Annotated in this window: 49 protein-coding genes and 1 tRNA gene; 21 read left to right on the forward strand and 29 right to left on the reverse strand. The window is 42.3% G+C overall.

The genetic code is table 11. The features are described 5' to 3' along the window. Nucleotides 1–104: 104 nt before the first annotated feature. The 5 genes from CQA49_RS06380 to CQA49_RS06400 form a co-directional block, all read right to left on the reverse strand. Nucleotides 105–899 carry a TerB family tellurite resistance protein gene (locus CQA49_RS06380; protein WP_115575136.1) on the reverse strand — a complete coding sequence of 265 codons (795 nt, stop codon included), beginning with the start codon at nt 897–899 and terminating at the stop codon, nt 105–107. Nucleotides 900–968: 69 nt separating this feature from the next. After that, a complete protein-coding gene (locus CQA49_RS06385; protein WP_115575137.1) occupies nt 969–2,099 on the reverse strand; it encodes a hypothetical protein in 1,131 nt (376 codons plus the stop codon). Between the two features lie 2 nt (nt 2,100–2,101). Beyond that, nucleotides 2,102–2,629 (reverse strand): hypothetical protein, encoded by a 528-nt coding sequence (locus CQA49_RS06390; RefSeq protein WP_220271728.1) that lies wholly within the window; start codon nt 2,627–2,629, stop codon nt 2,102–2,104. Next, complete coding sequence (locus CQA49_RS06395; RefSeq protein ID WP_115575138.1) at nt 2,626–4,200, reverse strand: phosphotransferase; 1,575 nt, start codon at nt 4,198–4,200, stop codon at nt 2,626–2,628. Before CQA49_RS06395 ends, CQA49_RS06390 begins: the two co-directional genes overlap by 4 nt. A 185-nt stretch (nt 4,201–4,385) precedes the next feature. Next, a tRNA-Asn gene (locus CQA49_RS06400) sits at nt 4,386–4,460 on the reverse strand. Between the two features lie 191 nt (nt 4,461–4,651). On the opposite strand from CQA49_RS06400, the gene coaBC reads away from it, so the two are divergent. Beyond that, a complete protein-coding gene (coaBC, locus tag CQA49_RS06405; RefSeq protein ID WP_115575139.1) occupies nt 4,652–5,914 on the forward strand; it encodes a bifunctional phosphopantothenoylcysteine decarboxylase/phosphopantothenate--cysteine ligase CoaBC in 1,263 nt (420 codons plus the stop codon). Nucleotides 5,915–5,936: 22 nt separating this feature from the next. Further along, nucleotides 5,937–6,692: a hypothetical protein gene (locus CQA49_RS06410; RefSeq protein WP_147288664.1), complete on the forward strand. Its 756-nt coding sequence runs from the start codon at nt 5,937–5,939 to the stop codon at nt 6,690–6,692. 24 nt (nt 6,693–6,716) lie between these two features. On the opposite strand, the gene mqo is transcribed toward CQA49_RS06410, so the two are convergent. The 3 genes from mqo to CQA49_RS06425 all read right to left on the reverse strand — a co-directional run bounded on the left by mqo (nt 6,717) and on the right by CQA49_RS06425 (nt 10,045). Next, the gene (mqo, locus tag CQA49_RS06415) at nt 6,717–8,204 is read right to left on the reverse strand and encodes a malate dehydrogenase (quinone) (protein WP_115575141.1); all 1,488 of its coding nucleotides are present in this window, start codon (nt 8,202–8,204) and stop codon (nt 6,717–6,719) included. Nucleotides 8,205–8,293: 89 nt separating this feature from the next. Next, complete coding sequence (locus tag CQA49_RS06420; RefSeq protein WP_115575142.1) at nt 8,294–9,154, reverse strand: DMT family transporter; 861 nt, start codon at nt 9,152–9,154, stop codon at nt 8,294–8,296. A gap of 9 nt (nt 9,155–9,163) precedes the next feature. Beyond that, on the reverse strand, nt 9,164–10,045 hold the full coding sequence (locus CQA49_RS06425) for a sulfite exporter TauE/SafE family protein (RefSeq protein WP_258864247.1): 882 nt from the start codon (nt 10,043–10,045) through the stop codon (nt 9,164–9,166). A gap of 155 nt (nt 10,046–10,200) precedes the next feature. Between CQA49_RS06425 and CQA49_RS06430 the strand changes: the two genes are divergently transcribed. The 13 genes from CQA49_RS06430 (at nt 10,201) to ftsZ (ending at nt 21,107) form a co-directional block, all read left to right on the forward strand. Then, entirely contained in the window at nt 10,201–11,043 is an 843-nt protein-coding gene (locus CQA49_RS06430) for a J domain-containing protein (RefSeq protein WP_115575144.1), read from the forward strand. Between the two features lie 35 nt (nt 11,044–11,078). Then, entirely contained in the window at nt 11,079–11,714 is a 636-nt protein-coding gene (locus tag CQA49_RS06435) for a GyrI-like domain-containing protein (RefSeq protein WP_115575145.1), read from the forward strand. A gap of 149 nt (nt 11,715–11,863) precedes the next feature. Continuing rightward, nucleotides 11,864–12,313, forward strand: coding sequence for a TonB-system energizer ExbB (exbB, locus tag CQA49_RS06440; protein ID WP_115575146.1), 450 nt, complete (start codon nt 11,864–11,866; stop codon nt 12,311–12,313). Nucleotides 12,314–12,316: 3 nt separating this feature from the next. Further along, on the forward strand, nt 12,317–12,700 hold the full coding sequence (exbD, locus tag CQA49_RS06445; RefSeq protein ID WP_115575147.1) for a TonB system transport protein ExbD: 384 nt from the start codon (nt 12,317–12,319) through the stop codon (nt 12,698–12,700). Next, nucleotides 12,663–13,346 carry an energy transducer TonB gene (locus tag CQA49_RS06450; protein ID WP_115575148.1) on the forward strand — a complete coding sequence of 228 codons (684 nt, stop codon included), beginning with the start codon at nt 12,663–12,665 and terminating at the stop codon, nt 13,344–13,346. The genes exbD and CQA49_RS06450 overlap by 38 nt, the downstream gene beginning before the upstream one ends. A 43-nt stretch (nt 13,347–13,389) precedes the next feature. Next, on the forward strand, nt 13,390–13,932 hold the full coding sequence (locus tag CQA49_RS06455) for a hypothetical protein (RefSeq protein WP_115575149.1): 543 nt from the start codon (nt 13,390–13,392) through the stop codon (nt 13,930–13,932). Then, a complete protein-coding gene (locus CQA49_RS06460; RefSeq protein ID WP_115575150.1) occupies nt 13,841–14,191 on the forward strand; it encodes a hypothetical protein in 351 nt (116 codons plus the stop codon). The genes CQA49_RS06455 and CQA49_RS06460 overlap by 92 nt, the downstream gene beginning before the upstream one ends. A gap of 18 nt (nt 14,192–14,209) precedes the next feature. Next, nucleotides 14,210–15,088, forward strand: a complete 879-nt coding sequence (gene lgt / locus CQA49_RS06465) for a prolipoprotein diacylglyceryl transferase (protein ID WP_115575151.1) — start codon at nt 14,210–14,212, stop codon at nt 15,086–15,088. A 19-nt stretch (nt 15,089–15,107) separates the two neighbouring features. Then, nucleotides 15,108–15,896, forward strand: coding sequence for a 3-methyl-2-oxobutanoate hydroxymethyltransferase (gene panB / locus CQA49_RS06470; RefSeq protein WP_115575179.1), 789 nt, complete (start codon nt 15,108–15,110; stop codon nt 15,894–15,896). After that, entirely contained in the window at nt 15,897–16,907 is a 1,011-nt protein-coding gene (ruvB, locus tag CQA49_RS06475) for a Holliday junction branch migration DNA helicase RuvB (RefSeq protein WP_181882623.1), read from the forward strand. A 114-nt stretch (nt 16,908–17,021) separates the two neighbouring features. Continuing rightward, nucleotides 17,022–18,515, forward strand: coding sequence for a peptidylprolyl isomerase (locus CQA49_RS06480; RefSeq protein ID WP_115575152.1), 1,494 nt, complete (start codon nt 17,022–17,024; stop codon nt 18,513–18,515). A gap of 12 nt (nt 18,516–18,527) precedes the next feature. After that, nucleotides 18,528–19,928, forward strand: a complete 1,401-nt coding sequence (gene ftsA / locus CQA49_RS06485) for a cell division protein FtsA (RefSeq protein ID WP_115575153.1) — start codon at nt 18,528–18,530, stop codon at nt 19,926–19,928. A 15-nt stretch (nt 19,929–19,943) separates the two neighbouring features. Continuing rightward, the gene (gene ftsZ, locus CQA49_RS06490) at nt 19,944–21,107 is read left to right on the forward strand and encodes a cell division protein FtsZ (RefSeq protein WP_115575154.1); all 1,164 of its coding nucleotides are present in this window, start codon (nt 19,944–19,946) and stop codon (nt 21,105–21,107) included. Between the two features lie 173 nt (nt 21,108–21,280). Here the strand turns inward: ftsZ and cmoA are convergent, their stop codons facing one another. The 16 genes from cmoA to dnaJ form a co-directional block, all read right to left on the reverse strand. Further along, entirely contained in the window at nt 21,281–22,030 is a 750-nt protein-coding gene (cmoA, locus tag CQA49_RS06495; protein WP_115575155.1) for a carboxy-S-adenosyl-L-methionine synthase CmoA, read from the reverse strand. A 13-nt stretch (nt 22,031–22,043) separates the two neighbouring features. Continuing rightward, nucleotides 22,044–22,835 carry a histidinol-phosphatase HisJ gene (locus CQA49_RS06500; RefSeq protein WP_115575156.1) on the reverse strand — a complete coding sequence of 264 codons (792 nt, stop codon included), beginning with the start codon at nt 22,833–22,835 and terminating at the stop codon, nt 22,044–22,046. 2 nt (nt 22,836–22,837) lie between these two features. Beyond that, nucleotides 22,838–23,566, reverse strand: coding sequence for a bifunctional demethylmenaquinone methyltransferase/2-methoxy-6-polyprenyl-1,4-benzoquinol methylase UbiE (gene ubiE, locus CQA49_RS06505; protein ID WP_115575157.1), 729 nt, complete (start codon nt 23,564–23,566; stop codon nt 22,838–22,840). Nucleotides 23,567–23,568: 2 nt separating this feature from the next. Next, nucleotides 23,569–24,999 (reverse strand): argininosuccinate lyase, encoded by a 1,431-nt coding sequence (gene argH / locus CQA49_RS06510; protein ID WP_115575158.1) that lies wholly within the window; start codon nt 24,997–24,999, stop codon nt 23,569–23,571. A 27-nt stretch (nt 25,000–25,026) separates the two neighbouring features. After that, nucleotides 25,027–25,476 carry a protoporphyrinogen oxidase HemJ gene (hemJ, locus tag CQA49_RS06515; RefSeq protein ID WP_115575159.1) on the reverse strand — a complete coding sequence of 150 codons (450 nt, stop codon included), beginning with the start codon at nt 25,474–25,476 and terminating at the stop codon, nt 25,027–25,029. 45 nt (nt 25,477–25,521) lie between these two features. After that, nucleotides 25,522–26,133 carry a YigZ family protein gene (locus CQA49_RS06520; RefSeq protein WP_115575160.1) on the reverse strand — a complete coding sequence of 204 codons (612 nt, stop codon included), beginning with the start codon at nt 26,131–26,133 and terminating at the stop codon, nt 25,522–25,524. Between the two features lie 8 nt (nt 26,134–26,141). Next, entirely contained in the window at nt 26,142–27,173 is a 1,032-nt protein-coding gene (locus tag CQA49_RS06525) for a beta-ketoacyl-ACP synthase III (RefSeq protein ID WP_115575161.1), read from the reverse strand. Between the two features lie 26 nt (nt 27,174–27,199). After that, the gene (plsX, locus tag CQA49_RS06530; protein ID WP_115575162.1) at nt 27,200–28,207 is read right to left on the reverse strand and encodes a phosphate acyltransferase PlsX; all 1,008 of its coding nucleotides are present in this window, start codon (nt 28,205–28,207) and stop codon (nt 27,200–27,202) included. Nucleotides 28,208–28,302: 95 nt separating this feature from the next. Further along, nucleotides 28,303–28,455 carry a 50S ribosomal protein L32 gene (gene rpmF / locus CQA49_RS06535; protein ID WP_066388716.1) on the reverse strand — a complete coding sequence of 51 codons (153 nt, stop codon included), beginning with the start codon at nt 28,453–28,455 and terminating at the stop codon, nt 28,303–28,305. A gap of 1 nt (nt 28,456) precedes the next feature. Further along, a complete protein-coding gene (locus CQA49_RS06540) occupies nt 28,457–28,837 on the reverse strand; it encodes a hypothetical protein (RefSeq protein WP_115575163.1) in 381 nt (126 codons plus the stop codon). A gap of 40 nt (nt 28,838–28,877) precedes the next feature. After that, nucleotides 28,878–29,291, reverse strand: coding sequence for a nucleoside-diphosphate kinase (gene ndk / locus CQA49_RS06545; RefSeq protein ID WP_115575164.1), 414 nt, complete (start codon nt 29,289–29,291; stop codon nt 28,878–28,880). Nucleotides 29,292–29,386: 95 nt separating this feature from the next. Then, nucleotides 29,387–30,034 (reverse strand): DJ-1 family glyoxalase III, encoded by a 648-nt coding sequence (locus CQA49_RS06550; protein WP_115575165.1) that lies wholly within the window; start codon nt 30,032–30,034, stop codon nt 29,387–29,389. A gap of 47 nt (nt 30,035–30,081) precedes the next feature. Next, nucleotides 30,082–30,975, reverse strand: coding sequence for a riboflavin kinase (locus CQA49_RS06555; RefSeq protein WP_115575166.1), 894 nt, complete (start codon nt 30,973–30,975; stop codon nt 30,082–30,084). Next, entirely contained in the window at nt 30,944–31,726 is a 783-nt protein-coding gene (locus CQA49_RS06560) for a TlyA family RNA methyltransferase (protein ID WP_115575167.1), read from the reverse strand. The genes CQA49_RS06555 and CQA49_RS06560 overlap by 32 nt, the downstream gene beginning before the upstream one ends. Then, on the reverse strand, nt 31,726–32,274 hold the full coding sequence (locus CQA49_RS06565) for a hypothetical protein (RefSeq protein ID WP_115575168.1): 549 nt from the start codon (nt 32,272–32,274) through the stop codon (nt 31,726–31,728). Before CQA49_RS06565 ends, CQA49_RS06560 begins: the two co-directional genes overlap by 1 nt. Continuing rightward, nucleotides 32,275–33,390: a molecular chaperone DnaJ gene (gene dnaJ / locus CQA49_RS06570; protein WP_115575169.1), complete on the reverse strand. Its 1,116-nt coding sequence runs from the start codon at nt 33,388–33,390 to the stop codon at nt 32,275–32,277. It lies immediately after the preceding gene. 314 nt (nt 33,391–33,704) lie between these two features. Between dnaJ and CQA49_RS06575 the strand changes: the two genes are divergently transcribed. Both CQA49_RS06575 and CQA49_RS06580 read left to right on the forward strand, forming a co-directional pair. Next, a complete protein-coding gene (locus tag CQA49_RS06575) occupies nt 33,705–34,226 on the forward strand; it encodes a hypothetical protein (protein ID WP_115575170.1) in 522 nt (173 codons plus the stop codon). A gap of 157 nt (nt 34,227–34,383) precedes the next feature. Then, on the forward strand, nt 34,384–35,415 hold the full coding sequence (locus CQA49_RS06580; protein WP_115575171.1) for an SGNH/GDSL hydrolase family protein: 1,032 nt from the start codon (nt 34,384–34,386) through the stop codon (nt 35,413–35,415). Between the two features lie 365 nt (nt 35,416–35,780). Here the strand turns inward: CQA49_RS06580 and kcuS are convergent, their stop codons facing one another. Together kcuS and CQA49_RS06595 are read right to left on the reverse strand one after the other, a co-directional pair. Continuing rightward, a complete protein-coding gene (kcuS, locus tag CQA49_RS06590; RefSeq protein ID WP_115575181.1) occupies nt 35,781–35,981 on the reverse strand; it encodes a KCU-star family selenoprotein in 201 nt (66 codons plus the stop codon). Between the two features lie 67 nt (nt 35,982–36,048). Then, on the reverse strand, nt 36,049–38,226 hold the full coding sequence (locus CQA49_RS06595; protein ID WP_115575173.1) for a carbon starvation CstA family protein: 2,178 nt from the start codon (nt 38,224–38,226) through the stop codon (nt 36,049–36,051). A 267-nt stretch (nt 38,227–38,493) separates the two neighbouring features. Between CQA49_RS06595 and coaD the strand changes: the two genes are divergently transcribed. From coaD to CQA49_RS06610, 3 genes are read left to right on the forward strand one after another with little or no spacing between them, the layout of a single operon-like run. After that, nucleotides 38,494–38,988 (forward strand): pantetheine-phosphate adenylyltransferase, encoded by a 495-nt coding sequence (gene coaD, locus CQA49_RS06600; RefSeq protein ID WP_115575174.1) that lies wholly within the window; start codon nt 38,494–38,496, stop codon nt 38,986–38,988. A gap of 2 nt (nt 38,989–38,990) precedes the next feature. Further along, the gene (gene tmk / locus CQA49_RS06605) at nt 38,991–39,596 is read left to right on the forward strand and encodes a dTMP kinase (protein ID WP_115575175.1); all 606 of its coding nucleotides are present in this window, start codon (nt 38,991–38,993) and stop codon (nt 39,594–39,596) included. Further along, the gene (locus tag CQA49_RS06610; RefSeq protein WP_115575176.1) at nt 39,597–40,250 is read left to right on the forward strand and encodes a ComF family protein; all 654 of its coding nucleotides are present in this window, start codon (nt 39,597–39,599) and stop codon (nt 40,248–40,250) included. It begins immediately after the preceding gene. Here the strand turns inward: CQA49_RS06610 and CQA49_RS10290 are convergent. The 3 genes from CQA49_RS10290 to CQA49_RS06620 all read right to left on the reverse strand — a co-directional run bounded on the left by CQA49_RS10290 (nt 40,247) and on the right by CQA49_RS06620 (nt 41,723). After that, nucleotides 40,247–40,648, reverse strand: coding sequence for a class I SAM-dependent methyltransferase (locus CQA49_RS10290; RefSeq protein WP_220271729.1), 402 nt, complete (start codon nt 40,646–40,648; stop codon nt 40,247–40,249). The two genes, CQA49_RS06610 and CQA49_RS10290, sit on opposite strands and share 4 nt — an antisense overlap. Beyond that, the gene (locus CQA49_RS10295; protein ID WP_220271730.1) at nt 40,629–40,925 is read right to left on the reverse strand and encodes a class I SAM-dependent methyltransferase; all 297 of its coding nucleotides are present in this window, start codon (nt 40,923–40,925) and stop codon (nt 40,629–40,631) included. The genes CQA49_RS10290 and CQA49_RS10295 overlap by 20 nt, the downstream gene beginning before the upstream one ends. 75 nt (nt 40,926–41,000) lie before the next feature. Next, entirely contained in the window at nt 41,001–41,723 is a 723-nt protein-coding gene (locus tag CQA49_RS06620; protein ID WP_115575177.1) for a hypothetical protein, read from the reverse strand. 207 nt (nt 41,724–41,930) lie between these two features. Here CQA49_RS06620 and CQA49_RS06625 point away from each other — a divergent pair, with 207 nt between their 5' ends. Next, nucleotides 41,931–43,088 carry an MFS transporter gene (locus CQA49_RS06625; protein WP_115575182.1) on the forward strand — a complete coding sequence of 386 codons (1,158 nt, stop codon included), beginning with the start codon at nt 41,931–41,933 and terminating at the stop codon, nt 43,086–43,088. Nucleotides 43,089–43,618: the final 530 nt, after the last annotated feature.

A 43,618-nucleotide genomic window follows, 5' to 3' on the forward strand; every position in this document is an offset into this window, starting at 1 on the left:
CTGCACCCCTAACCCCCAACGACGCTAGAAAGTGCGTGCCACACACTGCATTCCTTTAGATTCTCGTGTAGGGGGTAAATCTGCTCTAAACTTTTCATCTACGCTTACGCGGATTGTGTTTGCAGGATTTTGTAAGCCTCCTCAATCTCGCGTAAATCCTTTGCACCGCCATCTAGCAGGGATTTTCCGACATTTTTATTTCCCAAAATATTGCCCTTTTTTGCCTTTGTCAGCTCGACATAGCGCGCGTGCAACTCATCTTGCGTGTAGTCTTGCTTTAGGTTAAAAAGCTCTAGCGCCTTTTCCTTGCTTAGCGCCTCTTTTTGCTCGTGCAAGGTTTCAAACTCATCATAGAGCCTGTTAAAATCCTCATTGCTTAGCTCGAAAAATGCCGCGATATCAATGAGCATGTTTTTTTCCTCTTGCGCGAACTCACCATCTGCATATGCCAGCACGAAAAGGAATTCCACGACTTTCAAGCGCTTTTTATACTCGCCTTTTGTGGCGTTTGTAAAAGATTCACAAAGTATCTCAAGATCCTGAGCGCTGGCATTTTGGTAGATTTCTAGCAAAGATTCTTTTGTGAATTTCGTGCTTTTTGGATCTTTAAGCATTTCATCAATCATATCCTCAATAAGAATCTCCTCTTGCTCGCACACCTTCCCATCGCTTTTGGCAAACACGCCTAAAATCGCGCTAAGCAAGCCATATTCGCTTTCTTTGATTCTATTTTGCAGGCGATTTTGCTCGTCCTCGATAAAATTTACCTGTGGCACATTTTGACTTTTCACCGGCTGCACGAAGCTTTGTTGGTGAAGCGGATTTTTCAAATAATCTTGCAGCGTGATATACAAAAAATACGCCACACCCGCGCCAATAAGCAATAAAATAATTTCCATATCTTTCTCCGTTTTGCTAAGTATGCTTTTTGCTCGGCGCGTATTTTAGCAAAAAATTATATAGGGAAGTTAAATGTTAGAGGGTTTGTGAGATTCATTTTGGTATTTTCTAGTAAAAAATTTATGATTTTTTGTAGCGCAAAATCTTAATACAAAAGCTAAAATGCCAAAACGCGTAAGGTTGCCATTATTTTCTATAAAAGCCAAACCAAGTTTGTAGGGGGCAGATTCTACAAGATCTATAGGGTAGATTGCGTCAATATATTGTGTATTTAGCGGAGTGTGTTTATATGCTTGAAACATGCAAAATAAAAGCTTAAAAAATGAAATATCCTTCCTTTGATAGGCAAGTAAAAGAGAGCCTATGCGGTATGCCAAATGAATTGTACCTTCTTGTTGTAATGGAATTTCTGTAGCGTTTATTGAAAGCTTATTAATTTTCAAACTATAAAATCTTAAAGCTCCATGTGTTGGATAATACACACGCAATTTTTTTGCATATATTGCAATCACATCACTAAAGCCAGAGCGCGTGCAATAAACCATACCTACATTTGCTCCAAGTGCCAAAAGCTCTTTTAGATTTAAATTCAAAAAATGAGCATTATTAAGTATGTAGGTTTTTTTGAAAGTGTTTATGATAACTTCAAAACCATGAGCTCGCAAATCTTCAATATCAGATTGTATAAATGTTTGAGTAAGAGAATCTAGGGTCTGAGATTCTGGAACATAAAGACATAATTTATGTAATGGGGCAATTTTTTCAATCTGTGATTGAAGTTTGGAATCTAGCTTAGGAATATTATTCGGGGTAAGTATTTTGCAATGTGTTGGTAATCCAAAAAAAATTATGTAAGAATACAAAAAATTTTTCTTAAAAACTTCCTTTTGATTTACACACATTGGGTGAGCTGGATATACCTTGCCAAGTGTTGGGGTAATTTTGCAAAAAGAAAAAGTCTTAAGAATATCAGCATTACCTCTAAAGTTATCATTTTCAACCGCAATAAAATCAGTATCATCAAAAAGTTCAAGCACAGGAATATGGCTCTCTTGAATAATAAAAACAATCTTTCCATTAAGTTTATTTTCTAATGCATTTTTAAGAGCGCAAAGAAAATAGGTATCCCCCAAACCACAAGGACTAGCAAAATAGAATCTATCCTTTTGCAACAGCGGCTCTATATCCTCAAATTTCATTTTTAAATTCCTTTATCAATATCTAGCGTGAATCTTATCCCCTCATCACGTTTTGTGCTTATTGCGTATGCAGTTTTCAGCCCACTAGGTTTACAATCATTTATCAAAATCCGCTCGCCCACAGGTAAATTTGGTAAAATATGATTAAATCTAATATTATTTTCTTGCAAAAATTTTGCAAGTGCTGGAATCTGCGAATTTTTTCGTGCTGTGAGTAAAATTACAATATCCTCATTTGGCAGATTCTCAAAAAATTCTTTTACCCCGGGCAACAATTCTTCACCATTTTCCAAAAATCCATTATGTTTTACAAGCGTACCATCAATATCAAAAAGCCAAGTTTTAGGCAGGCTGGATAATCTAAGCACGCCAGAATCCAAAGATTCTATTCCATTGATTGTATCATCTCGCGGGAATAAATCCCGCTTCGCCTCCGCCTCGCTTTGCTCGCGTCCATACTCGGCGTTTTTTGTCTTGTGAGATTGTGAGATTCTTTTTTGTTGATTGGAATCCAAAGATTTCCCACTCATAAAATCCCCTTTAGCTTAATAATCCCATTATAAAACGCCCCGCAAATAGAATCATAATCTTCCCACGCATAAGTGCTAAGCCCAAGCCAAATAAGCGCGTGCAAAAGCGCAATTTTTTCCCTATTTACACGCTCGCCCCTTAAGTGCAGATACTCAAAAAACCACTCCTCGCAATCCTGCCACGCGCTTGATTTAATAGCAAAATCCACTTCATTTTCTTTAATCACAAGGGTAAATTTCTTGCGATTAAATTGGTCATAATCCCCACTTAGCGAGTAATATACCTTGCTATAATCATAATCTGCATCGCCAAAAATCTGACTTTCTCCAAAATAGCCTCTCGGGTCGATTAAAATCGCCCTCATATTAAAGGTATCAAAAAGAATATTTGAAAAAGTACAATCCCCATGTATCACGCAAAATTCACTTGGTGCCAAAGCTAGAATCTTATCAATAATTTTTTGCTTATCAAAAAGAATGTTTTTATAATACTGCCCATTAATTTTGATAAATTCATTTTCTGCAAATGGCACAAGGGAGCGCACTTTTTCTATTCTCTCAAAAGTTTTTGTGATATAGGTTTGCATTACATCTTGCATATTTGCTGGGATTTTTGGGGCGAGATTGTGAAGCTCTAAAAGAGAATCTAGGATTTCTTTTAGAACCTCTTTGCGTTGTGAAGGCAGTAAACAATCATACTCAAAAATATTTTTGCCCTGCACGCGCTTCATTGTAAGTGGCTCAAAACTTAGAATCTGCGGGATTTTCTCAAAACCTTTTGCTTGTGCGAATTTATACCATGCAATCTCTTTTTGCGCTATTTGCGCTCCTTGCGCGCTTAGAGGCGTTTTGATAACTTCATTACCTCTAAATTCTATGTGATTAAATGGGCGGCAAATTGGCGTTGGATTATTATCACTATAGCTAAGAAGTGTGCCAATTTCTTTGCAATTTATAAGTGGTAAGGGAGTAAAAGGGATTTTTTGAATCTGACACCAGCGCACAAATGCGCCAGATTCTGCAATATTTTCTAGCTCAATTTTATTTTTAAAGATAAAAAGCCCAGCTATGCCATTTTGCATGCTTGGCTCTTTTTTGCACTCACCATTTACATAGCTCCAGCGACACTCAAAGCTTTGGGAGATTCCAATATAATTTTGCGTTAATGGTGGAATCTCAAAATCACTTGCTAAAATCAAATCACACCAAATAATCATAAAAGGCTCATTATCGCCAAAAGGCGCAATTGCCTCTTTTATCCCAGAGATTGTCCCCTCATTTTGCGCGTGGATTATGGAGTAATTATATTGCACAGCAAAGATTGCAAGATATTTCGTAAGCACTTCTATTTTGTAATCAGCGATGATTGTAAAATGCGCGTGCGGGAAGCGCGCAAAAAGATGAAAAATAATTGGTAGATTTTCAAATGGCACAAGGCATTTTGGCTTATTTCTAGTAAGTCCCTCTAGCCTCGTGCCTTTGCCACCAGCTTGGATGATGATGTGTTGCAGGGCGTTTTGCTGTGGGGCGTTTTGTTGTGAAATATTTTGCTCTAAATTTTGTGGGTGCATTGAAAATCTCGCTTTATAAAATTAAAGGCTCAATTATAGCCCCCCCCCTTAAGGCAAAATTAAAAAATGGCGATGACGGGGTGGATTCTGAAATTTTGTATGAAAATTTGGGGAAGCGGGATTTCAATATGGGGTTTTAAACAGGGATTTTTGGATTTTGATTTTAAAATGAAGAAGTGTGAAAGTGGCTCCGGATGCAGGATTCGAACCTGCGACCAAGCGGTTAACAGCCGCCTACTCTACCGCTGAGCTAATCCGGAATCTAGCCCAAAAGGCTTTCATGGGTAGTGATAAAAAGCGCGCATTATAAGCTAAAATCTCTCAAAAGTCAAGATATTACAATCTATTAAGAAACTATTTTGTGCCCCAAAATTAGTGCTAGTCTTTGCTTGAAAAGTCCTAGCGTTTTTGATACAATCCAAAATTTCTCATAAATTTATAAAGGTTTTTTATGCAATCTTATTCTTTTTTGCAGCCTTTTTTTGCTAATAAGCGTATTTTAATCGTGGTGAGCGCATCTGTGGCGTTATATAAGATTCTAGAGCTTTTAAGCACGCTTAATAAGCTAGGCGCGCAAACGCGCGTGGTGATGAGTGAGAAAAGCGCTGAGCTAATAAATCCGCTTCTTTTTGAAGTGATGAGCAAAAATAGTGTGCTTAGTGAATCCTCGCAGAGCTGGCAAAGTGCGGATTCTCCAAATCACATAAGCTATGCTAAATGGGCGCAGGTGGTGCTTGTCGCGCCTGCGAGTGCAAATACCATCGCAAAGTTTGCCTGCGGGATTGCGGATAATATCGCGCTTTGCACGCTTTTGGCATCACCCGCGCCAAAGATTTTCGCGCCTGCGATGAATACGATTATGCTTTTAGCCCCCCAAACGCAGGCAAATCTTGCGACGCTTAAAACGCAAGGCGTGCGCGTGGTGGAATCTAAAGAGGGATTGCTTGCGTGCGGTGATAGAGGACAGGGCGCGCTGGCAGATTTGCAGGAGATTCTCTATGCGCTTTTAAGTGTATTTTTGCAAAGTGATTATAAGGAATTGGCGGAATTTTGGGGCGGAGAAGGTGAGAGAAAAGAGGTAATTATCACCAGTGGCGGGAGCAAAGAGCCACTTGATAGTGTGAGAATCTTAAGTAATCTTTCAAGCGGGAAACAGGCGCATTTTTTGGCACTTGCATTATTTGTGCTTGGGGCAAAAGTGCGCGTTGTGGGGTCAAATTTTTTGCCATTTTTGCCAAAGGGCGTGGAGCGCATAGAGGCGCAAACGACACAGGAATACAAAGAAGCGATACTACAGGCGCGCAAAATTTGCAAACAAAAGCCCTATTTGTTTATGGCGGCAGCATTAGCGGATTTTAAGCCAAAGCAAGTGAGCGCAAAAAAGCTCAAAAAAGACGCATTGCCTGAAGTTTTTAGCCTTGAGTTGGAAAAAAATATCGATGTTTTGCAATCTTTAAGCGCGCAGGATTTTATAAAAATTGGCTTTAAAGCAGAGAGCGAGGAGGTGAGCGCGCTTGAATGCGCGAAAAAAATGCTTGTGAAAAAATCCCTGCAAGCGGTGTGTTTGAATGTTTTGGATTCTCACAATGCCTTTGGAAGTGAAAATAATAAAATGACGCTTTTAAGCGCGCGCGATATGAAGCAAACGCCTTTGCTTAGCAAGTTTGCGCTAAGTTTTGAAATCGTGCAATTTGCAAAAAAGCTTGCTTTGTAAATCTCATTTTATAAATCATAACATGATTGAAAAAGTCTCTCAAATAAGCAAGGCTTTGAGCGCGCTATCAAAGGGCGATGTGAGCTTTAATGCGCGTTTGCCCATTATTTTAAAAGTGCTAGGGAAGCTTGAGGGTGCAAAATATCTCTTGCAAATTGGCACGAAAACGCTTCAAACAACCAGCCACAAGCCCCTAGAAATCGGGCAAAAATATTGGGGGCAAATGAGTAGCAACTCGCTTGGCGGGATAGTTTTAAGCAATCTCGCGCCATATCCAAAGATTTTAGATTTTGCGCAAAAAAGCCCGCTTAATTTAGAATCCGCGCAGTTGCAAGAGCTTTTAAGTCAGCATAGCGAGAATTTATTGGAGGATTTTAGCGCGCTTCTTTTGCAGAAAATGCCCCTCGCACAAAGCAAACAGGAGCTTGAATATTTAGGATTTTTGCTTTTAGGTTTGCGACAAAAAGTCATTAGCCTAAGTTTTGAGGATAAGGGCAAAAAGCAGTGTTTGTTGCAGTTAAAGTTGGAGCCAAAAAAGCTTTTATTTTCCGCGGTTATGCCTAGTCTCGGGCTGATTGAAGGCGCTGTGTGGGTGGTGGATTCCCAAAAATATTTAGAGATTAAGGCGAATTTTAAAAGCACGTTAGAGCTTTTGGAGCAAAACCTTAGCGCGCTCAATACTGAAGGTGCGTTTGAATCTGTGAGTTTCAAGCATGATTTAGCGCTTAAGCCATTTTTTGAAATGCCAGAAGAGCATATTTTGAATGTGAAAGGATAGGCGCAAAGTTTGAGCCAAAAGCCTTTAAATCCCTTCAAATGGAAGCTTGAGAATCTTAGCGGTTTTTGAGCGCAAGGAATTAAAGCTTGCGATATTTTCCTCCAGCGTGTGATGGTAGGAAGGCAGTATTTGCTGAATCTTCTCGCGCCATTTTGGCGAGCTCATTTCTTTTTTGAAGCAGCGCTCTAGCACTTCCAAAATAATATCTACCGAAGTTGAAGCCCCCGGCGATGCGCCAAGCATTGCCGCAAGCGAGCCATTTTGCGCCACGACTACTTCTGTGCCAAATTGCAAACTTCCGCGCCCTTGCGTGTTTTTCTTAATAATTTGCACGCGTTGCCCGGCGTTTTTAATCTCCCAATCTTTAGAATCCGCTGTTGGCATAAATGCGCGCAGTCGGCGCACACGCCCATTTTTATCTAAAAATACCTGTTTGATGAGATAAATTGTCAGCGGGATATTATCAATCCCAGCTTGAAGCATTGTCAAAAGATTGCTCGGACGCACGGAAAGCGGGAAATCAAGCAAACTTCCATATTTCAAAAAGCGCGTATTAAAGCTCGCAAATGGTCCAAACATAAGCTCGCGCTTCCCATCAATCACGCGCGTATCCAAATGTGGCACAGACATAGGTGGATCGCCCACAGATGCCTTGCCATAGACTTTTGCGCTATGTTTAGCGATAATCTCTTCATTTTTGCACGCCAGCCACAAGCCATTAATCGGGAATCCCGCATATCCGCGCGCCTCTCTTATCCCGCTTTTTTGCACGAGCTGAAATGCCCCGCCACCAGCGCCTAAAAATACAAAGCCAGCCTGAATTGTTTTTGTGATATTTTGGGTTTTGTCCTCGATTTTTAGCTCCCAGCCTTTGTCGTTTTGCTTTAGATCTGTTATTCTGTGTTTCAAATGTACGCTCACGCCGCGCGCTTTGAGATTTTCTGTCAATTGTCTTGTGATTGCGCCAAAATCCACATCGCTTCCACCATCAATAAAAGTCGCTGCAAGTTTTTCTTTCTTGCTACGCCCTTCTATAAGCAGTGGTGCAAATTCGGCGATTTTTTCCCTCTCTTGTGTGAAAATCATATTTTTAAAAAATGGCGAGGTTTTGAGCGCATCAAAACGCGCTTTGAGAAACTCGACATTTGCGCCTGTCACAAAGCTAATATGTGGCAGTGGATGGATAAAGCTTGAAGGCTCGCCCAAAATCCCTTGCTCCACGCAATACGCCCAAAACTCCTTGCTAAGCTCAAAGCGCTGATTTATCGTAAGTGCTTTTGAAATATCAATACTTCCATCTTTGCGGCGTGGTGTGTAGTTTAGCTCACAAAGTGCTTGATGCCCTGTGCCTGCGTTATTCCACGCCATCGAGCTTTCAAGCGCGACATCGCTAAGAGTCTCATAAATATGTATCTCAAATGTAGAATCCAGCTCTTTTAGCATTAAACCTAGCGTTAAGCTCATAATGCCCCCGCCGACAAGAACTATTTGGGCTTGATTGTGTGGATTCATCTTTGCGCCTTAAGTTTGAAGTTCAAAACAAATAGCTTATCTTTGCGCTATTGTGTTAATAAAGATTAAATTTCTTGCAAACTTCTGCATTATCTTTGCGCTAAAAATACGCCAAAAAGAATGATAAAAATCCCTAGAATCTCCATAGCGCTAATGTATTCGCCCAAAATCACATAGCCCATAAGTGCCGCAATCACGGGCGAAAAGAGCAGTAAAAGCGAAGAGAGTTGCGCAGAGATTTTCCCCATAATGTAGCCAAAAAAGCCCTGTCCCAAAACCTGCCCAAAAAGTGCAATGAGCGCAACTATAAGCCATTGCTTAGAATCACTAGGCAAAGAAAATCCCTCAATCACGCTTCCAGCAATAAGCAAAAATCCCCCAGCTCCAAGCCCTGAGAAAAACATAATCTGCAATGTTTCGTATTTGCGCCGAAGGTTATAAATAAGCGCTAAGAATCCGCTATAAGACACCATGCTTAAAAACGCGAGCATATCGCCAAAGGGATTTGCCACGCTAAGTGCGTTTTTGCCATTGATAAGCACAAAAACGCCAATTATAGCAATGAGCGCGCCTAGCACAAAAAAGAGGCGCAGTTTTTCACCAAAAAATATCAAACCTATGGGCACGAGTACAAAGCATGCAAGCGAGCTTATGAGATTGACATTTGCTACGCTTGTATTGCGCAAGGCGAGGTTAAAGAACAATAAATCCAAGCCAAAAAATACGCCGGAAAGGATCATAAAAAGCAAATCCCTTTTTTGCGGGAGGCAAAAGCCTTTTTTACTAATGCTAAAAAGCGCAAAAATCGGCAAGGCAAGGAAGATTCTATAAAATCCAAGCATGATGGGCGAGACTTCAGAGATTTTTACCAAAATGCTTGCATAGATGAGAAAAGATTCTGCAATTAAAGTCAGCGCGATAAAGCCAAAATGCGGTTTTTTGCTACTCATAAAAATGTCTTAGGCAAAAAATTTGTAAATGCTTGCCACAAGGCTAAAGGCATAAATCACAATAAGCGCGTAGCGGTGGTTTGCAAGGCTCACCATATCAATGATTTTGGTGCCAAGCGCCACGCCAACCATCGCGCTAAGCCCGACAATAAGCCCGCTATGCGTATCGATAAGATTATGCGAATAGAGCGAAATCGAGCCAGAAATCGAAGCAAAAATAATAAAAAACAGCGCAATCGGCACGACTTTTTTAGAATCTAGCCCCAAAAAATACGCCAAAAGCGGACCAATTAAAAGCCCCCCGCCAATGCCAAGACTAATGGCAAAAATCCCTGTCAATGCCCCAACGCCAATCATCACAAGCTTTTGCAAAGTAGGATCTGTGATGGGGGGATTTGGGTTTGCAAAGGTTTTGGTATTGAAAACATATTTTTTAAAACTAAAAAGCGTAAGGATAATAAACGCGCCAAGCAAGAGCTTTGAGGGCAAATTTGCAACGATAAATCCGCTAAAACTCGCCCCAATTAGCCCGCCAATGCCTACAAAAATGCCAACTTGTACTTCAAGCTTTTTGCGCACGATATTTAGCAAACTGCCAAAAACAGAGGAAAACGCCATCTGCATAATCGAAATCCCAATCGCGCCCTCCATACTCATACCTAAAAACAGCAGACAAGGCACAAGTATCACACCCCCGCCAATGCCAAAAAACCCCGCTGCTATCCCGCTAATAAAGCCAAGCACGCCAAAAATAATCTCTTGATTTTGCAGTAATTCTGGCATATTTTTCTCCGTAGTTTGAATCTTTAAAAGTATCATTGTAAAATGTAGGCAAAAGTCTAGCACAAACTTACCCACAAACTTATCTTGTGCTGTGTAAATTTTTAACAATTTACAAAAGCTAATGTGGGGGTAATTTGCGGAATGCGGAACTATGTTTGCTTACTAAAAAGGCAAAAGGGGCTTGAAAACAAGAATCTAAAAAGGTAGAATATGTGCGCAAAGACCAAAGCAGGGCATTCCTGTAAGTTGATACGAGGGATTTTATGAATGTATCAGTGAATCAGAAATATTTGCAGATTATGGTAGAAGATGATAATGCGTTTTTGCATAAGGCGATCGCGTATGCAGAAAAATATTTTTCCAAAAGCTATCGATTGTCGCGCACCGTGCTTATTTTGGACGATGGAGAGCGCTTTAAGAAGGATTATTTGATTAATTGGGCGTATCATGTGTGCTTGCAAGAGGATTCTAAATGCGCGGATTCTAAATCTGAAGATTCTAAATCCCAAGAATCTGGCGAAATGCCGGATTTAGAGTATTTGCTTGATTTTACTTATCTGCCAATACGCATTAAAATTGTTGGGAAAAATTCCCTCGTTGAACGTGTGAAAATCGCGCTAAGGATTCTCAATGGCAAGCGCGTTATGCTCAAAATGAGCAAGGTAAATGCCACCGCAAGGCGCTATATTGCGAATTTGTTTGAGGAATATTATTTGGGTTGCGATAGAGATGAGGTGTATTTGGATTCTACAAAGCCCTATTTTTGGGAGAGCATTATTAATCTTGTGAGCTTTAAAGTCGTGCATAATGTGATTTTGGACTTTGATTATGAAAGCTTTCATAATCGTGGCGGGCTAGGGGGCTTTGGAGAGAGCTTTTTGACAGCGCATGAGCGGGAATTACGCCAAAGTTATATGATTTTAGAATCTAGCCCAAATGATGATTTTGATACGATTAAAAAGCGCTATTTGCGCCTAGCAAAGGAATATCACCCAGATAATGTTTTTGGACAAGATTCCCAAGTTGTGGAATCTTATAATGAGCGCTTTAGAAGTATCCAAGAAGCGTATGAGAAAATCCGCACTGCCTTGCGTATCGCATCGTGATTTGAGTTCTCAAAGTAGCGTAGGATTCTAAAAAAATGGCTTTTGACTACAAGAAGGCATATAGGGAACTTTATCTACCAAAAAGTGAGCCTAGTATCATAGAAATCCCGCCAATGAATTTCATCGCGCTAAGAGGGAAGGGCGATCCAAACGAAGAAAATGGCGCATATAAAAACGCGATAGCCTTGCTGTATGGAGTTATTTATACAATAAAGATGAGCTACAAGGGCGCGCATAAAATTGAGGGCTTTTTTGAATTTGTAGTGTCGCCACTTGAGGGCTTTTGGTGGCAGGAAAATACAGATGGGTTTGATTATAATAGAAAAAAAGATATGCATTTTATAGCGATTATCCGACTTCCGGATTTTGTGACAAAGAAAGACTTTGAATGGGCGATTGAGGAAGCGACAAAAAAGAAAAAGCAAGATTTTTCAAAGGTTGAATTTCTTACCTACAATGAGGGAATTTGCGTCCAATGCATGCATATAGGCTCTTATGATAATGAGCCTGCAACGATTGAAAAAATGCATAAATTTGCAGAATCTAAGGGATACAAAATAGACATTGCCAATACAAGATACCACCATGAAATCTACCTAAGCGATCCAAGAAAGTGCGATAAAGCCAAGCTAAAAACCATCATAAGGCATCCTATTAAAAAGAAAAAGTAAGCGATAAGTTTCGATTGCTTGTAATTTTAACCTTAAAAACACTCACAAACGCCCGCTATTCTCATTTTTCATAGCTAAATGGTATCAAGTTATTTTAAGAATTATTACTATAAGATTGCGCCACTTTATATTCGGGTTGGAGCAAGCAAATGGAATTTTTAAAACACAATATCGATCATGCTATTTTCTTTATCTTAGGTTTTATGAGCTTTTTGGTGCTGTGGTTTAGCATTGAGCGCGTGATTTTTTATGCGCGCTTAAATATCAAGGATTATGGTACGAAAGAAGAGCTTGAGGAAGCAGTGAGTAAGAATCTCACCACGCTTTATATTATCTATTCAAACGCGCCATATATCGGGCTTCTTGGCACGGTTGTGGGGATTATGATCACCTTTTATGATATGGGTGTGAGTGGCGGACTTGATGCAAAAAGCATTATGGTTGGCTTGTCTCTCGCGCTCAAAGCTACCGCGCTTGGGCTTTTGGTGGCGATTCCCACGCTTATTTTATATAACATTTTTTTGCGCAAAGCAGAAGTGTATATCAACCGCTATCAAGCCTTGCTAAGTGCGCGCAAAAATGGGAATCCTGCGGAGTGAAAAATGCGACTGCCAAAAAAAGACGGACTTAATGTTATCCCGCTCATCGATGTGATGTTAGTGCTTTTAGCCATTGTGCTAAGTGTTTCTACTTTCATCGTGCAGGGGCAAATCAAAGTCGATCTTCCTAGCTCACAAAGTCAATCTGTGCCTACAGATTCTCCAACGAAATTGCTTGCAATCAACGAGCAGTGCGAGATTTTCTTTGAAAACGAGTTGGTAAATATGGAAGTTTTGCGCGAAAAAATCTTTGCGCTCGATCCAAAAACAATGCTAAAACTTGAAGTTGATAAAAATGCGCGCTTTGATGTGTTCGTGCAGGTTGCGGATATTTTGAAGGAAAAAGGACATGAAAATGTCAGTATTGCAACAACCAAAAAACAATAGCTTTTTCACGCCTATGAAAATAGGCTTCATCATCTCATTTGCTATACACGCGGCGTTTTTGTGCTTGCTTATAGAGAGATTCCATAAGATTGAGATTAGCGAAGATGGCGTAAGTGCGATAACACTTTCCCTTGCGACGATTCAAAACCCTTCTCCTAATGAATCTGAGCCAAAGCCAACGCCCAAAAAGCCAGTTAAAAAACCGCACAAAAAGCCAAAGCCAAAACCTATTGAGCGCGTGCCAAATCCAATCCCTGAAGAGCTAGAAGAATCCCAACCTGAAGAATCCGTGCTCGCTGCGCAGGCAAATCAGCAAAATGAAGGCGATGTGATTGAGACGCTAAGCCAAAAAGATGGCGAGCATAATGAGCTTTACCAGCAGATTCAATCTGCAATCCAAAAAAAGCAGCGCTATCCGCGTATGATGCAAAAGCGCAGGATTGAGGAAAATGAAGTGCTCGTAGAATTTGTGATTTACACCGATGGGCGCGTGACAAATATTCGCGTTATCCAGCCTTCTAAGTTTGAGGACTTCAATCGTGCGTCTGTGCGCGCTGTAGAGGAAGCATCAAAGCATTTCCCGCGTGTGGAAAAAAATCTGCGCTTAGAAATACCGCTTGCTTACAATCTCCGCACTGATACATAGCGCCAGCTTTGCACGCGTGGTGGTTTGGTAGGATTTTATTTATATGCGCTATTTGAATGTAAGCGCAGATATGGAATCTTTAGAGATTTTGCAAAAAAGCATTGATAAAAAATCAAGTCAATTTTGGCTTTGCATTTTTGAGCTTTTTAGCAATGTTATCGAGCATAATTTTTATGGTTTAAAGCTTCCAGCCTGCGCCCCGCGCAAATACAAGCGCTTAAAAATACAATTTCACAAAAATAAGATTCTCTGTAAATTAGAAAAATCCACACTCACACTTTGCTTTAATCCAAAAATCCCGCCCAGCAAAGCATTTTTGCGCTTATTTTGTAATCCAAATTTACACCAAAAAGCCAAAAGGCGCCAAAAACAAAAACTGCGCCAAAGTGGCAGAGGAATGGTGCTCATTTTTACATACTCTCAACCAAAACTTGCTACAATGCGCCACAACAAACTTTCTCTAACGATAAAAGCCAAAGCACAGGATACGCAAAATGGAAATTTCAAAAGTAACCCTGCAAGATGGAAGCGATGCGCTCAAGGTGGTGGGGAAAATCAAAACCTACAAGGTTTTTTTAGAGTTTAAGCAAGAAATCGAATTTTACCTTGAGGCTTACCAAAACAAGGAAAAAGAGGGCAAATACAGCTTTAATGGCGAGACTTTTAGAATCTACTTTGTGCGCGCCTATCCGCTTAATTCCTACACGCTTGGCTTTTTGTGCAAACTTTTGATTGAAGATAAGATACGCGTGGAGGTTATCGTTGATACGTTGCGTATGTTTGCGTTTTTTGAAGAGGTGGATTTGGTGAATCTTTTTGAAGTGAAAATCCGCGAAGAGGACTAAAATTAAGGACCAAAGAAAATGACGCTTAATGCTTGGAATCTTTTTTACACAAATTATGATCCGATCGCTTTTAGCCTTTTTGGCTTAAAGGTGCATTGGTATGGGCTTTGCTATGTCTTTGCGCTTATTTTTGCGCTTTTTATCGCGCAGTTTTTTTTGAAAAAATATCCGCAAAATTTTGGTATAGATTCTAAGGATTTGGATTCTTATTTTATTTGGGCGGAAGTTGGCGTGATTTTGGGCGCGCGCATCGGCTATTTGGCGATTTACAGCGATGGGGCGCATTATCTTTTGCACCCATGGGATATTTTTAATCCCTTTGATTCTCGAGGCAATTTTATCGGAATCGCGGGCTTTAGCTACCATGGCGGTGTGGTTGGATTCTTAATTGCTACAATTGCTTTTTGCAAGCTAAAAAAACTTCCGCTTTTTTCTTATCTCGACTTAGCGACAATCTCTATTCCCCTAGCTTACACCTTTGGTAGAATTGGGAATTTTTTAAATCAAGAGCTTTATGGGCGCGTGATTGAGCCAGATTCTGTTTTTAGCTTTTTAGGAATCTTAGTGGGAGAAAAATTGTGCTATCCCAGCCAGCTTTTTGAAGCGTTTTTTGAAGGCATTGTGCTTTTTGGCGTGATGCTTTTTGCGCTAAGATTCTGCAAAAAAAGCGGAGAGCTCGCATGCGTGTATGGCATGGGATACAGCGTTGCGCGCTTTTTTTGTGAATACACAAGGGAGGCGGATTTGCAGATGGGATATTACGCGCTTGGGCTTTCTATGGGGCAAATCTTAAGCATTGTAATGTTTGTGGGTTGTATGCTATTATTTCTTTTTCGTAAAGATTCTCAAAAAATTGCTACAAATCAGAACAAAAAAGCCAAAAAGCACAAAAAATAATATTTTTGAAGGAATAAAAATGCAAAAAATCACCCTACAAACCTTGCAAGCAAAAAAATCTAAAGAAAAAATCGTCGCAATCACCGCGTATGACGCGCTTATGGCGAGTATTTTTGATGAATTTGCAGAAATTATTTTGGTTGGAGATTCTCTTAATATGAGCTTTAATGCCAAAAATGATACGCTGGGGCTAAGCGTAGAGCAGATGATTTACCATACACGCGCAGTTTGTGCGGGGGTGAAGAGGGCGTTTGTGCTAGCGGATATGCCTTTTGGTAGTTATCAAGATACCAAAAGTGCGCTTAAAAATGCGCTTAAATTTTACGCGCAAACGCCTTGTGATGCGCTCAAACTTGAAGTCAATGAGGATAAAATCCCACTTATTGAATCTCTTTGTAAAGAAGGCTTTGCGATTATGGCGCATATTGGCTTGCAGCCGCAATTTATGAGAGGTGAAGGCGGCTATAAAGTCAAAGGAAAAGAGGAGAGCGAAAAAGCGCGCTTATTGCAGCTTGCAAAAGATTTGGAATCTGTTGGGGCGTTTGGGCTTTTATTGGAAGGTGTGAAAAGTGACTTAGGCGCGCAAATCACGCAAGCAGTGAAGATTCCAACCATTGGCATAGGTGCAGGCGCGCAATGCGACGGGCAGATTCTAGTGTGGAGCGATGCTTTTGGGTTTTTTGATGCATTTAAGCCAAAATTTGTGCGCACCTACGCAAATGGCAAGGCGTTTTTGCAAGAGGCGATGAAGCACTATGCACAGGATATTAAAACCGGCGTATTTCCGAGCGAAAAGGAAAGCTACTAAATGGAAAAAATCAGCATTGAGCGCATAGTAGAGCCTGTGAATTTAGAATCTAGAGATTTAGAATCTTCCCTGCGTCCGAGCGTGTGGGAGGAATACATTGGGCAAGAATCGATAAAGAAAAATCTTAAGGTTTTTATTGAAGCTGCAAAACTGCGCAATGAATGTTTGGACCATATTCTTTTTTTTGGACCGCCCGGGCTTGGGAAGACGACACTAAGCCATATTATCGCACATGAAATGGGCGCAAATATCAAAGTGAGCGCCGCGCCCATGATTGAAAAAAGTGGCGATTTAGCCGCGATTTTGACAAATTTAAATGATGGCGACATTCTTTTTATTGATGAAATCCACCGCCTAAGTCCGCCGATTGAGGAGATTCTCTATCCGGCGATGGAGGATTTTCGCCTTGATATTATTATCGGCTCTGGTCCAGCGGCTCAAACGCTAAAAATTGACTTACCGCGCTTTAGTTTGATTGGCGCAACCACGCGCGCGGGCATGCTTTCAAATCCATTGCGCGATAGATTTGGAATGAATTTTAGACTGCAATTTTACAGCCCGCAGGAGTTGCAAAGTATTATTTTGCTCGCAGCGCGGAAGCTGGAGAAAGACATAGAGGAGCTAAGCGCACTAGAAATTGCTAAACGCTCGCGTGGCACGCCACGAATTGCGCTAAGGCTTTTAAAAAGGGTGCGTGATTTTGCAGAAGTGGCAAAAGAATCTACCATCACGCTAGAGCGCACAAAATACGCGCTTAATGAGCTTGGTGTGAATGATTTGGGCTTTGATTTGCTTGATTTGCGCTATTTGGAGATTTTGGCACAGAGTAAAAATCGCCCTATTGGGCTTAATGCCATAGCTGCGGCAATGAGCGAAGATGAGGGGACGATTGAAGATGTGATTGAGCCTTATTTGCTGGCTAATGGCTATTTGGAGCGCACCGCGCGCGGGAGAATTGCGACAAATAAGACTTATGAACTTCTTAGATTCCCAAATGTTGGGCTTTTTTAGGAAAATAAATTTTGCAAATTAGGGGCAAAAATACGCGCAAAAATTTAAAAAATAATCCAACTTTAAAGCGTAATAAGGTAAAATCGTGGCTTTATGTTTGAAAAAGGGTAATAAATGCTAGAGTGGATGCAAAGACATAGAAAATGGCTTGTGATTACAATTTGGATAAGCGTGATTGCGTTTGTGGGCGCTGGTGGCGTAGGCTGGGGCACTGGGGCGTTTGATTTTAATGCGGATAAAGCAGCGCAAGTTGGCGATGTGAAAATAAGCTTAAGAGAATATAAAACAGCGTATCAAAATGTCTATAACGAGCAGGCGCAGAACTTTGGCGGGAACTTTGATGAAGCGCAAGCAAAGGCTATGGGACTGCAAGCACAAGTCCTAAGAATGCTCATCGCGCGCGCACAGGTGGAATCTTTTGCAAAGGATTTGGGCGTGCGTGTGAGCGATGAAGAGGTATTAAATGAACTTTTGCAAATAGAGGCTTTTCAAGCAAATGGCGCATTTGATAAAAGCGTGTATGAGCGCGCGCTAGCAAATGTAGGAATGCGTAAAGATGAGTTTGAAGAGAATTTGCGAAAAGATTTGTTGATGAGAAAATTTTACGAGCAACTTTTTTTAGGAGTCTCTAAACCAAGCGTGGTGGAAAACTTAAGCCTTAGCGTGCCTTTTGGAATCAATGATGAGCTTGAAGTCAAAGTGCTAAAGCCAAAAGAAGTGAGCGTGAGTGAAGAGGAGATAAAAACCTACTGGGAGCAAAACCAAACAAAGTGGGTGTCTAAGCAAACTTACAAAATTATGCCTGTGTGGTTTTTGGCAGATTCTCAAAATGTGAGTGAAGATGAGGTGCTTACGCAATATGAGCGTACAAAAGATTTATACAAAGATGAAAAAGGCAATGTTAGCGAGTTGGCAAAAGTGCGTGCGCAGGTGGAGTTTGAGCTTAAAAAAGACAAGGCACTGCTGGAGGCAAAAAGGAATTTTTCAGCTTTCCGCGATGGGAAAATGCAAGGTGAGATTATAGAATTTGAGGAAGGCGCAAATGCCGGGAATCTGGATTTATCTAAAGAGGAACTAGCGAGTATAAGCGCGCTAGAGGTGGATTCAATCCTAATGCCAATCGAGCAACAAAATGGCTATGTGCTAATAAAGCTTGTGGAAAAAATCCCGCCAAAACCGCTAGAATACGCGCTTGCTAAAGAATCTGCAAAGCAAGCATTGATACGCCAAAAGCAAATCCAAGAGCTAGATTCTCAATCCAAAGCGCAGTTAGCGGATTTTAAGGGTGTGAATATCGGCTATTTTGCGCCGCTTACTCTTTCGCCAGTATTTGTCGCTGGAAAGGGCTCTTTCGCCCAAAGTGCTGGGCTTAATTTCTCTGATGTGTACACGATTCTCACTCAAGCGCTAAAGGGAGATTCTAAGAGTGGTGTTGTTTTGAATGACACGCAGGCGATTTTGTATAAAATCACAAACCAAAGGCTTTTCCAAAGTGAAGTAAATACACAGCAAGAAGCCACAGCATTAAAGCAAAATGCCTATATGAGCGTGCTTGAAGAGTATCTGAATGCGCATTACAAGCCACAAATTTTTATAAAACTAGATTAGGAGAGCCCGGATATGGCAAAGACACCCATTTTAGCGATTGATATAGGTTCAAGCAAGATTTGCGCGGTGATCGCAGAGATTAAGCAAGATGGCGAACTTTGCGTGCTTGGCGTAGGCATTAGAGAATCTCAAGGCGTGAAAAAAGGTATGATTAATAATATCGATCACGCCAGCCTCGCCACGCGCGCTGCAATCGCTGAAGCCACGACAATGGCGGGCATTGAGGGGAAAAAGGCTATTATCTCAATCCCTAATAATTACACGATAAACGCAGATTCTAAAGGCGCGGTAAATCTGCCACATGGCGAAGTGCGCTTGACAGACATTCAGCGCGCAATGCAAACAGCCATACATTATAATCCCGTCCCGCAAGACCATCAGCTTATCCACGCACTGCCTTATAAATTCATCGTTGATGATATGCAAGTGGCTATTGAAGATCCGATTAATATGAGCGCGCGCAGGCTAGATTGTCGTGTTTTTATGGTGATGGCGAAAAAATCGCATTTGGAGAATCTCAAAAAAGTTATCAAAAATTGTGAAATTGAAATTAGCGATATTGTCGTAAGCTCGTATGCCTCTTCAATCGCGACTTTGAGCGATGATGAGCGCAAAGGTGGCGTGGCGTGCATTGACATGGGTGGCGGGCTGTGTGATATTATGATTCACAATGGACAATCAATGTGCTACAGCGATTATCTCAATGTCGGCTCAAACAATGTCACGCTCGATTTGGCGCAGGTATTTAATCTGCCTTTAAGCATAAGCGAAGAGATTAAAACAAAATATGGGAATCTTATTTTCACACAAGAGGATAAAGATAAAGGCTTAAATGCGCCAATTAAGGGAAATTCTGAAAAGCAACCAATCCCTTTGCAAAATATTTATAGCATTATAAAAGCCCGCGTAGATGAGACTTTAGAGCTTTTGGGTGATATTTTAGAAAAAAGCGCGCTTGGAAATATCCTCACATCTGGCATTGTGCTAACCGGCGGTATGGTGAAGCTCAAAAACTTCGAGCAGTATGTCAATCAAAATGGGAAATTTTACAATCCATCGGGGAATAATCAGCTCTCTGTGCGCGTGGCTTTGCCAAAAACGCTTGATGGCATTACAGATAAACTTCAAGGTGCAGAAAGTGCTACGATTATCGGGCTTGTATTGCATGCAGCAGGGGGCTTTACAAATTATGAAGTGGGCGTAAATAATGAGGTGAAGTTTAAAAAATCTCAACGCGTTATTCAAGAAGTTGATACTACAAAAGAAAAGGCAGATGTGCAGAATCTGCAAATAAAAGAGCAAATTATTCCTAAAGAGAAAAAGGATTCTGACGATTTGACCTCCAATGTCCGAGCTAATGGCGTTGGTAACTACTTTAGGCGCTTTTATAAATGGCTTAGCGAACTATTTTAAGACAAGGAAACACCCATGGAAGAAATAAAAGACTTAAACATTCAAGAACTCGGCGATGATATCAGCTACAATGAATGCAGAGGCGCGAGGATTGCAGCCATTGGCGTAGGTGGTGGCGGAAGCAACACGATAAACTACCTCGTGCGCAAAAATACAAAAGATGGAATCACGATTTTTGCAGCAAATACTGACGCACAACACCTCTCTAAAAATAGCGCAAAGCGCAAACTCCAGCTTGGCAAAAAACTTACAAAAGGCTTAGGTGCGGGTGCGAAGCCAGAGGTCGGCGAGCAAGCAGCCATTGAAAGCTATGAAGAGATAAAAGAGGCGCTAAGTGGTTTTGATATCGTCTTTATCGCGGCAGGATTAGGCGGTGGCACGGGCACGGGCGCTGCGCCACTTATCGCAAAAGCGGTGAAAGAAAATAATGCACTTGCAGTTTCCATTGTCACTAAGCCTTTTCAATCTGAAGGCAGAAAGCGCGCGAGAATCGCAGAAGAGGGCTTGAAAAAATTGCGCGAAGAGAGCGATTGTATCATCGTCGTGCTTAATGATAGAATGGTAAAAACTATCGGCAACAAAGATGGGCAACGCGAGGCGATGAATATGGTAAATGATGTGCTTGCAAACGCTGTGATAGGGCTTTCAAACATTATCCTTGGCGGTGGAGCAGATGATACAAATGTGGATTTTGCCGATGTGAGAACAGCTATGGAAAACAAGGGGCTTTCGATTATGAGCGTTGGCGAGCATATAGGCGAAGATGCGGCAAAAAATGCACTGAACAAAGCTCTAAGCTCCCCAATGCTGGGAAATATCAACATACATGGCGCGACAGGGCTTATTGTGTGCTTAGAAGCTCACCCAGACTATCCTTATAAAGAAGTCGATGCGGCGCGCTCAGATATGCTCGCGTATGAGACAGATGAGACGGATTTTGTTTTTGGTAGCTATTATGATGAGAATCTCCCCATTGACGCCGCGCGTATCACAATCATCGCAACAGGATTCCAAGATGAAATCACCGATGGACCAGAAAATAAGAATCTCAATATGACTTCTGTAGCGCCTGTCTCATCAATGCGCGTAAGTGGCGGGGAAAGCACGCTTTTTTCAAGCAACACTTACGATAGAAGCAATCTTGACACACCTTCTTATATCCGCAAACAGCAAGATTAATCTTATTCTTACATGGGCGAGTGTCGCCCCTTTCTTTTTTCATTGTATCACTCACAAGGATAAAGCCTTTTATGAGTTTTGCTTTGTGCGTATTGCTATTTTAATTGATTAAAATTTCGGATTCTGTAGCCATTTGCAACCTTTAGTATCTTTTGAAAGCGCCCGGCAAGATTCTATGCGCGCGCGATAAGTGTGCCAAAATTCACCCATTTAAACAAAACCTCCACCGCGCTAAATCCCGCACTTTTAAGCAACGCAATATTTTCCTCCAAACTATAAGGCACAAGCACATTTTCCAGCGCCTCGCGCTTTGAGGCGATTTCGCTTTGCGAGTAGCCATTGCGCGCCTTATATTGATGGTAGTATTCAATCATCTGCTTTGCAAAAAGGCTATCCTCACTCACCATTTTTTCGCTAATAATAAGCACGCCATTTGCGCGCTTTAGGGAATTATAAAGTTTTTTGACAAGCTCTAGGCGCAAAGGCGGGCGGATAAATTGTAAAGTGTAGTTACTCACAATCGCGCTAGATTCGCTAAACTCCTCTTTCGTGCAGTCCGCGACTTTGAGGCAAATATCCGCATTATAAGCCCTTGCCTTTAGCTTTGCGCGCTCAATCATCGCACTTGAAGTATCTAGCCCAATGAGCTTTGCGTGAGGCAGGCGAGGAGAAAGCGCTAAAAGCAGATTCCCAAGTGAGCAACCAATATCATACACCACGCCATCTTTGATATTTACGCTCAAAAAATCCACGCAAAGTTGCAAATTTTCTTTGTAAAATGGAATCGAGCGCTCCAGCATATCATCAAAGACGCTTGCCACCTGCGCGTCAAACTCAAACTGCTTGTTAGGCGCACTTACAAAAAGTTCGTCTTTAAGATTCTGCGATGATTTCGCAAGTTGAGGATTTTGAGCATTTTTCATAGTTTTTAAGATTTTAATCTATAGCGTATTCTTGCGGTATTTTGTCTTTGAAGGCAAAGGCGTGCGTGTAGCCCACTTCTTTGGCTAAGGCGCGACAATGCTCATACCCAAAGCCCACATGCTCGACTGCGTGCGCATCGGAGCTAAAGGTGATTGGCACACCGATTTCAAAGGCAAGGGAAAGTATTTCTTTAGAGGGGTATTGCTCTTTGCATGGTTTGCGTAAGCCAGAGGCGTTGATTTCCATCACGCATTGCGCTTGTTTGATGGATTCCAAAGTGCTGGCAAGTTTTGGCAAAACGCTTTTGGGCGGTGGGTTGTTAAAAACCTTTAGCAAATCAAAATGTCCGATAACTTCAAAATTCCTACTTTGCGCGCAAAGCGTGATAGAATCCAAATATTCCTCCCAGCATTTCTCAAGGCTTAAGTTTTTGTAATGCCCCAAAAATGCAGGATTATCAAAGCCAAAATTTCCCAAAAAATGCACCGATCCGATGAGATAATCAAGCGGGGCGCGCAAAAGGCTAGATTCTAGCAAATCTTCACGCCCTTTAATAAAATCAACCTCAAGTCCGATTCTCACATCGATTTTATCGCGGAATTCCTCGCGCAGCGCGCACATATCCGCGATATAGCCTTCCACATCTTCTAGGCACATGCGGTATTCCTTGTCAAACTCCATGGGCGCGTGACAAGTAAAGCCATAAATATCGATGCCTAGCTCCACAGCGCGCTGTAAATACTCGCGCGGCGCACCGCTGGCGTGGTTGCACAAAGGCGTGTGATTATGCATATCAAGGCGCATGATTATTCCTTTACCCCGATAAAAAGCGTGGAGATTCCCGCGCTGTAGGTTTTACAGAAGTTTTTTTGCACGCCTCTTTCTTGTAATAATTCCTCAAGCTCGCGCGCGGTGATAAAGCTTTCAATGGAATTTGGTAGGTATTGATACGCCTTAAAGTTTGAAGTAATCACGCCACCGAGCAAAGGCAGAATCTTGCGCGTGTAATAGCCCGCGATGCGCCCCAAAATCGTGGGCTTTTCGCTTTTGAGAAATTCCAGCACCACAAGAACGCCACCTTTTTTCAGCACGCGCGCAAATTCGCTCAATGCCTGCTTGTATTCAAGCACATTACGCAAACCATAGGCGATGGAGAGAATATCCACGCTTTCATTCTCAAAGGGCAATGCCTTCGCCTCGCCTTGCAAAAAATGCGTGTCTTTGTAGCCCTCAAGCTTTGCCTTTGCGACTTCGAGCATATTTGCCGATGGGTCAAAGCCACAAATTTGCGCTATTTCCACACCTTGCGTATCTGCGGCGTTGTGCCAGTGCTTTATCATATCGCCACTTCCACATGCCACATCAAGGATGGTAAGCGGGCGATTTAGAGAATCTTGCAACGCGTCAAAAGCCCTTCTACACGCCTCTTTGCGCCAAGAAATATCGATACCAAGACTTAGCGCATGATTTGCCCTGTCGTATTTTTGCGCGATGGCATCAAACATTCCGATAATCTGCTCTTGCTTATTTTGCACGCTTATCCTTTGAGATTGAATGTCACAAGCTTAGTTTGCGCGAGATTTTTTTGCGCGTAAGCTAAGGAATCTTGCAACGCTTTAATTTGCGATTCCACCTGTGCGCTTGCTGTGCCACCAAGTGAGTTGCGCGCTTGCATGCTGGATTGCAAATCAAGCACTTTTTTCGCCTCTTTGGGAATGCGAGAATCTACACTTGCTAACTCATCTTCGTTTAGCTGGCTTAAATCCTTATTTTGAGACTGCGCGTAGGCTACGGCTCTGCCGGTGATATGGTGCGCGTCGCGGAAGGGGATATTGCATTTTTTCACTAAAAAATCCGCCAAATCAGTCGCGCTCAAATGCCCGCTTTGCGCCATTTTTAGCATATTTTGCGGGTTAAATTGCGTAGTTTTTAAGCACGCATTGAGAATCTCAAGGCAAATTTGCGCGGTTTTAATACTATCAAAAACCGCCTCTTTATCCTCCTGTGTGTCCTTGTTATACGCCAAAGGCAAGCCTTTCATCACCACAAGCAAACTTTGCAAATTCCCAAAAGCGCGCCCACTTTTCCCGCGCAAGAGTTCAGGCACATCGGGATTTTTTTTCTGTGGCATGATCGAGCTTCCAGTTGAAAAAGAATCACTCAAAGTCACAAAGCCAAACTCCGCGCTACTCCATAGCACCAGCTCCTCGCTCACGCGCGAAATATGCATCATCACCATCGCAATATCATAGAGCAAATCCAGCGCAAAATCCCGCTCGCTCACAGAATCCATCGCATTAAGGCTAGGCGCGCTTAATCCAAGCTCATGCGCGACAAACTCCCTATCGTTCCCATACGGCGTGCCAGCCAGCGCGCCAGAGCCAAGCGGGGAAGTGTCATTGCGCGCAAAGGTAGATTCCAAACGCTTGACATCGCGCAAGAAATTACAACACCACGCCACGAGATGAAAAGCAAGGCTCACAGGCTGGGCGTGCTGTAAATGCGTCATTCCGGGCATGAGCGTGTGGGTGTGGTTGCGCGCGATATCAAGCAAAGTCTGCATAAGCTCCAAAATTTGTGCGCGCAATTGCGCGTTTGCTTTGAGCGTGTAAAGTTTGAAATCAAGTGCTACTTGATCGTTGCGACTGCGCGCGGTGTGAAGTTTCTTGCCACTTTCGCCGATGAGATTTGTAAGCGCAGATTCTATTGCCATGTGAATATCTTCATCGCTATTATTAAGCGGAAAAGTGCTTTCCTTAAAGCGTTGCGCGATTTGCTCCAAACCTTGCAAGATAGAATCTAGCTCATCTTTTTGCAAGATTCCAATCTTATGAAGCATCTTAGCGTGCGCGCGTGAGCCTTGAATGTCCTCCTCCCACATTTGGTGATCAAAGCCAATAGAGGCGTTAAAATCCTCCAAAAGCTTGCTTGATTCTAACTCAAAGCGTCCGCCCCAAAGCTTTGCCATATTTGCTCCTCTTTGCTTTGTGAAATTTTAAAAAGGTTTCAATACCACAAGCACCACGATAATGATGAGCGCGAGGGTTGGGACTTCATTGAAAATACGAAAAAATTTGCCACTTTTTTTGCAGCTGCCATTAGCCAAAGAGCGCATAAACGCGCCACATAAAAGATGATACACTAAAAGCAAAAGCACAATGCTAAGCTTTGCGTGAAACCACCCACCGCCCTGAAAAATATGTGGAAAATCAGCCAAAATAAGCCCAGCGCCACTTGCAAAAGTTACTATAAGTGCGGGCAAACCGATAAAAGTATAAAGCCTTTTTTCTTGAATCTGCACGATTTTGACAAACTCGCTGTTGTGGATATTTTCAATATGATAGACAAACAAGCGCGGAAGGTAGAAAAGCATCGCCATCCATGAAATAAGCGCGATGAGATGCAGGGCTTTAATCCCCAAGTAATGCTCGCTAAAAAACTCCATCTTTTCTCCTTAAAATGCTTAAGCGTAGATTCTTGCAAACGCGCATTATAGCTTATTTTTTAGCAAATCTAGTGAATTTTGCGCGCCTAGCAGTGAAATTTGCACGCTAGATTCTAAAAATGCGTTTTTTTGTAGGCTTAGCCCAAGCTTTTTTGCCTCGTATTCTAGCTTTGAAAGTTGAGAATAGGGAATGGTGAGAGAAAGCGCACCTTGAGGAATGAGCGGGCTTAAGAGATTGCGCGTTTTAGCTTCTTGCACGCAATTTTGCAAGGCATTTGTATAAGCGCGCACAAGCCCGCCAACGCCAAGCAAAGTCCCGCCAAAATAGCGCACGACAATGCACGCACAATTAAGCAAATTTTCCCCGCGCAAAACATTTAAGCAAGGCACGCCAGAGCTACCCTTTGGCTCGCCATCATCACTAAAAGATTCTATGATTTGGTTGCAATGATTAAGAATCCTGCTTGCGCGCACAAAATGCACTGCCTTTGGGTGCGCGGATTTTAGGGATTGCAAAAGGGAATCTTCTTGCGCGCTTGGGGTGAGAAAGCTTAGGAATTTTGAGCCTTTAACTTCATAAAAGCCCTGTATTGTCTCTTGTGGAGTGAAGCCCAAAAGCTCGCTAGAATCTTGTATGCGCTTATGGCTTTGCGACATAGGTGTTTTTATGCACCATTAAAATACACAAGCACAGAACCCCATGTAAGCCCGCCGCCAAAGGCATCAAGCAAGAGTAAATCGCCATTTTTCAAGCACCCTTGCTTGTAGGTTTCATCAATCGCCATTGGAATAGACGCAGCTGAGGTATTGCCGTATTTTTGCACGGTGATGATAATTTGTTTTTCTTCAAACTCTAAGCTCGCGCCAACAGCGTTGATAATGCGCAAATTTGCTTGATGTGGGATAAAAAATGAAATATCTTTGGAGCTAAGATTATTTGCTTTTAGAATCTTTTTAACATCATCGCTAAGCGTTTTAACCGCGAGCTTAAAGGTCTCATTGCCTTTCATTTGGATACATTGCAAAGGATTTGCGTTGGAATCTTGCAAATTAGAATCTTGCGTGCTAGATTCAATGTAGGGATTAAATGCTTGCGTGCGCGGTGTGAGCAAGAAATCGCTGTAATTGCCATTTGCGCCTAAATGCACATCGACAATGGCTTTTTTTGGATCTTGCGTCGCGCTTATAACCGCAGCGCCCGCCCCATCGCCAAAAAGCACGCAAGTGCTTCTATCGCTAAAATCAATCACCGAGCTTAGCTTTTCTGCGCCGATGATAAGCACATTTTTATATGCGCCAGATTCTATGAAAGATTTTGCAACGCCAAGTAGGTAGATAAAGCCACTGCACGCGCTACTGATATCAAAGGCGGTTTTGCCCTCAATCCCTAATTTTGCAGAGACTAGGCACGCGGTGGAAGGCATTGTGAGATAATCTGGGCTTAAAGTCGCTACAATCACAGCATCAATCGCGCTTGGTTCAAGGTTTGCGCGCTTTAGCGCTAGCTTGCCTGCCTCATAGGCTAGATCGCTTGTGTATTGTGTAGAATCCGCAAAATAGCGCGTTTGTATCCCTGTGCGCTTGCGTATCCATTCATCGCTTGTGTCGAGATGTTTTTCAAACTCCGCATTGCTTACGCAGTTTTTGGGCACATAGGAGGCTATAGATATTAACGACGCAAAGATTTTTTTACTCATACCTTACCTTTTAAATTTACCAAGCACTAGGAATCTTTGGTTTTTTGCGCGACTCTTTTCGCAAAGACTTCTTCGAGTTTTGAGCAAATATCAGAATCTAGCGCATTTAAGGCTTGATATATTGCGCATTCAATCGCGCGCGCATTCGAGCTACCATGGCTTATAATGACGACTTTTTGCACGCCCAAAAGTGGCGCGCCACCATATTCGCTGTGATCAACTTTTTTCTTTAACGCGCCAAAGACACCCTTAAGCAAAAGCGCGCCGATGGTTGCCAAAATGCTTTTTTTCACTTCACTTTTGATGATTGTAGAAATCGCGCTTGCTACGCCTTCACTTGCCTTTAGGACAAGATTCCCGCTAAAGCCATCGCACACAATCACATCAGTGCTTCCATTGAAAATATCGCGCCCTTCGACATTGCCTTTGAAATATTCTAGCTCTTTAAGCAAGCTAAAAGCCGCTTTTGTAAGCTCATTGCCCTTCGTGTCCTCTTCGCCATTTGAAAGCAAACCAACGCGTGGGGCTGGGAAGTTTAGCACGCTTTTTGCATATTCATAGCCCATCACCGCAAAATCAAGTAAATATTCTGGTTTGCAGTCGGTATTTGCGCCTGCATCGAGAATCATACTTGGGTTTTGATTGATTGTAGGCATTGTGGTGCAGATAGCAGGGCGCGAGACGCCTTTAATCCTGCCTAGTCGCAAGGTGGCTAAACTCATCGTAGCGCCACTATGTCCGGGCGAAACAAGCGCATCAGCCAAACCATTGCGCACAAGTTCAGTAGCTATATAGATAGAGGAAGTCTCGCGTTTTGTGGCTCCAGAGGCGCTTTCTTCCATTCTAATGTAATCAAGGCAGTGGATAATCTCCACGCGCGTATTTAAATCCTGCGGGATAAGCGGAAGGATTTGCTCTTCATCACCCACAATGATAGCCTGAAAATCTCGTGCCTTAAGTGCCGCGACAACTCCCAGCACAATGGGCTGCACGCCATTATCAGCGCCCATTACATCAATTGCGATTTTTTGCATTACCACCCCTTCAAATAAAGTAGATTTTGCCAAAGTAGATTCTGTGCTTGCAATTGCAAGTAGCCCCGCGCGTTGCGGAAGTGATTTTTAGCTTTTTAGCCTTTATACGCACCGCTAAATTTATTCACTCTATGAGGCATTTTCCAGCTTCCATCTTTATCTTTCACAGGTTGCGCGAGAGTGATTTTGTAGTGTGTTCTGCGCTTTGCTGCGCGTGTTTTGCTTACTCGTCTTTTTGGAACAGCCATATTATTCTCCTTTTATGTGGTAGTCGGATTTTATGGATTCTATCTCGCTGTGCAAGATAAAATCTACATCAATAAAACCATCGAAAAACTCGATAACATCGAAGCTATCAAGCACACTTTGGCTTTGTGTATCCCAGATTCCATCTGAAATATACAAAACCAAAGGTTCATCAAATGTTTTTATAAAGCTTTCGCCACTACGCGCGCAAATAAGCTCCAAATCCCCGCGTAAAGTCCCTTCTAACTTCACAATTTGGGAATCTAGCCTTACAAGCGAGCCACTAAGTTTCAACGCATTTTCTAGCTCGCCATCTGCCCCACTTTGTAGGCATTCAAACTCTTTTGGGGTGGATTTGGTGAGTTTTTTAAACGCGATTTTCATTGCAAAATTTAACTATTTGCAACCAAAGATTCTATTAAATTTAGCAAATTTCGCGAGCTGCAAAGAAAAACGCGATTTCATTTTTGGCATTTTCCAAGCTATCACTTCCATGCACCGCGTTTGCGTCAATGCTATCTGCAAAGTCCGCGCGGATTGTGCCTTTGGCTGCTTCTTTTGGATTTGTCGCGCCCATAAGCTCGCGATTTTTACTCACTGCATTTGCGCCTTCAAGCACCATAACAACCACAGGACCGCTTATCATAAATTCCACCAAATCCCCGAAAAATGGGCGCTCTTTGTGGATTGCGTAAAATTCTTGCGCGTCTCTTGTTGTGAGTTGCAATTTTTTTGCCGCTGCGATTCTTAGCCCATTGCTTTCAAATCTATCAATGATTTTCCCCACAACGCCCTTTTTAACCGCGTCAGGCTTGATAATTGAGAGTGTTTGCTCCATAATTTCTCCTTAAATGTGTTGCCTAAGTTTTAACAAAACCGCAATTGTAGCTTAAGAATGCTTATGTAACTTTAAAATACTACAAAAATTTGCGCTTATTTTGCATAAAGCAAGTCAAGCGCGACTTCTTTGACAATTTGGCTGACGAAATTTTGCGCGTTTTGGTAAAAGGTAGATTCTCTTTGAAAGCTCTGCACGTGGCTTGTGTAGAGCAATTCCGCTAGAGAAAGCGCAAAAGGCATCGCATTTGCTGGACCTTGCGCGGTGAGTATGTGAGAATCTAGTACAATGTGGGAATCCACAAAATGCGCGCTAGAATCTTGCATAGATTCTCGCGCTGGCTTTGTCTGTGCCACTTCATCCTTGCAACTCGGATAGCAAGTAAATGCCCCTTGCAATAGCCCAAAACTCTTTAGCGCAATGGGCGCGGCGCAAATAGCCGCAATAAGCGCGCCTTGAGCTCTAAGCGCGTGAGCTAGCGAGCGCAATTCTTGGCTTTTGCACATATTTTGCATGCCTTTATACCCGCCAGCAAGGGCAATTGCGTCAAATTCCTTTGGCTTAATCACATCAATCGTGCATTGCGCTTTTATTGTGATTTCATGCGCGCCACGCACTTCTAAGCGTGAATCTAGCGCGCTTAGCGTGACTTTTATCCCGCAACGGCGCAAAATATCCACAATGCTAACTAACTCAATTTCCTCAAAACCCTCTGCCACAGGCACAATTACACTTTTTTGCATAGATTCTCCTTGTTAAGTTTTTAAATTTTGCGCGTTAATTTTACCCTTTAAAACTTTTCAAGCAAATTTTTTGCCTGTGCGATATCAGTGGCGATTTGGCTTTTTAGCTCGCTTAAGTTTTGAAAATGCCTATTGTCGCGCAGTTTTTGGATAAAAGAGATTTCTAAAATCGGGGGTAGAGCGGGAATAAAGCTATCCAAAATATGCGTCTCAACGCTAAATGCCCGATCTGTGCTTAAACGATTACCAATAAAACTCACGCTTTTAAGGCTTTTCCCTTCAAAAGGCGCAAGCAAAGCGCGCGTTTTAGAATCTTGCATATCATCGCAACTAATCTTACTCAAAGTCGCATACACGCCATTTTCTGGCAAAAAATAGCCCTCGCTTCGAATGTTTATCGTGGCAAAAAGCTCTTTTGAGCCGAGATTTTGCCCTTGCACGCTTGCGCCCAAAATGCTATACGCGCGCCCTAAAAGCGCATTTGCCATTTTGAGATTCCCCGTGGCGATGAAATCCTTTATAAGGCTTGAATGCACGCCAATCTCATTGATGCAAAACTCCTCCACAACGACAATTTCTATCTGTGGCAATAAAAATTCCAAGTCACTCGCCCCAAACGCGCGATCCTTCCCAAATCGGAAGTCATAGCCCACGACAAGTTTTTTAAGATTTGTAAAATGTTGCGTGATAAAGCGCGCAAACTCCGCGCCACTGAGGTTTTTTATCTCATTTAGCGGAAGGTAAAAAATGGGATATTTTGTATAGCGCTCTTTTGTGTGCTTTGGCGTGAGCGCGCAGGATTCTGAAGTTTCAATGCAAAGCAACGCACCTTGAGAATCTAGCCTTTTTAAAAGCGCGCTATGGGCTAAGTGCATGCCATCAAACTTCCCAATGGCAAGGCTTGTGACATTATGCGCGTTTGGCAAAGATAAAGATTTCATTATTTCCTTCCTTTCCGCTTATTTGGCTTTTGTGCGTGCTTAAGGTGTGCGTTTTGGCTAAATGTGCGCAAAAATTCTCCAGCGCATTTTGTATAAGCTTTTCATCTATCACTACGCCTTTTTTATTGCGCTTTGCGAGTTTGCCGACTTCAAATTGTGGCTTAAAAAGTAATAGCAAATAAGGACAATCAAAGCTTAAAAGAGAATCTAATATGCAAAAAAGCGAGATAAAGCTCACATCGCAAGTCAGCAAATCATAATGCGCGCTTTTTTGACTAGGCATTTTGGCAAAGTCCCTCACATCGCAATTTTCATATAGCGTGATTTTTTCATTTTCACGCAGGGATTTATGCAATTGATTGCTTCCTACATCTACGCAGGTAATGGACTCTGCGCCTTCTTGTGATAAAACTTGCGCAAAACCTCCCGTGCTTGAGCCAATATCAAGCACACTCGCACCTTTTAAGCTAAGTCCGCTTTGTGTTAAAATCCCTTCATCTAAAAACGCACGCAATTTGTATCCTGCGCGCCCCACAAGAGAATCTGTAATCTGCAAGTCTTTAGGCGAGATTGTTATTTCAGATTTTTCTTTTAAATTTTGAGAATCTATTGCAGATTCTATTGTAACTTCGAGTGCTGGTTTTGAGAGGATTTGTCCTTTGTAGCGCACCTTTTTTTCAAGCAGCGCTTCTTTTGCCTTTTGTCGGCTGGGGAATAGCCCTAATGAAAATAGCGCGCTATCTAGTCGCATTAGCGTAGTTTGCTCTTTAGCGTAGCGTAGCCGAAGTCAAAAAGCATCACGCCCACATTTTTATTCCCATCTTTAATGGAGAGTTGCAGATTCATCGTCTCTCTGTGCTTTTTGCTAATGCTTTCAAATTCCACGATAAAAAGCGCGTTGTAGGAATTTTTAGGACGCAAAATATCAGTATATTGCGATGGCTTTAAACGCGTGATAAAAAGAGAATCTTGGCTAATGCCACTTGAGCTAAGCTTGAAAGTTAGGAGTTTTTGGATATTTGGATTTGGCTTTTTCTCATACAATTCCACCAAAAACACCTCGCGCGGCTCTTTGATATAATCCACATCGTTTAAATAAGTCGCAATCGCAACATAAGGCGTGCTTTTGCCCTCTACAATTTCAGCCTTGCGCGAGTTTTGCACCTTGCGTTCTAGCTTTTTGCTTAGCTCTAAATCCTGGGTGTTTGTGGTTGGGATCATTGAGGTATTGCGCACATCGCTACATGCCACAAATACCGCGCATTGCAGTAGCAGCGCCCACATTACACGCAAATTCATTTAGCGATCAAACCATGATTTTATTTTCTTAAAGCATTGCTCTAGCGCGCTTTTATGAGGTGTGCTTTCCTGCCCGAAGCTTTCATTGAGCTTCATCACAAGCTCTTTTTGCTCTTTTGTGAGTTTTTTTGGATACACGATAGAGATTTCAGCTACAAAACTCCCATAGCGCTTTGAATTAAGGATTTTCACACCTTCATTTTTAAACTCAAACTGCGCGCCATCTCTTGCGTTTGTTGGGATTTTTAGTTCCAGCTCGCCCCGCAGCGATGGAATAGAAATGCTTTGCCCTAGTAAAACAGCGGTGAAAAATACCGGCACTTGGATATAGATATTTTCCCCATCGCGGATAAAGTTTTCGTCCTCTTCAACGCGTAATGCTAAGAATAAATCGCCTCTTTTACCCTTTGTATCGGCGTTTCCTCTGCCTTGTATGCGTAGTTTGTTGCCATTATCCACACCTTCAGGGATTGGCACTTCAAAGCTTTCTTCTTTTGTTTTGTAGCCTTTGCCTTTGCATGTAGAGCAGGATTCTACTTTTATTTGCCCTTCACCTTTGCACGCAGAGCAGGTTTGTGCAAATGTCATAAAGCCTTGCCTTACATAGGTTTTGCCTGCACCGCCACAAGTGGCGCAAGTTTGCAGTTTGCCATCTTTTGCCCCACTGCCAGCACAAGATTCACAAAGCACTCTGTAAGTGTGGGTAAATTGCTTATTGCAACCAAACACGGCTTCTTTAAAGCTTAATCTAAGCTCTTGGATAGAATCTAGATTTTGTGTATTGCGCTTTTGTGTGCCACCACCAAAGCCCCCGCCAAAGAAGTTTTCAAATATCGAGCCAAAACCGCCCAAAATATCATCAAAGCCTTCAAATCCGCCAGCGCCAGCCCCGCCTTGTAAGCCTTGCTTGCCGTATTTGTCATAAATTGAGCGTTTATTATCATCGCTTAGCACCTCATAGGCTTCATTGATGAGCTTAAAGCGCTCCTCGGCTTCTTTATTATCAGGGTTTCTGTCAGGGTGGTATTTGAGTGCTAGCTTGCGGTAAGATTTTTTGATACTCTCTTTGTCGCTTGTGCGCGTAACTTCTAAGACTTCGTAATAATCAATTTCCATGTGAAAAACTCCTTTTTTGTGGTGCGATATTTTTTGGGTAATTTTTAAGGAAGTCTGCGATTGTAGCAAAAGAAAACTAAAATATCGATTTATTTTTTTAGCCAAATTGAGGGCGAGGGAATCTCAATAATTTCTTTAAAAAGGAAGCAAGAGCAGGGTTTGTAGCGAGCTTTAGCCTTGGTAAATGAGAGATTTTAAGAAATAGATTCTACTTTTATGCTATGATTTGCCGATTTCATCGTCCTAAATCTTGCTAAAAGCCTCTAGCTTTAAAGCCTGATTTACTTTGAAAGATTTTTCACAAAGGAGAAAAAATGAAAAAAACGCTTTTAGCACTAGTTTTTGGCGCATTTAGCACATTTAGCGCAAGCTCAGCAATTGATTTGGGTATCCTTGAGATTAGCCCAGAAATAGGCGTGGCAGCGGGTAAAGCAAAGATTGGAGATCCTGCTAATTACAACCCAACAAACTATGGCGGTTATGCGAGAGTTTGGCTAGGCACACTTGGCATCGTAGTTGCGCCACAGGCGAAGTTTGATTACTATTCCAAACAAAGTGGCATAGATTCTTTTAACAATACGCAGTATGGCGCTTCTATTGGGACAAACTTTGGGCTTGTCGTGCTTCGCTTGACACCTTACATTGGCGCGAACTACTCGCATTTTAATAAGTTTTTTGCCGATACGGTGGCTTACAATGCCGGTATTAAGCTAAAACCCGCGGTTTTGCCTTTGGCAGTGAGCTTGCAATACACTTACCAAAATCCTGATGTAATCGGCTCAAACTCAAGCGCTACAATGCACAATGTGCAGCTTATGCTAGGCTTGCATTTCTAGGATTTTGATTTTTGGGATTTAATTTTTAGAATCTAGGGCTTTGATTTTTAAGAAAAGCTCTAGATTCTGCCCACTTTTAATTCTTACCTTTTACTTCAAATTTTCTTTTTAAGAAAAATATTTTATAATCCGCAAAATAATTTTTGAAAGGCAAACAATGCGCGCGCAAAAATCAATCATTTTGCTAGGTGGTAGCAACGCTGTGCTAAAGGAGGGCTTGGCTGATGGTTTGGCACAGCTTGGTGATAAGGTGCATAATCTCGCGCTTGGCGGGACAAATAATATCCAAGCGTTGTATGAGTTGCTGCGTCCTCGCAATGCACAGATTCTGCAAAATGCGGATTTGATTGTGCTTGAAAAGAGTTTGAATGATATTGGTGCGTTTGCTAATGAGCTAGAATGCGCATCTTTGGAAGTGCTAAAGCGCAATGCTCGCTGGTGTTTTGAGACATTGCACAAGCTAAATAAAAAAGTGTGTATTCTTTTACTCCCTCGCTATGACTGCGATCAATCCTACGCCAAACCTATAAATGACTTTTATCGCGCCTTGTGCGTGGAGTTTGGCTTTAATTTCATCGATATGGCGCGCTTTTATGAGGAGCATAATTTAGAGGCTTACGCAAAAAGCGCTGATAGCGTGCATCCACCACTTGTCATAATGAGAATTTTAGGGCGCAAAATAGCCCAGTATATTGAGGATTTTTCACTTTCATCTGCCACGCCAAAATATACAGGCGCGAAATTTCAAATACTTACGGCTAGGGAAATGCAAGATTGCGCTAAGGAATCTAACCTCAAACTTATGCAAAATTCCCGCTATAGCGAGGAAACTTACATGCTTTATATTGGAGATTCTCTTACTTTCCCGCCACAATGTAATGGTGCGAAAATTATTGGAATCCACACATGGAGCAGGGGTTTGAAGGATTTTAACTTCCGCCTTTTTGGTGTGCCAATGCTGATAGAAAATAAAAAAGCGAGTATGGTGTATGAAACAAGTGCGATAAATTGCGTGTTCAGCATGAAAGATTCTTTTTGCATTGACGCACAGACATTTGTGAGATTAGGCGAGGAGATTCCTCTAAGTGCGCTTAATAATGCCTCATTACTGCCCCCCCCCTTAATAGCAAAATCTCTATTCAAAAGCATTGGGCGCCATTTATCAATAATCCAGCCTATCAGCGCTTAGATTGTGTTGGGGTGGTGGGATTTTTACTCGTTGTTGATGAAGGGAGCATTGTTGATTTTGAAGCAAAAAATCTATCCAATCAGAATCTAAAGGGCGATTTGAGCGCTTTGCTTTGTCCGAGGGTTGATGAGTATTTGGAGTTTTTGGAGGAATATAAAGAATCTGCAATAATGAATAAAAAGATATATATTAAAACTTGGCGCTACACATGTACACTTCCAAGAAAAATCCTTAGGAGGTTGAAAACAAAATTAAGAAGTCTTTTAAAGCAACCAGAAGCCCGTAAAGAAACACTTATTTAAAAGCGCTTAAAAACTTGAATACCAAAGAACCTTGTTTATGCAAACTTGCATCTTATTCTTTTATCAGCATTTTGAGCTTCCAGCGCCGTATTTTTGCGCCATCACTTCCTTAAAAAACTCTTTTTGCGTCTTTGGGATTGCCTCTGGGTGCTTAGTTTTGATATGTTCTAAATATTTTGAATAGCTTGGAATCCCAACGAGCAAATGCGTAAAACGATCGCTTTTAGCATAAAGCGCTTTCAATTTTTTGCATACATTTTTCATATACGCGCGAAAAGTCCCTGTCTCACGCGCTTGTGGCGCGCAAGACTTTTTGCAAGACTTAGAATCCTTAGTGAGCGGCATTGATTTTACCTTTGAGAGCGCCCTTGCTTTCTACTTCGCTAAGCTTGATATAAGGCGATTCGCTAAGCGGAAGTGTGTTTGTGCCACGCACGCATTTTACGCAGATTCTGATGGTTTGGATAAGCACCAAAATCGTTATACACATAAATATCGCGCACAAAACAGCGTTGATAAGGTTGTTTGTAGCGATGGTTGAAAGCTTGGCTGCTTCTTGCGTGAGCGTGCTAATTACAGCAGAATCCGTGCTTGTCGCTGCTTCTGCGAGCTTTGCGCTTGCCTTTGCGCTGTTATTTTGCCAAAGCGCGACATGGCTTACTGCGTCATGGATTTTTTCGCCATTTGCAGGTAATAGCTTGCAGACAGCCGCATACAGCGTGCTTACAAGCACCCAAATTGTTGGGAGGATTGCCACCCATGCAAGCTTTGCTTTGCCCATTTTGAAAAGCACGACGATAACGCATAAAAGCGCGATTCCAGCAAGCATTTGGTTTGACACGCCAAAAAGTGTCCAAAGCGATTTTACCCCACCTTGCGGGTCTGTGACGCCTTGATACAAGATATAGCCCCAGCCAGCCACGCAGAGAATCGTCGCAACAATGCCCCAAAAAATCGAGTGGATATCCCCGATAGGCTTATACACATTTCCTAGCACATCTTGCATCATAAAGCGCCCAGCACGCGTGCCTGCATCGACAGCTGTAAGAATGAAAAGCGCCTCAAACAAAATCGCAAAGTGATACCAAAACGCCATCGAGCCGGCGTTAAATAATGGCATTTGTGAGATGATGTGTGCTAATCCTAGTGCAAATGTCGGCGCACCGCCGGTTTTGCTAAGAATGCTTTTTTCGCCAATTTCATTTGCGGTGGTGAGTAAATCTTGCGGGCTTATTTGGAATCCCCAGCTACTAATTGTCTGTGCTGCGATGGCTGCAGCCTCGCTCACATCGCCAATACCAGCGGTGCCAAGCGTCGCAGGTGCGACATTGACGGCAAAATACAAGCCCGGAGTAAGGATAACTGCCGCGATGAGCGCCATTACAGCCACCGCAGATTCCATAAGCATTGAGCCATAGCCCACCATGCGCGCGTGAGATTCTCGCTCTAGCATCTTAGGCGTCGTCCCGCTTGAGATAAGCGCGTGGAATCCGCTAATCGCGCCACATGCAATGGTAATAAACAAAAATGGGAAAAGTTGCCCGCTAAACACAGGACCGCTTCCATCGATGAAGGTCGTAACGCTTGAAAATCTCACTTCTGGCGCAACGATGAGAATCCCGCCTGCCATAAGCACAATCACGCCGATTTTCAAAAATGTGCTTAAATAATCGCGCGGTGCGAGCAAAAACCACACAGGCAAAATCGCTGCGATAAAGCCATAACCAATCATAATGTAAGTAAGCGTCACTGCATCAAGCGTGAAAAATGCGCCCCAAGTCTCGCTCTGTGCGACATCACGTCCAAAATAAAGCGCCAAAAGTAGCAACGCAAAGCCAATAATGCTCGCTTCGCCAATCTTGCCCGGACGCAAAAAGCGCATGTGGATTCCCATATAAATTGCGATAGGGATTGTCATTGCAATGGTGAAAAGCCCCCAAGGAGATTCTGCAAGGGCATTGACAACCACAAGGGCTAAAATCGCGATGATAAGCATCATAATGCCCAAAATCCCAATCATCGCAATGCTTCCCACACCTTTGCCAAGCTCAAGCTTGATAATCTCGCCAATGCTTTTGCCATTGCGCCTCATAGAGATGAAAAGCACGGTGAAATCATGCACAGCGCCTGCTAGCACCACACCAACGACAATCCAAATCATACTAGGCAAATAGCCCATTTGCGCCGCGAGAATCGGACCTACAAGCGGACCAGCCCCAGCAATCGCAGCAAAATGATGTCCAAAAAGCACGATTTTATTTGTCGGCACAAAATCGCGCCCATCATTTTGCGTAATCGCGGGCGTGGCGCGATTATCATCAAGCCCCAAAACCTTATACGCAATGTATTTTGAATAGTAGCGATACGCAATAGCATAAATACACACTGCTGCTACCACTATCCACACTGCTGAAATGCTTTCCCCTGTGTGAAGTGCTAAAACGCCAAAGCACCACGCACCAACAAATGCGATGATAACCCAGATTCCAATGCTTAGAAGCTTGTTCATTTTTTCCCTTTCAGTTAGTATTTCACGCTATGTGCGCTAACTTTTAGCTTAGTATAGCTTGATAACAGAGAGCAAAAAAAGTATGGGAAAAGTTTAAAAGTTTTAGAAAAGTAACATATTTGCCAGATTCCCTAAATTTTAAGAAGCGAATCTCGCGTGCAAAAACTCTTTGCTTAGGATTTAAACTTTTTTATACTACAATGGCGGATTTTAAGGCAAAATTTACTAACAAGCTTTATTAAACTTTGACAAAAAGGCGCGCTCACAATGAAAGACAAGGCTAAAAAAGTCGCTATTTATCCGGGCACTTTTGATCCTATCACAAACGGACATTTGGATATTATTAAGCGCTCAATTGGGATTTTTGAACAAGTCATCATTGCGGTGGCAAAAAACCATTCCAAAAATCCTATGTTTCCCCTGCAAGCGCGTATAGAAATGCTTCAAATCGCAACGCGCGGGCTTGAAAATGTGGTGATTGAGGGCTTTGATTGTTTGCTTGCGGATTTTGCGAGGCTTAAAGATTCTCAAGTGCTTATACGCGGACTGCGCGCGGTGAGCGACTTTGAGTATGAATTGCAAATGGGCTATGCCAATATCTCGCTAAATAGCGCGCTAGAGACAATTTATTTTATGCCACATTTGCAAAATGCCTTTATTAGCTCATCAGTCGTGCGCTCGATTATCTCGTATGATGGGCGCTTTGCTCATCTCGTGCCGGAGGGTATAAGCGAGTATATACAAAGTCTTAAAAAGGAGTGATTATGGATTTTCAGACTTCAAATAGTGGATTTTATGTGACTTTGGAGGGGATTGATACTTCAGGCAAAAGCACGCAGATTAAGAATCTTGCAAATTACTATCCGCATGCGATTTTTAGCAGAGAGCCCGGTGGCACGCCTTTGGGCGAAAAGGTGCGCGATATTGTGCTAAATGATAAGCTTGATTCTATGAGTGAGTTTTTTTTGTTTCTCTCTGATAGGGCGCAACACTACAGCGAGGTTTTGGAGCCAAATTTAGAAGCACATAAGCTCATTATTACCGACAGGAGCCTTATCTCAAATATGGCGTATGCGAAAAACCTTAGCGATGCGCAACTTTTAGACTGCAATCATATCGCTATGCGCGGGCTTAAACCGCATTTGTGCATTTTATTTTACCTTGATGAAGAGAATCTTAAAGCGCGCCTTGGCGACAAAGCGCATGACAGCATCGAAAAGCGCGGTGTAGCGTATATGCTAGAAATCCAAAAGCGATTAGAATTTTACGCAAATTTGCTTGAAGTGCGCACGATTAAGATTGACGCCACGCTTCCAATTCCGATGATTACCAAAAACATCACAAGCCACATTGATATGCTGATTTCTTAAATGAAATGCCTTGTGTGTGGGAATCTAAGCTTTTTTGTGATTTGTAAATTATGCTTAGATTCTATGCCTATTACGCCCACTTCGCGCACTACGCAATCCGGGCTTCAAGTCTATAGCTTCTACCCGCACAGCCACATAGAGTATCTTTTGAAGACAAAATACGAGCTTATCGGCTCAAAGATTCTAAAAATATTAGCCAAAAAATGCGCAGAATATTTTTTTGTAAAAAATTCTAAGGAGTTGCAAACTGCCAATCAGCAGGGCAGAATCCAGCAATCTAGGCAGAGCGAGGATTCTAAGATTTTGCACAATTCCTCAGGCAAGATTCTTGCTATTAGTGTAGATGATAATATAGAGCGCTTTTACTCGCATACAGCAATCATCACAAAGGCTTTTTGCAGGGCTTCAAAAGGCGCATTTATCCCACAATTTAGCAAGCTCATCGCCACAAATCGCGTCAATTATGCGGGCAAAAACCTAGAATACCGCCTTAAAAATCCTAGAAACTTCATCTACAAAGGCGCGCGTGGCGATGCAGTCCTTATTGATGATATCATTACCACGGGCTTAAGCCTCACTCAAGCGCATGAATGCCTTGCAAAAAGTGGCGTAAATGTGCTTTACGCCCTCACCCTCGCCGATGCGAGGTATTAGGACTGCGCTTTTGTAAGCTTGATAAAATTATTCATCCCAAATTGAAAATATTTGTGGCAGGTGATTTTAAGATTTGGCACTTGCGCGACAAACTCGCGCATATCAGCTTTGTCGTAGTAGCGTTTGTGGTCGCGGATTTCAGCCTCATCAATCACATGTAATTTGTAGGCTAGAAACTCAAGCACCGGCTTGGCTAAGTGACTAGGCATTGTGAGGATGGCGATTCCGCCTGGCGTTAATACGCGCGCGATTTCAGAAAGCATTTCTATATGGTGGGTTATATGCTCCAAAACAGCGAGCATTGTGACGATTTCAAAGCTTGCGTCCTCAAATGGTAGGCCTATATGTTTTGTAGGATTCTGGTTTTGCAAGGAAGCGTTATTGCCCCCCCCCCCCATTTAAGGCTTGAGGCATGGAATCCTTAGATTCCAAATAATGGCTTATTGTGCGGATTTTTGGTGTGTTGATTTCTGGCGCTTTGAAGTCAATCCCCACGCCTTGTGCGATATATGGCTCAACTTCTTTTAGCAAGCGCGCTTCCCAACCACAGCCAATATCAAGCAGACGCGGATTATTAAACTGCTTAATACTCGGCAAAACTTGTCGCAGGCGCAAAACACGCAATAAGCTATCAAGCGGCGTTTCCTTAGGCGTTTTAGATTCTTGAAAGTTCATAATTATGTCCCTTAATTTTTGATTTGAAAGCCCAAAAGTATAGTTAAAAAATATAAAATCTCCCTAAATTTTGCCCTACAAATTTGAGCTATTTTGCAAAATCCCCACTCCCTCGCAAGGGACATAATTGATAGCTTTTGGCACAAGGATTTTGAAATCTTTAGCTTCTTTAAATTCTCTATGAATCCGCGGGAAATTTATATGTAAAGTAAGGTAGCGATTTTTGTTTGGAGTGGGTATGATATCCTGATTGCTTTCCACTAAAAAGGCATTAGAAGAATCGCCAAAATCAAGCCCGATTTCAATCGCCACTTTTTCACCCATATTTCTATCTTGCACGCTTACTGCTTTTATGAAACTATCATTAGAAATATACCTAGAAAACGCTACATCCGTGTAAAATCTCACACTGCCATCATCATAATGCTTCAAAATAGTGAGTAAATCAAGCCCTAGCGTGTCTTCATCTATATTTTGCCCCATAATTTTGCGTAGTGGAAAAATGATATTTTCTAGCAAAGGCCACACACCATATTCTGCCAGATACGCCAAGCCTCCAGTTTGTGGGAATCTCACGCAGTGTTCATTCCCAAGTGCTTCAAATATCAAAACCTCATTGCTTGTATCAACATAAATGTGGTGTGCGCTGATTTTCGTCTCTTCGTCTGTGTATGAGGATTCGTATGAATCTTCATATTCATAGAAATCTTGGGAATCTTCAAAATTTTCCGCACTCACAGCCATGCTACACACAAGCAGCGCCAAAAGCATTTTTTTGCATAATTTTTTTAGCAACATATAAACCTCCAAATTAAAAGCAAAAAACCTTAGATTCTTAGCGCAATCGCGCAAGACTTAAAGCGCGCAAATATAGCATTTTTTAGTCAAATTTTGGTAGAATCCGCGCTTTTTTAGGAAATCCACACATCATTTACGACATATTTTACACAATAAGGAATACAGATGAAACCACGCATTTTTGGGCTTTTTAGGAAGTTTGGCAATATGGATTCTTCGGCTAAGACGATTCTTATCCTAGCGCTTAGCTCTTTTTGTATGGGCGTTACGGAGTTTATCATTTCGGGCGTGCTTTTGGAGGTGCAGGAGTATTTTCACATTGACGCGCATAAGGCTGGCTATCTTACGACTGCGTATGCCGTGGGCGTGGTGATTGGCGCGCCGATACTCACAATCCCGCTAAGCTCGTTTAATCGCAAGATTCAGCTTTTGCTCAATCTCTTTGTTTTTGCGATGGCAAATCTTGTGATTTATTTGAGCGATAATTTCACGCTGAATATTTTCGCACGCTTCGTGGCTGGCACGCAACATGGCGTGTTTTTTGTGATTGCCACGCTCACAGCTTTGCAGGTAAGCCCAAAGGGCAAAGAATCTAGCAATCTCGCGCTTATGGTTTCAGGGCTCACTATCGCGCTTGTGAGCGGTGTCCCGCTAGGTACTTTCATTGGCGAGGCGTTTGGATTTAAGGCGATTTTTTTGCTTATTTTTATTTTTACAAGTATCGCTGGCACAAGCGCGCTTATTTTTATGTCAAGCGACATTAAGGGCGCGCAAACGCGCATTATTTATGTGTTTAAAGCGCTTTTAGTCCCAAAACTGCTTAAGGTGTATTTGATTACGATTTGCACCTGTGGTGGGGCATTTGTGCTTTATACTTATTTGAGCGAATTACTTGTCAAAAAGGTTGGATTCTCTCAAAGCGCGATGGGCTTTATCCTGCTGGCGTATGGTGGCTTTGCGATTTTGGGGAATCTCTATGGTGGGCGCCTTGCGGATTCTAAAGGGAGCATTGCTTCGCTCAAAATTATCCTTATCGCGCAGGTGCTGATTTTTGCGCTTGTGGGCGTGAGCTATCATTGGGAATGGCTTTTGGCGGTAAATCTCTGCCTTATGGGCTTTATCGCGTTTGCGGGGATTTCACCGCTTAAGCTCAATGCGATGAATAACGCCAAAAAATACACGCCGGATTTTATGGATAGCTCGGTGAGCGTGAATGAGGCGGCTTTCAATGTGGGCATTGCGCTTGCTAATCAAATCGGCGGGCTTGTCGTCATCGCGCCCGCACTTGGCATTACCTTTAACCCGCTTTTTGCCGCACTCTTTGTCCTCCCTGCGCTTATTGTGTTGTTTATTGGGGAAAAGTGAAAATGGAATAAAAATTTAGGCAGTAAATTTTTCAATCAAAGGAATTTTAGTTACGCGCAAGCGTAACCCTTATTCTCGCCCCTTGCGTGGTGAAAAAAAGCGGTGATTTAGCATTAGCAGAAGTGCTAATGCCCGATTTTTTTCTAGCAAGGGAAACAGCGAGGCTCTCCCCCCGAGAGAAGAAAAGCTCCGCGCTTTTCTTCTCTCGGGGGGAGTGAGGAGGGGGTAGCGACCTTTTGCGTGAAAAAACAACTTTAGAGAATCTTAAAGAAGTTTGAGAAGCGAAAGCAAGGGATTCTGAAAAATTGAGTCATTGCGAGCGTTAGTGAAACAATCCGTTTATTTTAGCTTTAGAATCCAGCTTTTTTAGAATCTTGAAAAACATTTGCAATGACCTAGACTCTGCAAGATTCTGATTTTTTAGAATTTTCGGAATCCTTTTGTTTAGCTCAACCCCACTCTGCGTTTTAAAGTTTCTTTTTTGCAGGGGGACAAGGGGGCTTGAATTGCGAAGTCGCTCCCCTTATCCC

Origin of the sequence: Helicobacter sp. MIT 00-7814 (genome assembly GCF_003364115.1) — a bacterium.
Lineage (GTDB): Bacteria > Campylobacterota > Campylobacteria > Campylobacterales > Helicobacteraceae > Helicobacter_F.

Excerpts from the sequence above, each read along its gene's own strand:
- CQA49_RS06380 (WP_115575136.1), bottom strand. The coding sequence starts at position 899 with ATGGAAATTATTTTATTGCTTATTGGCGCGGGTGTGGCGTATTTTTTG.
- CQA49_RS06385 (WP_115575137.1), bottom strand. The coding sequence starts at position 2,099 with ATGAAATTTGAGGATATAGAGCCGCTGTTGCAAAAGGATAGATTCTAT.
- CQA49_RS06390 (WP_220271728.1), bottom strand. The coding sequence starts at position 2,629 with ATGAGTGGGAAATCTTTGGATTCCAATCAACAAAAAAGAATCTCACAA.
- CQA49_RS06395 (WP_115575138.1), bottom strand. The coding sequence starts at position 4,200 with ATGCACCCACAAAATTTAGAGCAAAATATTTCACAACAAAACGCCCCA.
- coaBC (WP_115575139.1), top strand. The coding sequence starts at position 4,652 with ATGCAATCTTATTCTTTTTTGCAGCCTTTTTTTGCTAATAAGCGTATT.
- CQA49_RS06410 (WP_147288664.1), top strand. The coding sequence starts at position 5,937 with ATGATTGAAAAAGTCTCTCAAATAAGCAAGGCTTTGAGCGCGCTATCA.
- mqo (WP_115575141.1), bottom strand. The coding sequence starts at position 8,204 with ATGAATCCACACAATCAAGCCCAAATAGTTCTTGTCGGCGGGGGCATT.
- CQA49_RS06420 (WP_115575142.1), bottom strand. The coding sequence starts at position 9,154 with ATGAGTAGCAAAAAACCGCATTTTGGCTTTATCGCGCTGACTTTAATT.
- CQA49_RS06430 (WP_115575144.1), top strand. The coding sequence starts at position 10,201 with ATGAATGTATCAGTGAATCAGAAATATTTGCAGATTATGGTAGAAGAT.
- CQA49_RS06435 (WP_115575145.1), top strand. The coding sequence starts at position 11,079 with ATGGCTTTTGACTACAAGAAGGCATATAGGGAACTTTATCTACCAAAA.
- exbB (WP_115575146.1), top strand. The coding sequence starts at position 11,864 with ATGGAATTTTTAAAACACAATATCGATCATGCTATTTTCTTTATCTTA.
- exbD (WP_115575147.1), top strand. The coding sequence starts at position 12,317 with ATGCGACTGCCAAAAAAAGACGGACTTAATGTTATCCCGCTCATCGAT.
- CQA49_RS06450 (WP_115575148.1), top strand. The coding sequence starts at position 12,663 with ATGAAAATGTCAGTATTGCAACAACCAAAAAACAATAGCTTTTTCACG.
- CQA49_RS06455 (WP_115575149.1), top strand. The coding sequence starts at position 13,390 with ATGCGCTATTTGAATGTAAGCGCAGATATGGAATCTTTAGAGATTTTG.
- CQA49_RS06460 (WP_115575150.1), top strand. The coding sequence starts at position 13,841 with ATGGAAATTTCAAAAGTAACCCTGCAAGATGGAAGCGATGCGCTCAAG.
- lgt (WP_115575151.1), top strand. The coding sequence starts at position 14,210 with ATGACGCTTAATGCTTGGAATCTTTTTTACACAAATTATGATCCGATC.
- panB (WP_115575179.1), top strand. The coding sequence starts at position 15,108 with ATGCAAAAAATCACCCTACAAACCTTGCAAGCAAAAAAATCTAAAGAA.
- ruvB (WP_181882623.1), top strand. The coding sequence starts at position 15,897 with ATGGAAAAAATCAGCATTGAGCGCATAGTAGAGCCTGTGAATTTAGAA.
- CQA49_RS06480 (WP_115575152.1), top strand. The coding sequence starts at position 17,022 with ATGCTAGAGTGGATGCAAAGACATAGAAAATGGCTTGTGATTACAATT.
- ftsA (WP_115575153.1), top strand. The coding sequence starts at position 18,528 with ATGGCAAAGACACCCATTTTAGCGATTGATATAGGTTCAAGCAAGATT.
- ftsZ (WP_115575154.1), top strand. The coding sequence starts at position 19,944 with ATGGAAGAAATAAAAGACTTAAACATTCAAGAACTCGGCGATGATATC.
- cmoA (WP_115575155.1), bottom strand. The coding sequence starts at position 22,030 with ATGAAAAATGCTCAAAATCCTCAACTTGCGAAATCATCGCAGAATCTT.
- CQA49_RS06500 (WP_115575156.1), bottom strand. The coding sequence starts at position 22,835 with ATGCGCCTTGATATGCATAATCACACGCCTTTGTGCAACCACGCCAGC.
- argH (WP_115575158.1), bottom strand. The coding sequence starts at position 24,999 with ATGGCAAAGCTTTGGGGCGGACGCTTTGAGTTAGAATCAAGCAAGCTT.
- hemJ (WP_115575159.1), bottom strand. The coding sequence starts at position 25,476 with ATGGAGTTTTTTAGCGAGCATTACTTGGGGATTAAAGCCCTGCATCTC.
- CQA49_RS06520 (WP_115575160.1), bottom strand. The coding sequence starts at position 26,133 with ATGTCGCAAAGCCATAAGCGCATACAAGATTCTAGCGAGCTTTTGGGC.
- CQA49_RS06525 (WP_115575161.1), bottom strand. The coding sequence starts at position 27,173 with ATGAGTAAAAAAATCTTTGCGTCGTTAATATCTATAGCCTCCTATGTG.
- plsX (WP_115575162.1), bottom strand. The coding sequence starts at position 28,207 with ATGCAAAAAATCGCAATTGATGTAATGGGCGCTGATAATGGCGTGCAG.
- rpmF (WP_066388716.1), bottom strand. The coding sequence starts at position 28,455 with ATGGCTGTTCCAAAAAGACGAGTAAGCAAAACACGCGCAGCAAAGCGC.
- CQA49_RS06540 (WP_115575163.1), bottom strand. The coding sequence starts at position 28,837 with ATGAAAATCGCGTTTAAAAAACTCACCAAATCCACCCCAAAAGAGTTT.
- ndk (WP_115575164.1), bottom strand. The coding sequence starts at position 29,291 with ATGGAGCAAACACTCTCAATTATCAAGCCTGACGCGGTTAAAAAGGGC.
- CQA49_RS06550 (WP_115575165.1), bottom strand. The coding sequence starts at position 30,034 with ATGCAAAAAAGTGTAATTGTGCCTGTGGCAGAGGGTTTTGAGGAAATT.
- CQA49_RS06555 (WP_115575166.1), bottom strand. The coding sequence starts at position 30,975 with ATGAAATCTTTATCTTTGCCAAACGCGCATAATGTCACAAGCCTTGCC.
- CQA49_RS06560 (WP_115575167.1), bottom strand. The coding sequence starts at position 31,726 with ATGCGACTAGATAGCGCGCTATTTTCATTAGGGCTATTCCCCAGCCGA.
- CQA49_RS06565 (WP_115575168.1), bottom strand. The coding sequence starts at position 32,274 with ATGAATTTGCGTGTAATGTGGGCGCTGCTACTGCAATGCGCGGTATTT.
- dnaJ (WP_115575169.1), bottom strand. The coding sequence starts at position 33,390 with ATGGAAATTGATTATTACGAAGTCTTAGAAGTTACGCGCACAAGCGAC.
- CQA49_RS06575 (WP_115575170.1), top strand. The coding sequence starts at position 33,705 with ATGAAAAAAACGCTTTTAGCACTAGTTTTTGGCGCATTTAGCACATTT.
- CQA49_RS06580 (WP_115575171.1), top strand. The coding sequence starts at position 34,384 with ATGCGCGCGCAAAAATCAATCATTTTGCTAGGTGGTAGCAACGCTGTG.
- kcuS (WP_115575181.1), bottom strand. The coding sequence starts at position 35,981 with ATGAAAAATGTATGCAAAAAATTGAAAGCGCTTTATGCTAAAAGCGAT.
- CQA49_RS06595 (WP_115575173.1), bottom strand. The coding sequence starts at position 38,226 with ATGAACAAGCTTCTAAGCATTGGAATCTGGGTTATCATCGCATTTGTT.
- coaD (WP_115575174.1), top strand. The coding sequence starts at position 38,494 with ATGAAAGACAAGGCTAAAAAAGTCGCTATTTATCCGGGCACTTTTGAT.
- tmk (WP_115575175.1), top strand. The coding sequence starts at position 38,991 with ATGGATTTTCAGACTTCAAATAGTGGATTTTATGTGACTTTGGAGGGG.
- CQA49_RS06610 (WP_115575176.1), top strand. The coding sequence starts at position 39,597 with ATGAAATGCCTTGTGTGTGGGAATCTAAGCTTTTTTGTGATTTGTAAA.
- CQA49_RS10290 (WP_220271729.1), bottom strand. The coding sequence starts at position 40,648 with ATGGGGGGGGGGGGCAATAACGCTTCCTTGCAAAACCAGAATCCTACA.
- CQA49_RS10295 (WP_220271730.1), bottom strand. The coding sequence starts at position 40,925 with ATGAACTTTCAAGAATCTAAAACGCCTAAGGAAACGCCGCTTGATAGC.
- CQA49_RS06620 (WP_115575177.1), bottom strand. The coding sequence starts at position 41,723 with ATGTTGCTAAAAAAATTATGCAAAAAAATGCTTTTGGCGCTGCTTGTG.
- CQA49_RS06625 (WP_115575182.1), top strand. The coding sequence starts at position 41,931 with ATGGATTCTTCGGCTAAGACGATTCTTATCCTAGCGCTTAGCTCTTTT.